General features: G+C 36.1%; 51 protein-coding genes (2 of these 51 only partly in view). 43 read left to right on the top strand and 8 right to left on the bottom strand.

Annotated features, from left to right (window positions below):
- The 3 genes from QYB95_RS01335 to QYB95_RS01345 all read left to right on the top strand — a co-directional run.
- Nucleotides 1-447 carry the 3' portion of an S-layer homology domain-containing protein gene (locus QYB95_RS01335; protein ID WP_301136274.1) on the top strand. It extends 2,046 nt beyond the left edge of the window, so the window shows 447 of its 2,493 coding nt (coding positions 2,047-2,493); its start codon lies beyond the left edge, outside the window; its stop codon occupies nucleotides 445-447.
- A 271-nt stretch (nucleotides 448-718) separates the two neighbouring features.
- A complete protein-coding gene (locus QYB95_RS01340) occupies nucleotides 719-2,152 on the top strand; it encodes an MBOAT family O-acyltransferase (protein ID WP_301136275.1) in 1,434 nt (477 codons plus the stop codon).
- 24 nt (nucleotides 2,153-2,176) lie between these two features.
- Nucleotides 2,177-3,409 (top strand): alginate O-acetyltransferase AlgX-related protein, encoded by a 1,233-nt coding sequence (locus QYB95_RS01345; protein ID WP_301136276.1) that lies wholly within the window; start codon nucleotides 2,177-2,179, stop codon nucleotides 3,407-3,409.
- A 132-nt stretch (nucleotides 3,410-3,541) separates the two neighbouring features.
- Here the strand turns inward: QYB95_RS01345 and QYB95_RS01350 are convergent, their stop codons facing one another.
- A complete protein-coding gene (locus QYB95_RS01350) occupies nucleotides 3,542-5,461 on the bottom strand; it encodes a copper amine oxidase N-terminal domain-containing protein (RefSeq protein ID WP_301136277.1) in 1,920 nt (639 codons plus the stop codon).
- A 414-nt stretch (nucleotides 5,462-5,875) separates the two neighbouring features.
- Between QYB95_RS01350 and QYB95_RS01355 the strand changes: the two genes are divergently transcribed.
- Nucleotides 5,876-7,750 carry an FAD-dependent oxidoreductase gene (locus tag QYB95_RS01355; RefSeq protein ID WP_301136278.1) on the top strand — a complete coding sequence of 625 codons (1,875 nt, stop codon included), beginning with the start codon at nucleotides 5,876-5,878 and terminating at the stop codon, nucleotides 7,748-7,750.
- A gap of 48 nt (nucleotides 7,751-7,798) precedes the next feature.
- On the opposite strand, the gene QYB95_RS01360 is transcribed toward QYB95_RS01355, so the two are convergent.
- A complete protein-coding gene (locus tag QYB95_RS01360) occupies nucleotides 7,799-9,676 on the bottom strand; it encodes an LTA synthase family protein (protein ID WP_301136279.1) in 1,878 nt (625 codons plus the stop codon).
- 486 nt (nucleotides 9,677-10,162) lie between these two features.
- On the opposite strand from QYB95_RS01360, the gene QYB95_RS01365 reads away from it, so the two are divergent.
- The 3 genes from QYB95_RS01365 to QYB95_RS01375 all read left to right on the top strand — a co-directional run bounded on the left by QYB95_RS01365 (nucleotide 10,163) and on the right by QYB95_RS01375 (nucleotide 13,548).
- Nucleotides 10,163-11,083, top strand: coding sequence for a C40 family peptidase (locus tag QYB95_RS01365; protein ID WP_301136280.1), 921 nt, complete (start codon nucleotides 10,163-10,165; stop codon nucleotides 11,081-11,083).
- A 255-nt stretch (nucleotides 11,084-11,338) separates the two neighbouring features.
- On the top strand, nucleotides 11,339-12,406 hold the full coding sequence (locus tag QYB95_RS01370; RefSeq protein ID WP_301136281.1) for a CAP and S-layer homology domain-containing protein: 1,068 nt from the start codon (nucleotides 11,339-11,341) through the stop codon (nucleotides 12,404-12,406).
- 560 nt (nucleotides 12,407-12,966) lie between these two features.
- Nucleotides 12,967-13,548: a TetR/AcrR family transcriptional regulator gene (locus tag QYB95_RS01375; RefSeq protein WP_301136282.1), complete on the top strand. Its 582-nt coding sequence runs from the start codon at nucleotides 12,967-12,969 to the stop codon at nucleotides 13,546-13,548.
- A gap of 118 nt (nucleotides 13,549-13,666) precedes the next feature.
- Here the strand turns inward: QYB95_RS01375 and QYB95_RS01380 are convergent, their stop codons facing one another.
- Nucleotides 13,667-15,031, bottom strand: coding sequence for a S41 family peptidase (locus QYB95_RS01380; RefSeq protein ID WP_301136283.1), 1,365 nt, complete (start codon nucleotides 15,029-15,031; stop codon nucleotides 13,667-13,669).
- 140 nt (nucleotides 15,032-15,171) lie between these two features.
- A complete protein-coding gene (brnQ, locus tag QYB95_RS01385; protein ID WP_301136284.1) occupies nucleotides 15,172-16,473 on the bottom strand; it encodes a branched-chain amino acid transport system II carrier protein in 1,302 nt (433 codons plus the stop codon).
- Between the two features lie 348 nt (nucleotides 16,474-16,821).
- Here brnQ and QYB95_RS01390 point away from each other — a divergent pair, with 348 nt between their 5' ends.
- On the top strand, nucleotides 16,822-18,024 hold the full coding sequence (locus QYB95_RS01390; protein ID WP_301136285.1) for a C40 family peptidase: 1,203 nt from the start codon (nucleotides 16,822-16,824) through the stop codon (nucleotides 18,022-18,024).
- 229 nt (nucleotides 18,025-18,253) lie between these two features.
- Here QYB95_RS01390 and QYB95_RS01395 read toward each other — a convergent pair whose 3' ends face one another.
- Together QYB95_RS01395 and secA2 are read right to left on the bottom strand one after the other, a co-directional pair.
- Nucleotides 18,254-19,159, bottom strand: a complete 906-nt coding sequence (locus QYB95_RS01395) for an accessory Sec system S-layer assembly protein (RefSeq protein WP_301136286.1) — start codon at nucleotides 19,157-19,159, stop codon at nucleotides 18,254-18,256.
- Nucleotides 19,160-19,161: 2 nt separating this feature from the next.
- Nucleotides 19,162-21,522 (bottom strand): accessory Sec system translocase SecA2, encoded by a 2,361-nt coding sequence (gene secA2, locus QYB95_RS01400; protein WP_301136287.1) that lies wholly within the window; start codon nucleotides 21,520-21,522, stop codon nucleotides 19,162-19,164.
- Between the two features lie 290 nt (nucleotides 21,523-21,812).
- Here secA2 and QYB95_RS01405 point away from each other — a divergent pair, with 290 nt between their 5' ends.
- Nucleotides 21,813-22,883, top strand: a complete 1,071-nt coding sequence (locus tag QYB95_RS01405) for a glycosyltransferase family 4 protein (RefSeq protein ID WP_301136288.1) — start codon at nucleotides 21,813-21,815, stop codon at nucleotides 22,881-22,883.
- Nucleotides 22,884-23,183: 300 nt separating this feature from the next.
- On the opposite strand, the gene QYB95_RS01410 is transcribed toward QYB95_RS01405, so the two are convergent.
- Nucleotides 23,184-24,242: an LCP family protein gene (locus QYB95_RS01410; protein WP_301136289.1), complete on the bottom strand. Its 1,059-nt coding sequence runs from the start codon at nucleotides 24,240-24,242 to the stop codon at nucleotides 23,184-23,186.
- Between the two features lie 343 nt (nucleotides 24,243-24,585).
- Nucleotides 24,586-25,218: a YigZ family protein gene (locus tag QYB95_RS01415; RefSeq protein ID WP_301136290.1), complete on the bottom strand. Its 633-nt coding sequence runs from the start codon at nucleotides 25,216-25,218 to the stop codon at nucleotides 24,586-24,588.
- A gap of 176 nt (nucleotides 25,219-25,394) precedes the next feature.
- On the opposite strand from QYB95_RS01415, the gene QYB95_RS01420 reads away from it, so the two are divergent.
- From QYB95_RS01420 to pseG, 34 genes are all read left to right on the top strand, one after another.
- Nucleotides 25,395-26,561: a sensor histidine kinase gene (locus tag QYB95_RS01420; protein ID WP_301136291.1), complete on the top strand. Its 1,167-nt coding sequence runs from the start codon at nucleotides 25,395-25,397 to the stop codon at nucleotides 26,559-26,561.
- 30 nt (nucleotides 26,562-26,591) lie between these two features.
- Nucleotides 26,592-27,266, top strand: a complete 675-nt coding sequence (locus QYB95_RS01425; RefSeq protein ID WP_301136292.1) for a response regulator transcription factor — start codon at nucleotides 26,592-26,594, stop codon at nucleotides 27,264-27,266.
- Between the two features lie 361 nt (nucleotides 27,267-27,627).
- On the top strand, nucleotides 27,628-28,188 hold the full coding sequence (locus QYB95_RS01430) for a nuclear transport factor 2 family protein (RefSeq protein WP_301136293.1): 561 nt from the start codon (nucleotides 27,628-27,630) through the stop codon (nucleotides 28,186-28,188).
- A 435-nt stretch (nucleotides 28,189-28,623) separates the two neighbouring features.
- Nucleotides 28,624-29,469 (top strand): DegV family protein, encoded by an 846-nt coding sequence (locus QYB95_RS01435; RefSeq protein ID WP_301136294.1) that lies wholly within the window; start codon nucleotides 28,624-28,626, stop codon nucleotides 29,467-29,469.
- Between the two features lie 669 nt (nucleotides 29,470-30,138).
- Nucleotides 30,139-31,206: an ATP-dependent helicase ComFA gene (locus QYB95_RS01440; RefSeq protein WP_345783699.1), complete on the top strand. Its 1,068-nt coding sequence runs from the start codon at nucleotides 30,139-30,141 to the stop codon at nucleotides 31,204-31,206.
- A complete protein-coding gene (locus QYB95_RS01445) occupies nucleotides 31,193-31,801 on the top strand; it encodes a ComF family protein (protein WP_301136296.1) in 609 nt (202 codons plus the stop codon). Before QYB95_RS01440 ends, QYB95_RS01445 begins: the two co-directional genes overlap by 14 nt.
- Nucleotides 31,802-31,911: 110 nt before the next feature.
- Nucleotides 31,912-32,322 (top strand): TIGR03826 family flagellar region protein, encoded by a 411-nt coding sequence (locus tag QYB95_RS01450; protein WP_301136297.1) that lies wholly within the window; start codon nucleotides 31,912-31,914, stop codon nucleotides 32,320-32,322.
- 168 nt (nucleotides 32,323-32,490) lie between these two features.
- Complete coding sequence (gene flgM, locus QYB95_RS01455) at nucleotides 32,491-32,754, top strand: flagellar biosynthesis anti-sigma factor FlgM (protein ID WP_301136298.1); 264 nt, start codon at nucleotides 32,491-32,493, stop codon at nucleotides 32,752-32,754.
- Between the two features lie 36 nt (nucleotides 32,755-32,790).
- A complete protein-coding gene (locus QYB95_RS01460) occupies nucleotides 32,791-33,294 on the top strand; it encodes a flagellar protein FlgN (protein ID WP_301136299.1) in 504 nt (167 codons plus the stop codon).
- Nucleotides 33,295-33,341: 47 nt separating this feature from the next.
- Entirely contained in the window at nucleotides 33,342-34,961 is a 1,620-nt protein-coding gene (gene flgK / locus QYB95_RS01465; RefSeq protein ID WP_301136300.1) for a flagellar hook-associated protein FlgK, read from the top strand.
- A gap of 50 nt (nucleotides 34,962-35,011) precedes the next feature.
- On the top strand, nucleotides 35,012-35,920 hold the full coding sequence (flgL, locus tag QYB95_RS01470) for a flagellar hook-associated protein FlgL (protein WP_301136301.1): 909 nt from the start codon (nucleotides 35,012-35,014) through the stop codon (nucleotides 35,918-35,920).
- A gap of 61 nt (nucleotides 35,921-35,981) precedes the next feature.
- Nucleotides 35,982-36,545, top strand: a complete 564-nt coding sequence (locus tag QYB95_RS01475; protein WP_301136302.1) for a DUF6470 family protein — start codon at nucleotides 35,982-35,984, stop codon at nucleotides 36,543-36,545.
- A gap of 15 nt (nucleotides 36,546-36,560) precedes the next feature.
- Entirely contained in the window at nucleotides 36,561-37,004 is a 444-nt protein-coding gene (fliW, locus tag QYB95_RS01480; RefSeq protein ID WP_301136303.1) for a flagellar assembly protein FliW, read from the top strand.
- A complete protein-coding gene (gene csrA, locus QYB95_RS01485) occupies nucleotides 37,004-37,222 on the top strand; it encodes a carbon storage regulator CsrA (RefSeq protein WP_301136304.1) in 219 nt (72 codons plus the stop codon). The genes fliW and csrA overlap by 1 nt, the downstream gene beginning before the upstream one ends.
- Before the next feature lie 222 nt (nucleotides 37,223-37,444).
- On the top strand, nucleotides 37,445-38,347 hold the full coding sequence (gene hag, locus QYB95_RS01490; RefSeq protein ID WP_301136305.1) for a flagellin Hag: 903 nt from the start codon (nucleotides 37,445-37,447) through the stop codon (nucleotides 38,345-38,347).
- 94 nt (nucleotides 38,348-38,441) lie between these two features.
- Nucleotides 38,442-40,169, top strand: a complete 1,728-nt coding sequence (locus QYB95_RS01495; RefSeq protein ID WP_301136306.1) for a motility associated factor glycosyltransferase family protein — start codon at nucleotides 38,442-38,444, stop codon at nucleotides 40,167-40,169.
- Nucleotides 40,162-40,506, top strand: coding sequence for a hypothetical protein (locus QYB95_RS01500; RefSeq protein ID WP_301136307.1), 345 nt, complete (start codon nucleotides 40,162-40,164; stop codon nucleotides 40,504-40,506). Before QYB95_RS01495 ends, QYB95_RS01500 begins: the two co-directional genes overlap by 8 nt.
- The gene (locus tag QYB95_RS01505; RefSeq protein WP_301136308.1) at nucleotides 40,503-41,723 is read left to right on the top strand and encodes a motility associated factor glycosyltransferase family protein; all 1,221 of its coding nucleotides are present in this window, start codon (nucleotides 40,503-40,505) and stop codon (nucleotides 41,721-41,723) included. Before QYB95_RS01500 ends, QYB95_RS01505 begins: the two co-directional genes overlap by 4 nt.
- 147 nt (nucleotides 41,724-41,870) lie before the next feature.
- Nucleotides 41,871-42,842: a UDP-N-acetylglucosamine 4,6-dehydratase (inverting) gene (gene pseB, locus QYB95_RS01510; RefSeq protein ID WP_301136309.1), complete on the top strand. Its 972-nt coding sequence runs from the start codon at nucleotides 41,871-41,873 to the stop codon at nucleotides 42,840-42,842.
- The gene (gene galE, locus QYB95_RS01515) at nucleotides 42,842-43,825 is read left to right on the top strand and encodes a UDP-glucose 4-epimerase GalE (protein WP_301136310.1); all 984 of its coding nucleotides are present in this window, start codon (nucleotides 42,842-42,844) and stop codon (nucleotides 43,823-43,825) included. Before pseB ends, galE begins: the two co-directional genes overlap by 1 nt.
- Nucleotides 43,822-44,754 (top strand): UDP-glucuronic acid decarboxylase family protein, encoded by a 933-nt coding sequence (locus QYB95_RS01520; RefSeq protein ID WP_301136311.1) that lies wholly within the window; start codon nucleotides 43,822-43,824, stop codon nucleotides 44,752-44,754. The genes galE and QYB95_RS01520 overlap by 4 nt, the downstream gene beginning before the upstream one ends.
- Nucleotides 44,755-44,759: 5 nt before the next feature.
- Nucleotides 44,760-45,647 (top strand): UTP--glucose-1-phosphate uridylyltransferase GalU, encoded by an 888-nt coding sequence (galU, locus tag QYB95_RS01525; protein ID WP_301136312.1) that lies wholly within the window; start codon nucleotides 44,760-44,762, stop codon nucleotides 45,645-45,647.
- A 4-nt stretch (nucleotides 45,648-45,651) separates the two neighbouring features.
- Complete coding sequence (locus tag QYB95_RS01530) at nucleotides 45,652-46,974, top strand: UDP-glucose dehydrogenase family protein (protein WP_425609166.1); 1,323 nt, start codon at nucleotides 45,652-45,654, stop codon at nucleotides 46,972-46,974.
- A gap of 206 nt (nucleotides 46,975-47,180) precedes the next feature.
- The gene (locus QYB95_RS01535) at nucleotides 47,181-48,650 is read left to right on the top strand and encodes a glycosyltransferase family 61 protein (RefSeq protein WP_301136314.1); all 1,470 of its coding nucleotides are present in this window, start codon (nucleotides 47,181-47,183) and stop codon (nucleotides 48,648-48,650) included.
- Between the two features lie 15 nt (nucleotides 48,651-48,665).
- Nucleotides 48,666-49,808, top strand: coding sequence for a UDP-galactopyranose mutase (gene glf / locus QYB95_RS01540; RefSeq protein WP_301136315.1), 1,143 nt, complete (start codon nucleotides 48,666-48,668; stop codon nucleotides 49,806-49,808).
- 10 nt (nucleotides 49,809-49,818) lie between these two features.
- Nucleotides 49,819-50,973: a glycosyltransferase gene (locus tag QYB95_RS01545; RefSeq protein ID WP_301136316.1), complete on the top strand. Its 1,155-nt coding sequence runs from the start codon at nucleotides 49,819-49,821 to the stop codon at nucleotides 50,971-50,973.
- Between the two features lie 57 nt (nucleotides 50,974-51,030).
- Nucleotides 51,031-51,774: an SDR family NAD(P)-dependent oxidoreductase gene (locus QYB95_RS01550; protein ID WP_301136317.1), complete on the top strand. Its 744-nt coding sequence runs from the start codon at nucleotides 51,031-51,033 to the stop codon at nucleotides 51,772-51,774.
- 35 nt (nucleotides 51,775-51,809) lie between these two features.
- Nucleotides 51,810-52,349 (top strand): UDP-4-amino-4,6-dideoxy-N-acetyl-beta-L-altrosamine N-acetyltransferase, encoded by a 540-nt coding sequence (pseH, locus tag QYB95_RS01555; RefSeq protein ID WP_301136318.1) that lies wholly within the window; start codon nucleotides 51,810-51,812, stop codon nucleotides 52,347-52,349.
- A 65-nt stretch (nucleotides 52,350-52,414) separates the two neighbouring features.
- Entirely contained in the window at nucleotides 52,415-52,651 is a 237-nt protein-coding gene (locus tag QYB95_RS01560) for an acyl carrier protein (protein ID WP_301136319.1), read from the top strand.
- A 53-nt stretch (nucleotides 52,652-52,704) separates the two neighbouring features.
- Complete coding sequence (locus tag QYB95_RS01565) at nucleotides 52,705-54,054, top strand: AMP-binding protein (protein WP_301136320.1); 1,350 nt, start codon at nucleotides 52,705-52,707, stop codon at nucleotides 54,052-54,054.
- Nucleotides 54,051-55,112: a LuxE/PaaK family acyltransferase gene (locus QYB95_RS01570; protein WP_301136321.1), complete on the top strand. Its 1,062-nt coding sequence runs from the start codon at nucleotides 54,051-54,053 to the stop codon at nucleotides 55,110-55,112. Before QYB95_RS01565 ends, QYB95_RS01570 begins: the two co-directional genes overlap by 4 nt.
- Entirely contained in the window at nucleotides 55,109-56,299 is a 1,191-nt protein-coding gene (locus QYB95_RS01575; protein ID WP_301136322.1) for an acyl-CoA reductase, read from the top strand. Before QYB95_RS01570 ends, QYB95_RS01575 begins: the two co-directional genes overlap by 4 nt.
- Nucleotides 56,300-56,315: 16 nt before the next feature.
- Entirely contained in the window at nucleotides 56,316-57,038 is a 723-nt protein-coding gene (locus tag QYB95_RS01580) for a cytidylyltransferase domain-containing protein (protein WP_301136323.1), read from the top strand.
- 9 nt (nucleotides 57,039-57,047) lie between these two features.
- Nucleotides 57,048-57,671 carry the 5' portion of a UDP-2,4-diacetamido-2,4,6-trideoxy-beta-L-altropyranose hydrolase gene (gene pseG, locus QYB95_RS01585; protein WP_301136324.1) on the top strand. 351 nt of this gene lie beyond the right edge of the window, so only the first 624 of its 975 coding nucleotides appear in the window; the start codon lies at nucleotides 57,048-57,050; its stop codon lies beyond the right edge, outside the window.

The raw sequence follows: 57,671 nt of genomic DNA on the forward strand, positions 1-57,671 counted from the left end.
GAATTGATCAAAGGGTATATAGATGGAACATTTAGACCTACAAACTCAATTACACGTGCAGAAGCAGCAACAATCATTGCAAGAGCATTGAATTTGAAGGCTACTAAAACGATTAGCTTTGAAGATGTCCGTCCTACCAATTATGCTGCAGAGGCAATCAGTGCACTTGCAGAAAAGGGTATTATGACAGGACGAACAGCAGGGAAGTTTACTCCGGATGGTAAGTTGACGCGTGCCGAGGTGGCTACCGTTGTAAAGAGAGCATACGATTTAAAAGGAACAACAACAGTATCGTATCGTGACTTAGAACCAACTCATTGGGCATATGGAAGCATTCAAACGCTCGTAGCAAATGATTTGGTAAAAGGATTTACAGATAACACATTCAGACCGGATGTAAGCATCTCACGTGCTGAATTTGCCACATTCCTAGATCGAGTTAACTAGAGATTAAGAGTAGCTACTAAAAAAGCTTACTAGTAAAAATTTGAAATAATCTTTACTAGTAAGCGATTTTTTTATGTTAATTATATTTCTTCCTTATTAATATTTTCAATTAGAGGAGAGAGAAAGTCATTTTTGGGGATAATCATAAAATTATATAAATGCTCAAGCAGTGCGGAGCATCTTTACTTTTTAAAAAAAGTTCTGTATTATCATTAATGGTTTTCATTACAATAATTATGCTTATATAGCATAGTGTAACTAGAGGTGGAACATGGTTTTTAGTAATCTTGTGTTTTTATTTGTATTTTTACCTATAGTTTTGATTGTATATTTTTTACTACCGTCAAAATTTAAAAATTTCTTTCTATTAATTGTCAGCCTGTTTTTCTATGCATGGGGCGAACCAATCTATGTATTATTAATGATTGCTTCTATTATTCTGAACTATGTGTTTGGATTACTAGTCAGTCGAACAAATTCAAGTAATAGTGAAAAAAAAGCATACATAGTTTTATCCATTCTAACGAATTTGGCTATACTCGGATATTACAAATATAGTACATTTTTAATAGAAAATATTAATGCATTATTTGGTTTAGATATTGCGAATGAACCATTACCGTTGCCTATCGGGATTTCTTTCTTTACTTTCCAAGCAATGAGTTATGTTATCGATGTGTATAGAAATGATGCAAAAGTACAAAAGAATATTTTGGATTTAGCGCTTTATATTGCTTTATTCCCTCAGCTAGTCGCAGGTCCGATTGTAAGGTATACGACTATTGCGGAAGAGCTGAAAAAACGTGTACATAGTGTCGAGCTTTTCTCTGATGGGGTACGTCAATTCATTATCGGGTTAGGAAAAAAGGTAATTATAGCCAATCCTTTGGGTGGAATTGCAGATACAATTTTTTCAACAGGTACAAGTGATTTAAGCGTCACAACAGCATGGATTGGTATTTTGGCCTATACATTACAAATCTACTTTGACTTCTCAGGGTATAGTGACATGGCGATTGGTCTAGGAAAAATGTTTGGTTTCAAATTCTTGGAGAACTTTAACTACCCATATATCTCAAGAAGCGTCTCCGAATTCTGGAGAAGATGGCATATCTCCTTATCCTCTTGGTTCCGTGATTATATTTATATTCCACTTGGCGGGAATCGAAAAGGTGTATGGAAAACATACCGAAATATTTTAATTGTATGGACAGCAACTGGCTTCTGGCATGGTGCTAGTTGGACGTTCATGGCATGGGGCTTTTATTACGGATTTATCATCTGTATCGAGAGAGTCGGGTTAGGCAAAGTCATCGACAAGATGTGGAGACCACTACAACATCTCTATGTACTAATATTAGTAATGATTGGATGGGTTTTCTTTAGAGCAGATAACTTTAGCTACTCGATCGAATTCATCCAAACAATGTTTGGGTTAAATGGTACTTCACTGTTTGATAATACAGCAATCAGTTATATAAATGATAATGCATATTTATTGGTACTGGGAATCATCGTAAGTATACCGATTTATCCGTGGATTGTAAAAAAGATGGATCAGCTTACCAAGGGAGAGAAACGTAGTACTTTCTTCTCTGTTTTACGTTATGTCGGCGGACCGTTACTCTATTTTGTACTGTTTTTATTAGTAACGATGTTCCTGGTGAATTCAACGTATAATCCTTTTATTTATTTCCGATTCTAGCTTAAAAAATTGTGAGGTCTATATATGAAAAAACTCAGCAATTACTTAACTATACTATTATTTATAGGTTTTATTATTGGTGTAGGTGCTTATATACAACTTAGTGAAAAAGAAGACATTTCCTTTTACGAAAATAGGACACTCGCAAAAAATCCAGAAGTTTCTGTTGAAAAATTTGTAGATGGTTCTTATACAAAAGAATATGAAACCTATATTACGGATCATTTTGCAGCAAAAGATACTTGGATAAAAGGCTATATTCAATGGCAAAGGTTAACAAATCAAACCTTTATTCAAGATTATTACATTAGTAAAGAGGACAATTGGATCTACCCGAAGCCAGCTAGCTATGTAGATTACGCGGGTCTAGACAAAACGGTAGCCAATATGGAGGGACTTGCGGAATATACAGATCAACATAATATGGAGCTGTTCCTATTTTCGTTGCCAAATAGATATTTAATATTGGACCCTGATTATCCTTCATTTATTACACATGGATATGAATATGAACAAAAAGAATATTATTTAGATGGATTATCTAAAGTAGATAATCTTCATTTGAAAGATGTAGCCCAAGATTTTAGAAATAATTTTACTGAAGAAGAAGTAAAAGAGTTATACTACCAAACAGATCACCACTGGAATGTAGATGGTGCTTTTGAAGGCTATAAAGTTATTTATAATACACTTAATGAACAGTCTGAATACTTCAATGAACCTTCATTAGATAAAGAGGCTTTTTCGAAGAAATGCTATGACAATAATAATTTCATTGGAAGTTATAATCGCCAGCTTTACCAATTAGTTAAAACAGAGGATGCGATTTGTTCAATGATCCCAAGCAATGTAGATTTTAATACTTGGGAGGTCTATAAAGGCGGCATTTCTGAAGAAACCAAAACAATTTGGAGTAATATCTACGGAAGTGATCTGGAAAAAGAAAACGAGCATAATGTTACAGATTATGCGGGCATCTTTACAGCGGACTATAAAGAATTAACTGTTATTAATCCAGCAAAAGAAAAAGAGGGTATAAAAGCTTTATTTATTAAAGATTCGTACGCCAATCCAATGACTTTCTGGTTGCCTGAGCACTTTTATCAAACGACATTTTACGATATGCGATACAATAATAATCGTTCCTTATATGAGTATTTAGAAAACAATGAGTTTGATATGATAGTTTTCTTATATAATGATACAACAGTAAATTCGGTAATGTATGATTTTAGTTTGGAAGAAAAAACAGAATAGTGGAAGATGCCCATCTAATATTAGGTTGGGCATTTTCTTTTATGTTAAATAACTAACAGGATGATATAAACAAAAAAGAAACACCTTTCGAAACGGGCATTGCGTGTGCCCTGCGAAAGGTGTTTTATTAAATTACTTTGTTTCTACATAAACCGCAACTGGAAGATTTCCGCCGCCTGCATGCATTAGTTCCAGTTGGATTGTGTCATCTGAACCGCCACTTATCACATATTCAGGCAACTCAACGTAACTTACACCAGGTTTGATAGTAGGGATTAGGTAAACTTCTCCATTATAGCGAATTGCTCCACTATACTGTCCACCTCGACCGGCAAGTTTAATTTTAATAACTTTTTCCTCGGTACTAGGATTGCTTACAGGGACATTTACCTTGTATGTCATACCAAAATGACCTGGATTGCCACCCGCACCATTAATGTTTGTTAATGAATTTTCAGCAGTCAATAGATAGTCTGTTTTACCATTTGAAAGGTTATAGCCAACTTGAGCTGAGTCAACAGTGTATGTCGGAAGACTTGTTGCGATTGTCGAGCTTGGCCATGCACCTCTAGGATGTTGGTTTAACAATGATATTGGTTCAGAATGAATTTCCTCTAAATTATCTTCATCCTTTTTGCTTAAAACAACTCGAATGATATATTCACCATTTGCTCCGTTCAATGAATGAACATCCAAATCAGTTAAGAATCCAAGCGCTTTTCCTTCGTCTAGTAAATAAGATTCGATTACTTTCGTTTCCCCTGGTGCAATCTGAATTCCATCACCTTGTGATGTTCTTAAGTTACCATTCAAATAGGCATCAGCTAAAGGTAAACCAATTTCATACTTGATGGAATTATTCAAACTAATTTTGGAAGCACCTTCCGCCTTAGCAATTTCTAATGTATTGGATTCTGATACATTTTGTATCGTAATTCCAATTTTAGCCTTTGTATTAAGGTAATTTAAATGCCATCCAAAAATGCTATGTTCTTTTTTAGAAGATGTTGTTTGTACATTGTACTGGGCTAGTGTTGTTGTATCGGTTGTAATGTGAGAAGAAGTCAGGGTTTCTGGATTATCACTTACCAAAAGGTCCCGTGTTCCTTCTAAAGTAGCTGTAGGTACCAATTCTGGAACCTTTAAACTACCGTACGACAAGTCTAATTTTTTCCCAGAGAAGATATATTCATTAATATAGATATATAATTCTTCGTTAGCACGATTATATTGAATGCGACCACCGTTAGTTAATGAATTGATGATGAAGTGAACTGGTACATAAGTTTCTCCATATTGACTAAAAGGAATTTCTGACACTTCCATAGATTGACCGTCCACATAAATCCTATTGCTATCGTTTGTAAAGACAAAGTTTGTTTCGGCTACTGTTAATTCATATTCCGTATTGGAAAGCTTGTTGCCATATGCATTTTCAAGGTAAGTAACAAAGTATTTTGCAGGGACATAGGTTCTCCCGTTTCTTGTAATTATTGGCTCGTCCATAATAATTCTTGAATCATTCATATGTAATATACTTTTATTTGTTGGTTTGGAATCGGGAACAGTAGGTGTATTTGGTAAATCTGGATCATCTGTTAAAGCAATGGTTACCTTCTGTTGTTTTTGATTCCAAGTCACTGTGCCGTCAAAATTTTCGCTGACAAAGCGTAATGGTACATATGTACTGTTTTTATATAACATTGGGGCAACTTGTACAAAAGTGCTTTTGCCGTCTACTTTTGCCTTCTTGGAATTAATAGTTAAGTCAACAATATGTCCGTTTTTTATGCTACTGGCAGTTTGTGATTTTTTGTTCCAAGTTACTGTAGCGCCAATCGCTTCATAGAAGTCTCTCATTGGCAGTAAGAGGTAATTCGACTTGCTTAGGATAGGATCGTCAAAAGTTATTTTTTCTCCATTTAATTCGATAGTAACCCCTTTCATTAAGTATAGGTTTTTCCCAATGGCTGTGGAGGCTGCTGCTTCATTTTGAAAAGTAGAAAATAAAGCGATCAAACTGACTAGGGATACAACTAAAATTCTTAACATTTACTATTCTCCTAACTTCAAATTTATGATTCATCATATCATAGTTTAATCCATAAAATAGAAAAGTGCATTATATTACCCATTTTTGGTATATAAATGATTAATATGAACTATATATGTTGATGGAAATAGATACTACTAAATTTTTGAACATAAATGTAATTCCCTACCGCATTAGATAATATCGAATCAAGTAAGGTTATAGAAAATTTTTAATCCATATCCAATAATTAATAAAATTGTTTAAAACATGTTCTCCTAGTTAAAGTAAACAGGCTTGAAGGTAATGAGTATACTGATAATTATTTTAAATTTGGCAATAATGATGAATACCCAATCTATATCTGTTTTAGGACAGATATAGATTTTTTTACCTTATACAAAACTAATTCATTTACTATTTAGGGGGTCATCATGGCTAGGCGAAACATACTAATAACAGGCATATTTTGTTTATTACTAATTGCTTCATTTTTTGGAACCAATATTTATAACAATACTACAAGTGCAACCACTCCACCCAAATCAATCCCTTATGAAAAGCCTAGTGCCCTGAATAAGTTTGACGATCAATATGATGTCATTGTTATTGGGGGAGAGCCTGAGGGAGTTGCTGCAGCTGTTTCTGCTGCCAGAAATGGTGCAAAAACCTTGTTGGTTGAAAGCCGGGAAGAGTTAGGTGGATTATTTACTTTTGGAATGATGAATTTCCTGGATATTCCCCAGGGTGCAGATGGCAGATCGGTGAGTCATGGCCTTTTTGAGGAATGGCATAAATTAGTTGGTAAGGGCAACACCTTTTATATCGAGACGGCAAAAGCCGCATTTCAAAAGTTAGTAAATGATGAACAGCTTCTTTCCTTAACAACCAATACCAATGTAGTCGAGTCCATCATGATTGGCAATCAGGTAGTTGGAGTAAAGCTGCAAAATGAAAATGGGAATTTTGAGGTGAAGGGGAAGGCATTTATCGACGCGACACAAGATGCTGATTTTGCAGTCATGTCCAAGGTCCCCTATTTTATAGGAGGTACCGACATTGGCATGGAAGACAAAAAAATGGCGGTAACGTTGATGCTGCATCTAAAAAATGTCAACTGGGATAAAGTAAAAGAAACCGCTTTAACGAAAAAGTTTGGAGAGGCTGAAGTAACAGACCAGGTTGCTTGGGGGTTCTCCCAATTACATTATGATTATAAACCAGTGGAACAGAATACACGGCTAAGAGGGCTAAACCTAGCAAAAATTGGGAATGAGTATACCATTAATGCCCTGCAAATATTCGGAATCGACGGTCTGGATGAAAGCTCGAAGCAAGCGGCCATTGAAAAAGGCAAAAAAGAAACAATGAATATCCTTCAATTTTTACAAAAAGAATTCCCGGGCTTTGAGCAGGTGGAAGTGGCAAGCTACCCACCGGAATTATATGTGCGGGAAACAAGACATATCTGGTCGGAGTACCAACTGCCAATGGCCGACGTTTGGACGAACCGAGATCATTGGGACAATATCGGGTATGGTGCCTATCCGGTAGATGTACAAGCACAAACGCCACAAGATTATGGGTTTGTTTTAGCGGATCCCAAACAATATGCTATCCCTTTTCGATCACTGGTGCCCATGGAGATTGACGGCATCTTAGTGGTGGGGCGTGCTGCTGGATTCTCTTCTCTGGCAGCGGGGAGTGCCCGAATTGTCCCGACAGGAATGGTCACTGGACAGGCAGCAGGAGCAGCAGCGGCACTAGCTGTTCTGGAAAACAAATCGTTCAGGGAAATGAGCAAAGATACGAAGATGATTGAAACACTTCGTACAAATTTAAATGAACAAGGGGCATTTGTTGAGCATATCAGCACAGATTATCCATATATGGGTGAATGGTTTGATGGATCCATACAACAATTGCTGAATTACGGACTTGTTTCTGCCGGCTATTCAAATGATTTAAAAGTTGAAAACGAAGCAACCGTTCATAGCTTCATTAAACTCCTGAAAGAGACAATTGAACGAACGGCTCCAAAAGAAAATGTCGAGCTACGCAACAAAATAACTACTATTTTTAATAGTGAAATGGCGAAAGAAAACCGGCCGCTGCAACTGGTAGATGTGACACAGACACTATCAGCGTTAATAAATGAAACGGGAAAGACACCAAGCTGGCAGGGGTTGATTGATCAAGGGATAATAGGTGGAAATGTCGCAGAAAACATCCCTGGCGAAAATCACAGTCTAAAATTTAAAGAAATGTATGCGATTTGCGCAGAAATGATTAGGTACGTAAAAGAATAAATAAATATTTAAAGAGGATGTCCCTTGTAGTTTGGGACATCCTCTTTTTTATTTTTCCTTTTCAGGCAAGCTATTCAAATACTGGTCAGAAAGCTGAAGGATTTCCTTTATTCGCTGATAATCTGCTTCATATTTCATATAGTCCTGTACGGTTTCCAAGGTGCGGATGTCAAACGCTTCTCCATCTTCGAATCCTTCATTCGGTTTATAGGCGATGTCATTGTTAAAAAAAGAACCAGTAGGCATGTAATAGCGCATTCCGAATAGATTGTTTGGGTAATTGATCAAATCTTGACCGAAATGTACAAAGTAATCCAGTGGCAAACCTAACAAATTCGAAACGGTGGGCAGTATATCCACTTGGCCTCCGATTGTTTCATTAATTTCACTCAGATGCTCATCGCCTACTGTAATCATTAAGGGAACATTTAGCTGGTCGAGAAGATGATAGTCATGTCCAAGCAACTCCTCCAGCAAAGCGAGCTCCGGTTCTTTGAGTGAGCTCTGCTGCAAGCCAAAGTGATCCCCATATAAAACAAGCATCGTATCTTCCCACATTCCAGCTTCCTTTAGCTCGGCAACAAATTTCCCCAACATTTCATCGGTATAATGAACTGCTTTCAAATAATCGCCAACAATGTTGCCATTAAAACTTTCCGGAAGGTTTAAAGTGTTTTTATCGTCCGGAATCTGGAATGGATGATGGCCGGAAAGTGTAATGAAATGGGCAAAAAAGTTCCGATGATGGTCATATAGTTTTTTCAGCTCCGGTAACGCTTTTGTATAAAGTACTTCATCCGATGGACCGATGCCGATCACATCCTCCTGACCAAAGAATTCCTTATCATAATATTGATTAAATCCTAGGGCAGGGTATAGCTCGTCCCGATTCCAAAAGCTTACGTCATTTGCATGGAAGGTAAGAGCCGTATAACCCTTTTCCTTTAAAAGCTTAGGGAAACTAGGAATTATTTTATTGCCATATGTTTCACTGGTTGCTTCCATATCTCTGGGATACAGCGAAGTGTTGAATATAAATTCAGCATCGGAGGTGTTGCCTGGTCCAATTTGTTGATAGAGATTTGGGAAGTATACACTTTCTTTTTTTAATGAATCTAAAAAAGGAGTCACCGGCTGACCATTAATTTTCGCATTTAATGCAAAATCCTGAAATGCCTCCATTTGAATCGCGATTATATTTTTCCCTGCAGCAGCTCCAAAATATCGTAATTCGCCCTTTTCTAAAGGAGTTATTTCTTTTACTTCTTCTATTATTTCAGGCAGTTCCTTAATTTCTACAGCTGTAAATTGATTTGCAGCTTCACTCGTTAGATATTTTTTCACGCCAAAAATTTCATAAGTAAGGATTCCTTGTTTTTTCGCACCTGTTACAGAGTTCGCGATTTCTACATCCTTTTGAGTGTAAAGAAGCAGGGCAGACACTGCTGTTCCCAGCAATAAAACCCCAAGCGCGAATCGATAACTGGGGTTAATGGAAGAGTTGCGTGCTTTTTTTCGGCTTAATAGGCTACTGAAAAGAAAAATGATGAAATCAATATATAAAACGACATAAATTGGCTCGATCAGCTGGAAAATACTATCTCGAATGGTACCTATTTGATTTATGAGCGAAAATGCATGAATCGTCACGATATAGCCAAAGTAATTATGGTAAACGAGAATAACCGTTAACAGTATAGTAAGAAAAATATCTAACAGAAGATAGATGATTTTCTTTACTTTGTATGTGGGAATCAGCTCGATTAAGCCAAATAAGATGAATAAATAACAAAGCTCGACGAAAAGCGTCTGAAAAAAATCAATTCCTTCAAATAACAGACTTCTTGTAAAGATGAATTTAAGAAAGAGTATTGCAGTAAAGATAAAAAAAAGAGGATGTTTCCTCAAAACAAAGTTCCTAATCAATAGCTTTCACACCCTAATTTGTAAATGTTATGTTGAGGAGTTGTTAATGTTCTGTAAATTGCAATAGCTTATTTTGAACAAAAAGATGCAATCTCATGAGGAGAATGGGTGGAATTCTTCATAAAAATTAAAAATCCTTTGTGAAGGGCGGAAAATTCCTCACAAAGGATTTTTATTCTGATGGATAAAATCTTTGTCACATTGAGTGAAGAATTTGAAGGAATAAATGAAAGATATAGAAAATTCTAAGTAACAATACGTCGAAATGAGACAATTATATTACAGGATTATTACAAAATGAAATGATGGAACCCTAGTTTGTTGATTTAATAGGGTTTTGAGCTAGTCTGTAATGAAATATTGTTCGACGTTTTTTGCAATAAAACGTTACACAAATGAAAAATTATTATTCTACTTTTTATGGTAGTCTTTTACTAGAGCCAAAAGACGGTAAAAATGGTTATTTTGAAGGGAGTACTTAGTTACATGAAGAAGAGATGGTTACTACCTGTATTCGCATCGCTTATGTTATTAGCAAGTCCTTTTACAAATGATGCAGAAGCAGCTACAAATAAAGAATTAACTACTACAGCTTATAAATATATTGGTGTACCTTATACTTGGGGAGGTACAACTTCAAATGGATTTGACTGTTCAGGTTTTACTCAAAAGGTATTTTCTGACCTAGGAATTAATTTGGGTCGTACAACTTCAACGCAATATGCAAGTGGAAATGCTGTGTCTAAAAGCAATTTGGAAGTAGGGGATCTAGTATTCTTTAATACTTCTGGAAGAGGCGTATCTCATGTTGGTATTTTTGTAGGCAACGGTCAATTTGTTCACGCTTCTTCAAGTAGAGGTGTAACAGTTTCAAAGCTAAGTGAATCATATTGGGCGAACCGCTATCTTGGTGCAAGAGAAATTGCAGATTTCCCGGCTGAACAAGTAGCTAAGAAAGTAGAAGAGGTTAAATCTGTAGCCGTTGACTTTTCAGTTTACGCTTCTCGCGCAGAAGTAGCAAACCAACTTGCTAAAGCATTAAACCTGGATACTTCTAATACAACTTCAAAGTTTTCTGATGTGAAATCATCTAATAAATACGCAGGTGCGATTACTGCACTTCAGAAACAAGGGATTTTCCAAGGTGATGAAAATGGCAAATTTAACCCAAATTCACCAATCACACGTGCTGAAATGGCAAAAGTTTTAGTACTAGCTTTTGATTTAAAATTACAGGACAACACATTACAATTCACTGATGTGAAAAAAGGTAACTGGGCTTATGATTACGTTAATAACTTAGCATCTAACAAAGTAACACTTGGCTTGGGCAACGGAGCATTTGGTGCAAAAGACAATGTTACATTAACTCAATTGGGTGCATTCATTGAACGAGCAATGAACTAATTTACTAAATACATAATTTAATAATTGATGACTTTGGGAGAGGCTGTTCTTTTGGCACCTCTCTTTTCTTATGTTATGAGGTTCTCTCATTAGATATACCACCGTTAAATAGATATAATTAAGAGATTCATAGAATGTTTTCCTAATATTGTATATAATTTATTACAAAGTGGTTTTTGTGTTAAATTATGTTATATGATAGTAGAAAACCGTTACCTTTTTTATTATCTAAAACCAGTAAGGGGTCTTACAATAATGAATCATCTATTTAAAAAGGTTATTTTATCCTTTACCTTAATCTTTATGATTGGTCATACGGTAGAAGCAAGCTCAGTCCGCGAATATCTTTATAGTGACGTTTCTCCCAATCATTGGGCTTACGAATCAATCTCAACAATGAAAGACTTGAATATCATGCCTGTAAAAAGCTATGGAAAGTTTAATCCTAATGAACTAGTTACAAGAGCTGATGCCGTCCAGTTTATCTTTAATGCCCTAAAGCTTGAGAAAACAACGGAAACTGGATTCTTATTTAAAGATATACCCAATAACGCAACCTATAAACATGCTTTATTTACTTTAACGAGTTTAGGAATAATAGAGAATGCAGAATTCTTTCATCCCAATGACTATTTAACTCGTGCACAACTATGTAAAATTATTAGTCTAGCATTTGATATTGCAATCGATCAAAAAAATCATACATCCTTCCGGGATGTGACTTCCTCGCATTGGGCGAAGAATTATATTGAGTCGCTAGCGGATATTGAGATTATAAAGGGAACTTCAAAAGACACCTTTTCCCCAAATCAAAAAGTTACACGCGCCCAAATGGCAGCATTTCTTGACCGTTCCATGACGTTTAACAATGAACTAGCTTCCAATGAAAAGATCTATGATTTTTTGCAGAAGGATTATATTAATACAATTGATTATCATCCAGACTGGTCATCGAAAGTGGTGAAGTTAGTAAACCTGGAGCGTGAAAAACAAGGATTATCTCCCTTGCAGAATGATAGCAAATTAGCGCAGCTTGCGATTGTTAAAGGAAATGATATGCTAAAACGGAAGTATTTCGAACATTATTCACCGTTCTACGGATATGCTTGGGATATGGCGGGTCTCTTCGATTATTCCTTTACAAGCATCGGGGAGAATCTTGCAAGGAACGCTACTTCACCAGAAGCAGCAATTCGAGCTTGGCTAAAATCCACCTCTCATAAAAACACTATGTTGAATAAAAATTATACAAATACAGGGGTTGCCTGTGTGGAAAGCGATGACGGGCAAATCTACTGGGTACAGCTTTTCTCGAAGAAATAAGGATTCCCGAAGCTATCGTGAAGAAAAAAGCACCTTTTTAAGGTGCTTTTTATTTTGGGGAAACTTAGTTTAGGTGTGGGCGTGCAATTCGAATACGACGATTTTAACGAAAAAATGGATGGAACTGTAGCGAAATGAGAGTAGTTACAGCGATCCAGAAGGTTAGCATCATGGAGAGGTAGTAAAAGCGAGAGTTATTACGACAAGCCAAAAGGGAAACTCTCTCAGACGGTAGCAAAGCGGGATCGATTACGACGATTCAAAAGAAATCAGCATCAAACAGAAGCAATATTTTCCTTCCCTCAACCAAATTGTCCAATAAGAATGCTAAACAGAATTTACCAATCACCGTCTTCATACTACCTCTTTTCATTTCAAAGGTAAATTGGCCTATATGAAGTATGATATTATACTTAAAAGAGTTACTACAGGAATAATTGACAGGAATATTTGTGTGACTAAAGTCTTTATTATATTTGAAATTTATATTATAATATTTACAATATAGGAATAGTAAAAAATAAAAGTTAGTAATAACAAGGATAAGGTGGAACAGTATTATGGCACGTGGAAGGAAAGTTAATTCAAACGGTGAAAAAAGCAAACAGTTACTACGTGAAAAAGCAATCGAATTATTCTCGACTAACGGCTATTATCAAACTAAGATTAGTGATATTGTGAAAGCGGCAAAGGTTACACAGCCTACTTTTTACTTATACTTTGAAAGTAAAGATTCATTGTTTCATGATTTAAATGAACAATTTCAACAAGATCTATTTCATATCCTCGAAGAACAGCTTCAGCAACAGGGCATGCAGTTTCAAAAAGTAATCGAAAATTTACTGCAATATTTTGCTTCAAATCCGTTGCTTACAAAAATCGGGCTATATCAATCCGAAGCTTCGTATACCGTGAAAGAAAAGCTGGTAGAGAAGTTCGAACAAATTCTAGACGGGCAAGTTGAGAATTATCACAACTTACAGCGAAATGATATACATATTGTTTCCCAAAGTTTGATGGGCTCCATTGAGCGTATAACTGATACACTATTACTAACAAATAGAAAATCGGCAAAAGAACTTGCTGAGGACCTATTCTCTATTTATTTTGTAGAAGAGGCAGAATCAGTAGTAGTTAGCTAATTAGCCATATAGATCCCCACTGAAGAGTCAGCCTGCTTTGGAGGGGATTTTTTAAGCCCTTGCAGGCCCTACATAGTAAAACACAACCCGACATGTAACCGAGTTGTGTTTTTTTAGTTTATTGGACTGTGACTTTCAAGTAAATCCCTTTGTTCATTTGTCTTCCATTCAGATCTTTTATGGTTGGTTCAACAATAAGAATATATTCTTTCCCTTTTCCAAGAGGCGCTGTTGGTGTGACCGTTAGTTGTTTTCCGGAAACTTTTAAGGAAACATCCACTTCTGAACCTCCCAGTTGAACTAGCTTGACGGAAGAATGGGCGAATATATCACTGATTTCCTTATTGAAATTGACTTGAAAGGTTTTGGTAGTTGGGACACCTAACAAACTTTTAAGCTCTTTGTAGTTTTGTAGATTTTCGACAATACTATCATAGTGTGCCTGATATAACGGATTGGTTGCCGTAATGATGTTAGGCGCAACACCTACATCTTTTACAACTGTTCCACTTGGTCCGAAAAATTCGCCGACCGTGAGTTTTAAAATACTTTCGTCAGCTAGTTCATAAAAAGTCTGCATCGTTCCTTTGCCATAAGTCGACTCACCGTAAAGAATGGCAGAGTGTTGATCGAGCAGTGCTGCAGCTGTCATTTCTGATGCACTCGCACTATATCGATTTACTAAAAGTCGCGTTTTCGTTGGGAATTCAACCCCTTGTTGGTTCGCTCGCACTAAGCCGGATTTAGTTGCAAGCTGTATCTTATAGGCATAAGTCGCGCCAGGGAACATTCCTATCAATTTCTCTGCAGTGACCACATAGCCGCCCCCGTTGTTTTGTAAGTCAACTATGAAAGAGGTAGCTCCTTGCTCCAGCAGGCTCGAATAGGTTCTAGCAACTTCTTCAGCAGCGTTTTCAGAAAACGAATTAATCGAGATATAGCCTACATTTCCGTATAGTAGTTTTGCATTTACATTTAGCAGCGAGAAGGAGCGGCGTTTTATTATTTCATTAACCTTTTGGCCATTGGTTTTTAATAATTCGAATTCGACAATTGAATTTTCTTCTCCTACTATTAGGGTTTGGGCCTCTTCAACACTCATTTCTACGGTAGGTTGTCCATTCACTTTCGTAATGATATCACCTGGTTCAAAACCAGAAGAATGGGCACTGCCATTATTGATTACATCAACGATTAAGATCCCTTTTTCGTGTTTTTCAATGACGATGCCAATTCCGACTGTTTCCATATCGATTGCGTTGGTAAAAGCCTCATATTCTTCTTTGGAAAAATAGTCCGAATAAGGATCCAGCATATCTATGACTTCCTCGATTGATTTCGCACTATCTAAATCCCCGTTAATATCACCGACATAATCACTTTTAACAATTGCTTTCACATCATCCAAAATCGCTGCATATGTATGAAATGGCAATGACAGCGTTAAAATAATTGCAAATAACATGGGTGCAAATCGCTTCATAAATAAAACTCCTCGTATCATAAGAATACTATCATTATACACACAAATTGATAGAATAGTTGCTTTTATTTGAAGAGATAGATTACTCATAATGAAAAAGTCCTAGAAGTTATTAAGATAATCTTCTAGGACTTTTGGTTTTATTTTTTTGTTAACAGATGGATAATCCATCCGATGACCATTCCAACAATTGCCGGTACAACCCAGCCGATGCTTTGGTCATACAATGGCAGTGATTTCAGGAGTTCCTCATACCAGCCAATGCTGAAGCCCGCTGTTTTAATGCCATCGTATAAACTCACAAGTGCTGTGGCGATTAAGGCAAGGATGTATACGATTGGTCGGCGGTTGAAAAGCTGATCAAATAGTACCAAGAACATTAAAACAATCGCGATTGGGTAAATGAACATCAACACTGGCAGTGTAATTGAAAGCAGTTTTGATAACCCAAAGTTTGAAATTACGAAACTGAATAATGTAAAGACGATAGCTAACGTTTTATAAGAAAGGTTAGGGAACAGCTTATTGAAGAATGAAGCGTTCGCTGAAACCAATCCAACCGCAGTTGTGATACAAGCCAGGATAATAACGGCAGATAAAATGATATTTCCGAAGCTGCCATATAGTGCATTTGCAGATTGGGCAATAATTGTACCGCCATCTCCGATATATCCAATGGCGTCAATGCTTGTTGCCCCAATATATTCAAGCGAAATATAAACAAAAGCTAAACCAAGTGCTGCCACAATCCCTGCAAAAATCGTCGTTTTTACCTGTTTTGCACGGTCCTTAATGCCTTTTGCTTGCAAGGATTGTACAATGACAATCCCGAATACTAGAGAAGCAAGTACATCCATTGTTAGATAACCCTGGATAAAGCTTTCAGAGAAGGCATGCGTAGTGTACACGTCATGCGGCTCGCCAAACTCGCCCATAGGTGTGACAAAAGCTTTAATTGCAAGTAAGGCAATTACAATCAATAAAGCCGGTGTCAACACTTTACCGATTCGGTCCACTAATTTCGATGGGTTCAGTGATAGATATAGAACAATCGCAAAGAAAATAAAAGACGTTATGAGTAAGCCGCTAGTACCGGCTGACTCTGATAAAAAAGGAGCAATCCCGATTTCATATGTCACGGCACCTGTACGAGGAATCGCAAACAGTGGTCCGATTGATAAATAAACGACAGATGTAAAGATTAGGCTGAATACAGGGTTAATTCGATTCGCAACCACTTGCAGATCTCCACCGTTTTTCGCTACAGCGATTATTCCGATTAATGGTAGGCCTACCCCCGTTATAAGGAAGCCAATAATAGATGGAATAAAGTTTGTTCCGGCATTTTGTCCCAATTCCGGCGGGAAAATAATATTACCTGCACCTAGAAATAACGCAAAAAGCATAAATCCAACTGCAAGATTTTCTTTCATGAACTTCATAAAAACAAAATCCTTTCTGATTGAAAAGCAAAAACTTTCAAAAAATTTATCGCATAATTCGACATCACAAGGTTGTATTATAGCATATCCAAATCGCGAATAAAATAGAAAATTTATTATTAAGTTTTCTATTTTAGAAATATTGACGTTTTTCTAGTAAAAGAATCAAAAATTATGAAATTCAGGGTGCAAAAAATAACTCATTAAAGTATGTGATTTACCAAATACAGTGAGCATTGTAAACAATAGAAAAGTATTATATTTTTTTGTAAAACCCGATAGAAAATTGTCATCAAACTCGTTATGATGGAAATAGAGAGAGAATTTTCTAGAAAGGGTGAAAAGGGAATGCTGCAGAAAAATAAATTACTATTGCTAAGTACCGCGATTATTGCGACAGCTGCCATGGTTGCACCAGTTGCTGAGGCTTCCGGCTACACGGTTAGTAAAGGGGATACCCTAACAAAAATTGCCTCTGCCAATAAAACGACAGTAGCCCAGTTGAAGAAATGGAACAATCTAAAAAATGATTTCCTGTATGTTGGACAATTACTGACAGTCAATGCAGATAAACAACCGACTGCTTCAAGTAAACCGGCTGCATCGGACAATAAACCAGTTGCCTCAAGTAAACCAGCTACATCAGGCAAAACACCAGCACCTTCTAAAGCAACTGCTGCAACCTCATTTACTTATACAGTTGTAAAAGGAGATAACTTATCCAAAATTGCCAAAGCAGCAAACACGACCGTTGCCAATATCAAGAAATGGAACGGATTAAACAGTAATGCAATTTTTGTTGGGCAGAAACTTAAAATTGGGGAAGGGAAGATTGCTGTTTCTACTCCACAAGTGTCAACAAATCAAAACCCACAGGCCGACAATTCTAAAGCTGAATCTACAACAGATATGGGGACATATCAGGTAATGAAGGGTGATTCTTTATCGAAGATCGCCACTAAGTTCAATGTGAGTGTTGCCGATATTAAGAAATGGAATCAATTCAACTCCGATCTGATTTATGTGGGACAAGCTATTAAAATAAACAGTTCATCTATCGTGGTGGAACAAGAAGCCGGATTTGATTCGAAGGAAATCCTGGTACCCGATCAAAAGATTGATGCAAAACTGTCGCAAGAGAAGGCCATTAAAAATAATGTCACAGCTGCTGGACAAGCCATCTATACGAAAGTGCTTGACCTTGCCCACTCATTAACGGGTACGCCTTATGTATTCGCTGGAAACAGCCCTGCTGGTTTTGATTGCAGCGGATTTGTAAAGTATGTCTATTCGAATGCCGGATTAGACGTGACTAGAAAAAGCAGTAATGATTATTTTATGAAGGATACAACAATTGTCGAAAATCCACTTCCGGGTGACGTCGTTTTCTTCAAAAATACATACATCGAAGGAATTTCTCATATGGGTATCTACATTGGGGACGATCAATTTATTCACGCAGGAAGCAATGGCGTACAAGTTTCCAAACTCTCCTACGACTATTGGGAATCAAAGTTTGTAGCCTTCAAGCGATTTAATCAGGTGAAGTAACAGAAGTTAATTCTATAACAGGACGCAAGAATGTGGAGGAGTGCATTCTTGCGTTTTTTTATTTGTAGTAGGGCTGTTGGCGGAAATATAGGATAAAGAGGCGGATATTCGACAAAAGTTGGCGGATAAACATTCAAACTTGGCGGTTAACCCGATTCATAGCCTAAGCTAAACAAAAAAGATGACCCAAAAACTCGTCTTTGCAGCAAGTTTTTGGGTCACCATATTCTTATTTCTGTTGTTGCGTTACTCTCGCGCTCCAGCGAGATAAATCGAATTCTTCTTTCGACACAAGGTCTTCAGGGAAGATGAATGTCCAAGGTTTAGTCGAGTTAGGCTGCACTGAAAGAGCAGGGTCTAATCTGAATGAACCTTTTGCAACGAGTAGTCCATTCGCATCAACGATTTCTAATGGAAGCTGCTCGATGTTGATTGCTTTATTGTTGCCGTTGCGAATAAAAATAGAAGTCACCAGGCTCTTATCGTCATGAACTTTTGCTTGTAAGCCTGTAAAGTTTACTTCATTTTTGCCTAATTTCGGTAGGTCTTTCACAATGTTTTTCAAGGCTTCTTGCTGATCTTCCGGAAGTTGTTTTTTCCATGTGTCGTCCAGATCCAGTTGATGGCCTCTTAGGGAAATCAGGTTAAAAGCGATTTTCCAACCCTCTTCAGGCACTTCCTCTGTTGTGAGCGTGCTTTTCTCAAAAGTAAACACCCAGGGTCTTGCACTTTTAGCCGGGATTTTGCCAAGTTCCGCAAAGTTGAAGCTCTTTGAAGCGATTTGGCGATCCTCTTTATCTAGCAGGAGTAACTCAATCTCGCCAAGTTGAATTTCTTGACTTAAGGAAGAACGCACAAAAGCTTTGACATTCCAAGCTTTTGTTCGCGGATCTACCTCAATATTAATGGCTGCTAAAGACAATTGATTAATTTTCAATGGCTGTAACTCATTCGCCAAGAAATTGAAAATGTATTTTTGCTCCGGAGGAACATTCCAGTCTGGGTGGAATGAAAGCTTTGTTTCTACAGTATTTGAGTTTTCTGCCTGGTCTGGATTTTGGACCAATTCCTTAGAATCGATTGCACTATCTGTTCCGATTTTGTCCGTCTTCTTGAAAAATGAAAATAAACCCACTGTTATTCCTCCTCTGAATTACTGAACTTCTTCATGAATGTGACTAATTCTACTACGATTGAACGGCGAAGCTCTTGATAGTTTTTACCAAACAGTTCCAGTCCTTCATTCTGATAAATTCGCATTGGGTCTTCTTGTTGATAGCGACGTAGCCCAATTCCTTCTTTTAAATGCGTCATTTGCTCTAAATGGCGAACCCACATTGAGTCGATGAAGCCAAGCATCACACGAGGGATGATCTGCATTACCGCTTTATTTTCTTCAAAGCTTTCGATGGTTTGCAGTAATTCATCTACTGACGGCTGAATCGACTGTAGTATACGTTTCACTTTTGTTTCTTCTCGGTTAATGGTAACAGGTGTTAAGAATAGGGAATTGACTGTCTCTTCCATTTTGTCGAAATCCCATTCGATTGGATTCATTTCTTCTGGTGCGTTATCACGAATCGCAAAATCAATTGTTTCATTTAACATCGTTTTTAATTGGCCAATAAGATCGTCTTGTTTTAAAACATTATCGCGCAGGTTGTAAATTACCCGGCGTTGGTCATTGATCACATCATCCAGCTTTAAGTTGTATTCACGCATAGAGAAGTGAGAACCCTCTACGATACGCTGAGTACGATCAACTAACTCTAAGACTTCTTTATTTGTCACTCGGCCAGTATCATCAGCAATGAGTTTCTTTTGGAACTTTTCTACATCTTCACTTGCATAGCGTCGGAACATATCGTCTTCTAATGAGATGATGAATTGGCTTTCACCCGGGTCGCCCTGACGTCCTGAGCGACCGCGTAATTGGTTATCGACACGGCGGCTTTCATGTTTTTCTGTCCCGATTACATAAAGACCACCCAGTTCTGCTACACCTTCACCAAGAACAATATCCGTTCCACGGCCAGCCATATTTGTTGCTACCGTAATACGGCCTTTTTGACCTGCTTGCGAGATAAGCTCAACTTCTTGTTCAACCGTTTTCGCATTCAATAGCTGATAGGATAAGCCCATTTTATCCAGGTAGCTTGCCACTTTTTCCGATTGAAGAATCGATGTTGTCCCAATAAGGATGGGCTGTCCTTTTTCATGTCTTGAAATCGCTTCTTGTGCAACACGTTCATATTTTTGTTCGGATTTTTCGAAAACGATATCCGGCTGATCTATGCGAATTCGAGGACGGTTGGTTGGAATTTGGATAACGCTCATTCCATAGACTTCTCTAAATTCCTGCTCCTGAGTTTTACCTGTACCCGTCATACCAGCTAATTTTGGGTACATACGGAAGTAGTTCTGAACAGTAATTTGTGCTTGTGCTTTATTCTCTTCCGTGATCGTTACGCCTTCTTTGGCTTCTATTGCTTGGTGCAGGCCATCTGACAGTGAACGGCCTTCCAATATACGCCCTGTAAACATATCGACTAACTCAATCTTATCGTCTTTGATTATGTAATCAACATCACGCTCAAACATTACATGCGCTCTAACCGCTTGGATTACATAGTGGTAGAGTGTTTGGTGCTCTAAATCATATAAATTATCTACACCAAAAGCGGCTTCTACTTTTTCAATCCCCTTGTCCGTAAGGGAAGTGGCTTTTGTTTCATCGTCAAAGTCATAATCTTCATCTTTCTTGAAACGTTTTGCCAGCCTTGCTGCGATATGGTGTAAATCCTCGCTTGAAGACATTTTGCCGGCAATAATAAGTGGTGTTTTCGCTTCATCAATTAACACGGAGTCTACTTCGTCGATGATGGCAAAGTGATATGGACGCTGAACTTTGTCAGCAATTGTATGTGCCATATTGTCACGCAGGTAATCAAAACCGAATTCGGTCCCAACCCCATATGTAATATCTGCATTGTACGCTTCCTTTTTCTGCTTTGGTTCCATCATAGGGATGTTTAATCCGACAGTAAGACCAAGGAAGCGATGGATTTGTCCAATTAACTCAAAGTCACGTTTAGCTAAATAGTCGTTCACCGTGATGACATGTACACCTTTTCCTTCTAATGCACGGACGTAAGAGGGGAGAGAAGCAACCAATGTTTTCCCTTCACCTGTCGGCATTTCGGAGATGTTGCCTTCAGTCAGTACAAGTCCACCAATAAGCTGCACATCAAAATGGCGCATATTCAGGACGCGTTTTGCTGCTTCACGGACAACTGCAAATGCATCAGGAACAATCTTGCTGATTTCTTCGCCATTTTGTAACCTTTCTTTAAATGAAAACGTCATGTTTTTTAACTCATCATCTGTCATTTGAGAGTATGTTGTTTCAAGTTGATTAATTTGATCTACAATTTTATAGTATCTTTTTAATTCTCGAGAACTCGTTTTTTCTTTGTTTCGATTAAAAATTGAGAACATTATTTTACGCTCCTTTAAGAATCGTCTAGCTAAAAGACTAGACACATAGTTATTCTATCAAATTTTAAAATGTATGACTACTTAAGGTGGGGGGAAAACTGAGCGAAATAAGAAGATCGTGAAAAATTTAGTTCTTAAAGTTCGTTTTCTTCTTCATTGTTACCGAGCCTTAATAATTTTGTTTCATTTGTTCCCTTTTTGTAAACGAGAAAAGCTATATTTTCGGTAGACAACATGCTATAATGATTTAGATTTATGGTGCCTATATATTATTTTTGAGGAGGAGAGACATGCTTTATGTGTCTTTAATCGTGGCTCTAGTTGCAGCCATTTTAATTACTCCATTAGTAAAACGATTAGCATTCCGTATTGGTGCTGTGGATGCGCCAAATTACCGTAAAGTACACTCGCGGATTATGCCTCGACTTGGTGGTTTAGCAATCTTTATCGCATTTATCATTGGACTAGCTTTACTAAGACCAGTTCCGGATGTCCAACCAGGAGAAAATCCTTTCATGATTCCGTTGGCAATCGTGTTGGGAGCAACGGTAATTGTCATTACTGGAATAGTGGATGACATGCGTGAAATTTCGGCAAAGGCTAAGATGCTTGGCCAGTTAATCGCTGGATGTATCATTGTCTTTGTTGGTGGTATTCAAATTGAGATGATCAACTTACCATTTGGTGGTTCTCTAGATTTTGGATTCCTGAGTATTCCATTCACAATTGTTTGGATTATTGGAATTACCAATGCGATTAATTTAATCGATGGTTTGGATGGACTTGCAGCTGGTGTTTCAACAATTGCTCTAATTACATTGGCTTGTATGGCTCTTGTAATGGGGAATATCTTCGTTTTGGCAACAGCAGCCATTTTAGCTTGCAGTACATTAGGCTTTTTATTCTATAATTTTCACCCGGCGAAAATCTTCATGGGTGATACAGGGGCATTATTTTTAGGGTTTATGATTGCGGTGTTGTCACTACTTGGATTTAAAGGTTTCACCATCGTTTCATTCATTATTCCTGTCATTATGCTAGGGGTGCCTATCTCGGATACTTTCTTTGCCATTGTTCGTCGTATACGAAATGGACAAAAATGGTCAGATCCAGACAAATCACACTTACATCACCGTTTAATTGATATGGGCTTCTCACACAGAAACACAGTATTAATTATATACGGGATTGCCGCATTATTCGGGATTGCAGCGATTATCTTCTCAATGGCAAAGATTTGGGGAGCGATCCTATTAATAACTGTTCTCTTAGTTGCCATCGAACTATTCGTCGAAGTCATCGGACTGGCCGGCAAGAACTATCGCCCGCTCATTAACCTCGTAAGAATATTTAATAAGTAAATTAATTCATAATACAAAAAGCTACTCCAACGTATCGTTAACATACGGTACTGAGGGAGTGGCTTTTTTGGTTTTTAATAGTGATGAGTGGATTGTGTGATTGCTTGCACGTTGTATACGCGTTCTTGGATTGTGTATGCTGTGTGTGTCACACATAATAACAAAAATCAAAGTTAAACGGGTACCGGGGACACAAACAAATCCAAAACAATTCAGAACAATATGAGTGCCGGGCACAAAAACAATTCTCACATAATACAAGAAAAAACCCGTGAAGATGATTTCTTCACGGGTTCATGGTTATCTTGATGTTGTTTCGTCGATTGGATCGGATGCGTTTTCTGTTGTGTCTGCTCCTGAGATGCTTGAGGAGTCAGGGATTAGTTCTAAGTGACTTTGTAGGATATGTTGTGTTTCTTCCAAGGATTCTTCGTCTAATTGGTAATAATAAGTACCAGTCGACGTGTCATCGTATCCGTTTAAAGTTAATGCATCGATTTGAGGAATACCTTCTGTAAAGTAGCTGAAGAAGGATTTCATTTCATCGAATGTCATATCGGTTTTCATGTTATCGCCAATCGCTTCAAGGATATCATCATATTTTGAAATCGATGTAACGGATGAAGCTTTTTGGGCAATGGCTTTAATAATATCCTGCTGGCGCTGGCCACGCATAATATCGCTATCGTGTTTACGTGTTCTTGCTAATGATAGTGCTTCACTACCATTTAATTGTTGTAAACCTGGTTCTAAATAGATGGATTTGTTATCATTTTCATCCAACTCATAGAAAGCGTATGGAATATTGACATCAACTTCGATTCCACCCAGTGCATCGACAACATCGATGAATGCATTGAAGTTCATTCGTACATAATAATCTACAGGGATATCAAATAATTCCTCTACTGTTTCTATGGAGGCAAGTGTACCACCAAATGCATGGGCATGCGTAATTTTGTCTTCACCGTCAATATAAGGAATGTATACGTAAGAATCACGTGGAATGCTTACGAGCTTCACCGTTTTGGCTTTATTGTTTAATGTTGCGAGTACTAATGCGTCGGAGCGGGAATGGTCTGAACCTTGGCCTCTTTCTTCGCTATCATCGACACCGACGAAAAGGATTGAAACGTTATCTTGCAGAGGTTCTACCTTGGCTTCACGTTTATCCGACATTTCGCGATCGACTTCTTCGTAGGATTTGTCTGCGGCATTTTCGGCTTTTTTTGTTAAATAGATGCCATATGTCGTCACACATAATAATAAAGAAGCCGATAATAATAAAAGTATTTTAAGAACTAGAGAAAACTTCTTTTTCGGCTTTTTCTCTTTTATTTTCAACTCTGATCTTTTCATCTAAACTCTCCTCTAATGTAGGAATTGCATTCGTTTATAGTAGTAAATTGTCTTTTGAATTTCTTTTTAGTATGTCAAAGATTGTTTTGATTATCTGTGGTAAAACTTTCGTAAGGCAGACAATGTCGACAACTAAACCCAATACTATCTATTATACTATGATGTCGAATTACAGTAAAATAGATTTTTATGTTCACCTAGTAAAAGTTAACCAGTTAAAGAGATTCACAGTATAAAATATGTATGAAATCCACCGAAACATTCATATGGTGGCTATCAATCTTAAGGATTTCTGCTATAAAGTGTTCTAAGATCAAGTCCTTAAACTACCTAATTTCACCGATCAAATTACAAACTCTGCAAATTTCTTATCTATGCAAGTAACCGTTGATTGGCCGTTTGTCAGCTCGGTCACCCAGTTTGTGAACCTTTCCACATCATCTTTTAATACATCGACAATAACTTCGACATTTTCTGCGTATTGAATGCCATTCAAAGTGTAATCGGAATTGCGAATCTCGTTCTCCACTTTTCCTAGCCAAGTATAATCAATGGAAATCTTCATGACATGATGTAATTTTCGCTCTACTACTTGTGCTGCATCGATTCCTTCTGTTGTTGCTTTCCCGTAGGCACGGATTAAACCGCCGCCACCTAGCTTGATCCCTCCGAAATAACGAGTCACTACAACGACGGTATCTTTTAACCCTTGTTTTTTTAATACTTCTAGCATAGGGACGCCAGCTGTTCCACTAGGTTCCCCGTCATCATTGGCTTTTTGGATTTGGTCATGCTCACCTACCATATAGCAAGAACAATTATGAGTCGCACTGGAATGTAGCTTTTTGATGCTTTCGATAAATTCAATGGCCTCTTCTTCGGTTTCAGCCCGGTTGACATAAGCGATAAAACGTGATTTAGAAATTACAATTTCTTTCTCTCCCAAGCCTTTTACAGTTTTGTAGTCATTTCGCATTATAATGTCTCCTTTTAATTACAAAAAATGAATGATTCTATAGTAAGATATTTACTTAAATTTTATGACTAAAATGTTATAATATTAAATAACAATTACAGTTACTGGTTTTTCATTTCAAGACCCATTATTACTGTTATACTATATATTAACACCAATTAGATTGGGGTAAAGGTATGTTTTCAAACGAGAAAGTTGATATTGGCTCGCTTGATGTGATTTTTAATCGAATGATTGAGACCATAACAAGCTCAAAAAGTGATATATTCATAATTAGTGAGCAAAGCCGTAGCAGCTTTGAAGAGTTAAAAGAAGAATTGGAATTCATTAAGCAAAAAATCAAACTGATTATAGATGAAAGTGATGATTTAGAGCAAAGAACTAAACTCGCTAAATTACGTCTAGTAGAAGTGAGTAAGTACTTCAACCAATACACTGAGGAACAGGTGCGCGAAGCTTACGAAAATGCAAATGATCTTCAAATTCGGCTATCTCTTACACGTTCAGAAGAAAAACGTTTGCGTGAAAAGCGCGATGATCTGGAGCGTCGTTTAAAGTCATTATACGATACAATTGAACGGGCAGAACATATTGTCGATCAAGTAAATGTTGTATTAAATTATTTAACGACGGACTTAAAGAATGTCAGTCTTGCCTTGGAAAATGCTAAGATAAAACAAGACTTTGGCATTAAAATTATCGCTGCACAAGAAAAAGAAAGAAAACGTTTATCGCGTGAAATCCACGATGGACCAGCCCAAATGATGGCCAATGTTCTGATGCGTTCCAATTTAATTGAAAGAACGTATAAAGAAAAAGGTATGGAGCAAGCCATCAAGGAAATTGCCGAGTTGAAAAAGACAGTACGGAATGCCCTTTCGGAAGTACGCCGTATTATTTACGACTTGCGTCCTATGGCACTCGATGATTTAGGGATCGTTCCGACATTGAAAAAATATTTGTCTACTATTATGGAATATAATCCAGGTGTTCAAATTCACTTCCAAACGTTTAGCGATGAAAAAAGACTTCCTTCTGACTACGAGGTTTCGATCTTCCGGTTAGTTCAGGAAAGTGTAAATAATGCCATCAAGCATGGTAAATCTCCGGATATTTGGGTAAAGATAGAATGGCTAAGAGAGCAAGTCAGCATTTTAGTCAAGGACAATGGAACTGGGTTCGATAAAAAAACTGCCAGAGAGCATTCCTTTGGCATTATCGGCATGAAGGAAAGAGTCGATTTGCTAAAAGGGACAATGCAAATCCAAAGCAGTCCAGGTAATGGGACAAGTATATTATTCAAGGTGCCTTTACCGGAAAAAATACAAACAATCGAAAATTAAATAGAAGCCACTGTAGGGGGAAAAGGATTTATGACGAAAATTATTATTATTGATGATCACCAATTATTCCGTGAAGGGGTAAAACGAATTTTAGATTTTGAAGATACATTTGAAGTTGTTGCTGAAGGCGATGATGGTGCAGATATAGTAAACTTATACCAAAACAACTTACCCGATGTGGTTCTGATGGACATAAATATGCCAGGAAAAAATGGTGTAGAAGCAACTTCTGAGCTGGTTGCAGAATTCCCTGACGCAAAAGTGATTATGCTTTCCATTCATGACGATGAATCGTACGTGACACATGCATTAAGATCTGGTGCCTTAGGCTACATGTTAAAGGAAATGGATGCAGATGAAATCGTGGAAGCAATCAAAGTCGTTGCAAATGGCGGTTCTTATCTACACCCAAAAGTAACGAAAAACTTGGTAGCGGAGTTCCGTCGCTTAAGCGAGCATGAAAACAAAGGCAACTTCCACCAAACAGAAATTCGCCGTCCATTCCACTTACTGACAAAACGTGAGTGTGAGGTTCTTCAATTACTGACAGATGGCCAATCGAACCGTACAATCGGTGAAACGTTGTTCATCTCGGAAAAAACCGTGAAAAACCACGTATCAAGCATTTTACAAAAAATGAACGTAAACGACCGTACACAAGCAGTAGTCACTGCCATTAAAAACGGCTGGGTTGAAGTTCGATAATAATTAAGTTCTAAACTGTCCATAAACGCTAGTGGTTGAATTGCAACAGGCACTATCATTCAAGGTGTTTGTCGACAGTCTCCAATCTCAATTGACGATTTTTTCGTTGATTGGGATTTTTTTATTTTGTTAGGGGAATGGTTATAATAGGATTTTGGATCTTCAGGCTTAGGGAGTGAAGGTGCCGTATTAGAATTTCGGAAACAAATTGTCCATCTATAACGTCATACAATCGGTAATCGGTAAGGTAATAAAGTAACATCACAAATGCTAAATTTTTATAACATTTTCGAGTATATATTACTGAAATAGCCATAGTTTGACAATCATGCTACAATAGTTACGCGGGAGGTATCAGTTGATGAAAAAATGGTTAATGCTCGCATTAGCGCTCTTTGTGCTAACTGCTTGTAACAATACAGAAGATAATAAGACAGAAGATAGCAATTCAGAAGACCCTACAGCAAGTACGCAAGAAACTGAAACTGAAACTGAAACTGAAGTAGGTTTTGAAGCAGTAGGTAGTGAAATCGAACAGGCTGCAAATGTTCCAAAAGAAGAACAAGTAGCAATTTTGGCAGCCTTTGATGAATATATTGCAGCTTTTAATGCAAAAGACATCGATCGCTATGTACAAACCCTTTCAAAAAATCCTAAGGGCTTTGAATATGAAGAAGATGTCAATGCTGCCAAACAAGCATTTGCTCAGTACGATATTGAGCGAACAGCAACAGACACAACGATTGTAAAATATAGTGAAGAAGAAGCTCAGGTCTTTGCCAATCTGGATATCCAAATGACCGAAATCGAAACAAATGCAGCGTTGGCAAGCAGTGGACGCCAAGTTACCGTCTTTGCAAAAGAAGATGATGCATGGAAAGTAACCAGCGTTTATTATATCGGGAATGATGCTGCACAATAAATGAATTTTGTAATTTAGTTTTGGAAAATGTAGGATTTTGTCTTACGAAAGTTTCCAAAAAGATAAAGTGTTTCGTGTACAATTGTTTTAACGTATACGAAGCACTTTTTATTTTAAGGAAATTGCAAAATTTTGCTATGTGGATAACTTTCTGAAAAAGTTATCTCACATCTAGCTTCAGCGCCCAGCCCCTCGAGGTCGCTTCGGTTCCTTCCAACGTGTGCAATTTATCTGCATCGAAAGCGAAGCGGCAGATGCAAGCACACTTGTCAGGTTCCTCCAGCGCTTGTCGGGGCTAAGCAGGGCGCTTGCGCTTTTGTTGTTTGAGTGAAGGAAAGTATTTGAAATATTTAATTTTAGGCTTTTGTCTGATAGATGATTCACAAAGCAGCACGAAGTACGGTAAAATATGGAGAATAGGAGAGTGGAGTATTCATGAGTATTGCAGTCGTTACAGACAGTACAGCATATTTAAGCGAAGAGGAAAGAGAACGCTACAACATTCGAATGATTCCTCTTAGTGTAAATTTAGAAGATGGAAGCTACGCAGAGGAAGTCGAAATCACTTCTTCCGAGTTTTATGATAAAGTGCGTAATTCGAAGTCATTCCCAAAAACAACACAACCAGCAGTCGGGAAATTTGTCGAGCTATTTGAAGAGCTCTCAAAAGAATACGATGAAGTCATTTCCATCCATTTATCAAGCGGCATCAGCGGTACCTATCAAGGTGCAGTGCAAGCCGGCCAAATGGTGGAAGGCATCAAAGTACATACCTTTGACAGCGAAATCTCTTGCGCACCACAAGGCTACTTTGCCTTGAGGGCTGCAGAAATGGCCGAGCAAGGTGCAAACAGCGATCAAATCCTGGCTACATTAGAAGAAATGAATCGTTTCATGCATGCCTATTTCGTAGTGGATGACCTAGCCCATCTGCAACGCGGAGGTAGACTTTCAGCAGCAGCTGCCCTAGTCGGGGGTCTTTTGCAAGTAAAGCCGATTCTTTGCTTCGAAGAAAAGGTCATCGTGCCTTTCGAAAAAATTCGCACGAAGAAAAAAGCATTGCGCCGTGTGGAAGACCTACTAGCACAAGATGCCATGAAAGGCGACAAATACATCGCCACAGTTATCCACGCAAACTGCGAAGAAGACGGCCGCGAATGGATGAACCAACTAGCAGAGACTTATCCGAATGTGGAATTCAATCTGAGCTATTTCGGTCCGGTGATCGGAACGCACCTTGGTGAAGGTTCATTGGGTTTGAGTTGGGTGAAGAAGATTTAGTTATGTAAGTGATAGAAGTAAGGGCAGTCTCTACGGGAATCGTGGGGGCTGTTTTTTAATTTTGTGATTAGTTGTCTAAAAATTTTTGGGTTCTATGAGGAATGTTTTGTAGATTAATAGTTCAAGTAATCAAAGAAGCAGCATGCACCCGAATTATTGGACAGAATTTAAAGTTTATTGGAAACATTTTCGGTCTTATTGGACAGATTTCGGATTTTATTGGACACTTTTCATGTTTTTATTGGACATTTCAGATCTATCGAACCTATCAATCAAACTAAAAAGGAGCTTAAAATGATATTGAAACTCTCAAAGGGAAACAAACCACTATCTTATAAAGGAATTATCATCGAACCACAAATCCGCGATTTTTTCGCAGGTCGGATTTGGACGCACAACAATACCCCCTTCCCGCAATCTAAAATAAATTATTATACTCTCCGAAACTACTTCACCAAAAAACCAGGTATTTCAATCTTAACGAAAAACCACATCTTCTATCGACAACACCTCATCTGCAATCGATGTCAAAATGAAAACCAGCAGGAATTCATAATATACAATTGTGCAAAATGTGAGAAAGAGTGCGTCTACTGCAGGCATTGTATCAACATGGGAAGGGTAACGAGTTGCACGGAGTTGATCACATGGAATGGGCCACAGCCACACATGCACAAAAAGCATGTTTTAGACTGGAACGGTACTTTTACTAATGCTCAAAACGAGGCAGCCAAACAGCTCACAAATAGTATAAAACATAGACGGAACCACCTTGTTCATGCGGTGTGCGGAGCAGGGAAAACCGAGATCTTATTTCCGGCTGTTCTCTATGCATTAAATAGAGAGTTACGAGTTTGTATTGCAACGCCTCGCACAGATGTTGTACTAGAACTATTTCCTCGTTTTCAAAAAGTATTTCCAAACACCAATTTACACGCCTTATACGGCAACTCACCCCAGCAAACAGGTTTCCCACAGCTAGTACTTTCAACAACTCATCAGCTCTTTCGATTCGAGGATGCTTTCGATGTCGTCATTGTCGATGAAGCCGATGCATTTCCGTATACCTTTGATCAAGCATTGGAAAAAGCGGTATACAAAGTAAAGAAAGACGGTGCACCAATCGCCTTAGTCACGGCTACACCCTCTCCACAAATCCTTGCCAGAATGAAAAAGGAAAGCTGGGGCTACTCTTTCATTCCAAAGAGATATCACGGACATCCGTTGCCAGTTCCGCGGTACCAGGCACTGTGGTCGTATGATAAAACAATCCAAAAAGGAAGAATCCCACGAAAATTGCTCAAATGGACCATCACAAAACTATCAAATAAAGAACCTTTCCTCATTTTCTTCCCAACCATCCAACTGATGCAACTAGCCATTCCGCTATTTCAACAACTAAATGCAAATATTGTAAGTGTCCATGCCGAGGATGCAGACCGGAAAGAGAAAGTCATGAAACTTCGTAATGAACAAATACCCGGCCTCCTCACAACAACGATTCTAGAAAGGGGCATCACCATCAAAAACGTTCAGGTAGCCGTTGTTGGAGCAGAATCTAAAATCTTTACATCAAGTGCACTTATTCAAATCAGTGGTCGAGTTGGACGAAATGTTGCATTACCAAAGGGGGACATTGTGTTTTTCCACCATGGAATCACAGCTGAAATGGACGAAGCGTGCAATGAAATTCTCAGACTCAATAAAGAAGGATTTGGCAAAAATGAAACGTTATGAAGTACTGAATTGCCTGTTATGCAATAGCCCCCTTGATGAAGGGGTAACTTGGAAAACTCTATTATCTAATAGGTTCCCTAGAACAATCTGCTTACATTGTGAAGAAAAGTTTGAGCCCTGTGAAACCGAATCCAGAGAATCCCTTATCTCACTTTATAAATATAATGACGACATGAAAGGCTACCTACATCGCTACAAATTCATGCACGATGTACTACTAGCAAAGGTTTTCCGGCATCAAATCCAGCAACAACTATCAAAGAAAAAAGAAATTATTGTTCCAATCCCAATGCACCACGCTAAACTTAAAGAGCGAACCTTCGCCCATATTGATGAACTCCTAAATGAAGCTAACATCCCCTATGTACATTATCTCAAAAAAATTACAACTGAGACTCAAGCAGGAAAAACACGGGAAGAAAGATTAAACGCTCCGCAAATTTTCGCATTAAAGGAGAACCAAGATCCCGGAAACAAGGAATTCATTCTAGTCGATGACATCTACACAACAGGCACGACCATTAACCAGGCTAAGAGAATTTTACTAGATGCAGGGGCGAAATCTGTGAAAGCATTTACATTGATAAGAGGGTAAATATTAACTTTCTGTGAAATGGGTTAAGAAAATCTAAAAACAGCCGATGATTCGAGTAAGAGCAAATCAAAAAGTAATTAGAATTAGTTATAGTAACGGAGGGAATCAGCATGGCTGAATTACGAAATTGTCCTACTTGTGGAGAATTTTTTAACTACACAGGAATCAGAGACGTTTGTCATAGATGTGTACAAAAAGAAGATGAGAAGTATCAAATTGTGTATAGCTTTCTACGTAGACGTGAAAACCGTGCAGCGACAGTAGAAAGAATTGTAGAAGCAACTGGAGTAGAGGAAGAACTGCTATATAAGTGGGTCCGCAAGAATCGTCTTCATCCAGCCATGTTCCCTAATTTAGGATATCCTTGTGATAACTGTGGCCGAATTACGAACAAAGGTAAACTTTGTGAAAAGTGTCAAGATGAATTGAAATCTGAATTACGTACGTTTGAAGCAGCAAAAGAATTTAGAGAAAATATTGCCAACAGTGAAAAGGGTACCTATTTATCAGATAAAAAATAAGTAAATGATTAAGCTCACATATATGCTTAAAGTTACTATGGATTGTTATAATAAGAAACAAACCATAGTGAGAAAGCATTAAATGTGAGTTTTTTCATTATAAAGGTTAAAAAAATAAAATATTGACCGAAATTAACAATATACACAAAACTGCAAGGAGGGATTACGATGAAAATTACATCTTTTGGTGTGAATTCGGTTAACCCATATAACAGGCAACAAAAGGCTTTAAAGGCAGCTGAAAATAAAAGCGCTGTTTCTACTGATAAAATTGAAATTTCGTCTGCTGCTAAAGAAATGTCAGCATCCTCAACATATAACTCGGAGCGAGCACAAAAACTTCAAAAGCTCAAAGAAGACATACAATCAGGTACTTACCAAGTAGATGCTCAAAAAGTGGCTGAGGATATGGTTAATTACTATCGTAAGTAAAAACAACACAATGAATAATAAAAGGAGCTCAAAACTATGTCTGTCCAACCAATCATCTCAATTTTGGAGAAGCTTGAAAAAATGCATCACAGTTTGCTACAACTTGCTAATCAAAAAACCGAGCTTGTCAAAAAGGGCGATATGGACGGGCTCGACTCCATCATTAAAAACGAGCAATCCCACGTAGCAGCAATCGAAGTACTTGAGAAACAGCGTCAGCAAATGGTAACGGATTACCTTCGGGCAAAAGGAATTGCTCTTTCTGACACACCAACTGTCGCTCAAGTAATCGAAGCTGCTGAAGTACAAGAAGAACGAAATCAATTAAATGAAGTAAGCCAGCAACTTAAGTCTGTTATCGTTGACTTACGAAAACAGAATGATTTAAACCAAAAACTCGTTTTTCAATCATTGCAATTTGTAAATATGTCGTTGGATATGCTACGACCTCGTCCGCAGGAAATCAACTATTCGGGCAAATCAACTCATGGTGAAACTACAGTAGCTCCAAAGAAATCAATGTTTGATTCGCAGGCATAATCAGAACAAATGCAAAAATTCATTTTATAACTAAAGGAGGAGACACCATGCGCTCCACATTTATGGGACTTGAAACAAGTAAACGCGGTCTTTATACTCAGCAAAGTGCTCTATATACAACGGGTCATAATATTTCAAACGCCAACACAGAAGGTTACTCTCGCCAACGTGTGAATATGTCACCGACTCTAGGCTACCCTGGTATTGGATTAAATGCTCCGATGACTGCGGGATTCATCGGTACGGGTGTAGAAGCAGAGTCTGTACAGCGTATCCGTGACCAATTTATTGATCGCCAATATAGACAAGAAACTAATAAATTAGGCTATTATGAATCTCGTTCAAATGCCATCTCGCAAATGGAAGATGTTATGTCAGAGCCATCTGAATATGGGCTAAACGAAGCCTTCAATCTTTTCTGGAGTTCCTTACAGGATGTTAGTACAAACCCAGAGGACGCTGCATCTCGCAAAGTTGCTATTCAACGAGCAGAGCACTTAGCAGATACGTTTAACTATCTTGATACGCAATTAAAGCAAATTCAAGGGAATCTTGGGAACGAAGTTGATGTTTCAACTACACAAATCAATTCAATCTTGAAACAAATTGCAGAGCTTAACAAACAAATTCAAAGTGTTGAACCAAATGGCTATATGCCGAATGATTTATATGATGCACGTGATAATTTAGTAGACCAATTAAATGAATACATACCCGTATCAGTTACTAGTGTTAAATCCGGAGGTAATGCATTATCTATCGCTGAGGGTAGCTATACGATTACTTTTAATGGCGTGGAATTAGTTAAGGGGAAAGATTATGCGGAAATAAAAGCTTTAGATACGGATGGTAGTAAAGTAGATGGCAATATTGATGATTCTTCTACAAGTGGCTTCAATGCATTTTCTAAAATTTCCATTTCTAATCTAGGTGAACCACCAGTAAGCGGATCAGAACAAGCAAGTTTTGAACAAGGTGATTTCGAAGTTTCAAAAGGTAAACTATTATCATTAATCAATTCTTATGGATATCAGAATACAGGCGGATCTGTTGAAGGGTATTACCCAGAAATGTTGTCTAATCTTGATACATTAGCAAATGTTTTTGCTACTGCATTTAATCAAGTACATGAAGCAGGGTATACAATAGATGAAACCACTAAAACAGGTGTGACTTTCTTTGATGGCGGAACACCGATTACTGCAGGGAATATCAAAGTAACCGATGCAGTAAAAAATAACTCTTCACTCATAGCAGCATCAAGTAAGGTAGATGAAGAAGGTAATGGTAAATGGGCAGCAGAACTTGCCAATTTACAATCAGTTGCTTTATCAGATGGTGGTTTTGAAATAAAGGTTGATGGAAATACAATTGACTTCTCAAATGCTCCTTCGTTGGATGGAGCAACGTACCAATCTTTCTATGAAGGTTTAGTTGGGAAGCTTGGGGTAGACGGACAAGAGGCTCAGCGTTTACAGTACAATGCTGAAACAATCCGCCTGACAGTCCAAAATAATAAAGCTTCAATTAGTTCGGTATCGCTGGATGAAGAAATGACCAATATGATAACTTTCCAACAAGCATACAATGCTAATGCTCGTATGATTACGGTAATTGATGAAACATTAGATAAAATTATTAATGGCCTCGGCCGAGTAGGATTATAGGATTAATATTTTTATAGAATTAATCCATTCCATGAGGAGGGAGTAAAGATATGCGCGTAACACAATCCATGTTATCGAACAACATGCTGCGTAATTTAAGCTCTAGCTATTCAAAAATGGCGGACTTACAAAATCAAATCAATACAGGTAAAAAAGTTACTCGTCCCTCGGATGACCCTGTTACTGCCATAAAGGGAATGAGTTATCGAACTGATTTAAATAAGGTTGAGCAATTTGAGAGAAATATGACGCAAGTCAACTCGTGGTTAGATTCTTCAGATGATGCACTTGGTCAAGTTGGAGAAGCCTTGACACGAGTGAAAGAATTGGTCGTTCAGGCAGCAAATGACACAAATACAGCAGATGATCGTCAAAAAATCAAGCTGGAGATCGAACAAATACGCTCACAGATACAAGATGTAGCCAATACAAAAGTTGCAGATAAATTTATTTTTAGTGGAACTAAAACACAATCACCGTTATTTATAGATGGGGAACTAAATAATGATTTATCCAACAGTTCAGCTGTTTCAGGAGAAGTGAAAATGGAAGTGTTTGATGGTATCCAGTTACAGGTGAATACTTCTAATGCTGCCGACTTGTTTAAAAATGTGGATGAGTTAATGGGTAATATATCCGATGCATTGGATGCGTCTAATGGAGAAGAAATCGGTAATCTACTAGGTGGACTAGCTGATGGAACAGATGATACGTTATCAGAAATTCAAAATCATGTGCTAGAAGCTCGAGCAGATGTCGGGGCTCGTCAAAACCGAGTGGAAATGATGTCGAATCGCCTGTCATCACAAGAAATCAACGTAACGAAGCAGATGTCAGAAAACGAAGATGTTGATTATGCTGAAGCCATTACTGAGATGGTTACTCACGAGTCAATTCACCAAGCCTCACTTTCGGTTGGTGCGAAAATTATTCAAAGAACTTTAGTGGATTTCTTATAATATTTTAACATGGCGTTTGGACATATTTGTTCAAACGCTTTTATTAAAAGAAGGTGAAAAAATGAACTTTCCAAAGCTCCAAATTACAAAAACAGATACTAAATTGAATATGAGCATTCATGAGCCAATTCAAAAAATTAGTCAACCGAAAGCCAAACAAACAATTGAACAACCAGCAGGAAAACTGGATATTCATGTCTCTGAAGGGAAACTTCAAATTGATCAATCTCAAGCATGGAGAGATGTAGGGTTATTAACACCAAAAGAATCTGTTCAGAAATATGTTGCTGATGGGCGTCAAGCAGTATTAAAGGGAATTTCAAAAACAGTACAAGAAGGTCGCCAAATGATGGTGAATAGTGGCAATGGACAGCGAGGCTCAATTGTTGCTAGTATTGCCAAGCAAAATCATGGTCCGCATCGTGTACCGATGAATATCAAGTTTATCCCGTCTGTAGGCTCAGTGAAAATAGACTATACACCTGCTAAAGTAGACGTAAACTTTACACCACAGCAGCCAAAAATAGATGTACAAGTAAATCAGCCAACTCATGATTACCAACAGGGGAAAGTAACACATGAAATTGTACAACGACCTTCAATCGAAATTGATTTTATTGAATAAAAGGAGTTCTTAAATATGAATATAGAAACGAAATTTTTAGGTGAAGTCGAAATTACTCAAGAAGAAATTATTACTTTTGAATTTGGACTACCTGGATTTCCTGAGTTACAAAAGTTTGTTATACTATCGCTGGATGCGGACCTTCCCCTAGCTGTACTACAGTCTACTGAGGAAGCTCAAATCGGTTTTGTCGTAGCCTATCCATTTATATTTAAAAAAGATTATGTTTTTGATATTAGTGATGAAGATAAAGAAGATTTACAAATAGAAAATGAAGAAGATGTTCTAGCATACTCGATCGTGACATTGAAAGAGTCTTTCGCTGAGTCAACGTTGAATTTACTAGCACCTATTCTTGTCAATACGAACAAAAAACTAGGAAAACAAATTGTTCTTCAGGATAACGCAGCCTATCCGCTAAGATTTCCGATTGGTTCCTTGGAAGGAAGTGCGAAATAATGCTTGTCCTTTCAAGAAAAAAGAACGAATCCATCATGATTGGTGACCACATCGAAGTGAAAATTCTATCAGTTGAAGGCGATCAGGTAAAATTGGGGATTGTTGCACCAAAAAATGTGAAAGTTCATCGATCGGAAATATTCCAAGCTATACAAGAGCAGAACAAAGAAGCATTAAATCTGAATACCAATTTACTTGAACAATTGAAGAAGAAATGAGTTAATCCGCTTGGCATTTGGCTGAGCGGAGTTTTTTTTAGTACTAATTATTCTCTAATACAAAATAAATAAAATAAAATAAAATAAAAAAAGTTTTAAAAAACTATTAAACAAATTTTTAATAGAGTCGATATTATTATTGTAAGGCGGAGGAAATATCCAAAGCCATGCTTTCCCACAAGGACGTGGGTTATATGATAATAATTCAAGGAGGAATTCCAAATGAGAATTCAACACAATATTTCAGCTTTAAACACTCACCGTAACTTAACAGCTAACAACGCTCAAGCTTCTAAAAACCTTGAGAAGTTATCTTCAGGTTACAAAATCAACCGTGCTGGAGATGACGCTGCTGGTTTAGCAATCTCTGAAAAAATGCGCGGACAAATCCGTGGTCTTGACATGGCATCTAAAAACGCTCAAGACTCAATTTCGTTAATCCAAACTGCTGAGGGTGCACTTAACGAAACTCACGCTATCCTACAACGTATGCGTGAATTAGCAGTTCAATCTTCAAACGATACTAACGTAACAGCAGATCGTGAAGCATTACAATTAGAAATTCAATCTTTATCTGATGAAATCACTCGTATCGCTGAAAACACTGAGTTCAATACACAAAAGTTATTAGATGGTACATTTAAAGGTTCTCGTACAGATACTGTTACTGGTGGAAATGCAACTGATGATGGAGGTAAACAATTCCATATTGGTGCAAACTCTGGCCAAAGCATTAACTTATCAGTTGGAACTATGACAGCAGATGCATTAGGTGTATCAGTAACTGGTTCTGCTAATGTAGTTTCTGGTGATTATGAAACTGGAATTAATATTACAACACAAACAGCAGCTGATGATTCTATTTCAATTATTGATAATGCAATTAACACAGTTTCAAAAACTCGTGCTTCACTTGGTGCGGTTCAAAACCGTTTAGAGCATACAATTAATAACTTGGGTACAACTTCTGAAAACTTAACAGCTGCTGAATCTCGTATCCGGGATACAGATATGGCGAAAGAAATGATGGGCTTCACTAAGAACAACATTTTAATGCAAGCAGCTCAATCTATGCTAGCACAAGCTAACCAACAACCACAAGGTGTATTACAATTACTAGGCTAATATCATTTAAAAAAGCAGAAGAGGAAAACCTCTTCTGCTTTTTTTATCTAAATTTATCCGAGAAGTTGACGATAAATAGAGCGAGGTGAAAGTCTTGAATGAATATATTATTAAAACTGAAATTGCCAAATCAGGAGATGAAACTTTAAAAATTAACAATTTTTACGTTCATAGTAAGTATAATCCAATTGTTGAATCTGAAAGGATTGCAGCAAAAGATTATAGTATTAATTGTACTCACATTCTTTTTGGTTATGGAAAAGGTTATATAGTTGATAGCCTATTAAAAAAAATAAAAAACGAGTCCATTATAATTGTCGATCCTTTAATCGAAATAGGTAAGATCCACATTGAACAACGGCATAAGAGAATTTTAAATATTTATTATTGGAGTGAAAATTCAGTAAACACTTTGGGGTACTTGATTTCAAGTATATCAGAAGGGAAATCATTAAAAATAAAGATATCTATTACTCCAAATTATAATAAATTATTTGAAAATGAATATAGGGATTTGTTGATCTATTTACGAGATTTCCAAAACAAAACACAAATAAACTACAATACAGAAGTTCTTTTTGCAGAACAGTGGCAAAGTAATTTTTCGAAAAATGTTCCTTTGATTGCGAAGGATGAATCATTATCAGTTTTACATAATAAGTTTGATTTACCAGTAATATTGGCTGCAGGTGGACCTTCCCTTACAAAGCAAATACCATTACTTAAAAAAATTCAAGAACATGTTATTATTATTGCGTCTGGTTCAACAATAAACTCTCTTTTAGCGGAGGACTTAGAACCTGACTTTATTATTTCTATTGATGGTGGAGAACCTAATTATAATCATTTTAAAGATCTGCATTTTGAAAAGGCAAAATTAATTTATGCACCCTATAATCATCCAGGTGTGCGGAAATCATTTAGTAAAAAGTGCTATGTTTTCACACAAGTACATCAAGAGGAAATGGGGAAGTATTTGTTAAGTAACATAGGAATTAACTTACCAATTTTAGCAGGTGGAGGTACTGTTGCACATTATGGCGTTACAGTTGCAAGGTTATTAAATTCAGGTCCAATCGCAATGATAGGACAAGATTTGGCTTATACTAATAATCAAACCCATGCAGAAGGTAATAAGCACGGACAGAAAGTTGAAAATCTTTCGGAATTAAATAAGGAATTGATTCAAGTTGATGGATATGATGGAGGGAAAGTAGGTACATCCCGTGATTTTTTATCTATGAAAATGGTATTTGAGGAAATAATTCGTTTTTATAAACCACTTGTTCCCATTTTTAACTGTACTGAAGGAGGAGTTAGGTTAAAAGGATATGAACAAGTTACGTTCCAAGAATTTATTAATACTTATGTTGACACTAGTAAATTCAAAAATTTAGAAAAAATAGAGGACAACCAAACATTTTATAAAAAGGACTCAGAAATTGTAGAATTTTACGAAAGTGAATTAGAATTAATTAGAGTCTTGGAGAACCAAATAATCAAAGGCATTAATGCTTTAAATAAGAATAAGAATAATGTTTTGTTTGATAATAATACATTAAAATTACTCGATAAAATTGAAAATGAGTTAAATGAAAAATCGAAAAAAATACAAATACATTTTCTTATTGCTCCAATAACAATTGAAGTATCGAATTGTTATCTGGAAAAGCCTAATGAAACTCGAAAGGAAAGTTTTCAAAGGGTGTGGAACCAGTCCTATACACTCTATAAACGTCTGTTAGAAGCTTTTGACAAGGCTAAGTATAATTTAAAAGTTGTAATTGAAGATATTAAATCTAGGAGTGAGAAGATTGAATAATGTATTATTTGAAACAGTTGATAGTTATAATGAATATTTAAAGAAATTACCAGAGGGCTGTGTAGCAATTGCGAATAAATTCCGTAATGACCAAATTCAAGAAGCTTTATTAAATGTAAAAGACTTTTCAGAAGGTGTAATATGGCTATCTGAAGCAGCAGAAATACTAAAGAAAAATAAAGTTGATGTTAAATCGAACATAGTTAAAATTCATGAGTTTTTAATAGAAATAAATGAAGCTTTACAAATACAAGATTATTATTTAGTTGCTGATTTATTTGAATATGAAATTGCTGATTTTTTTAGACATTATCAGGTTATAGTGATTGAACAATGAGGTTTGAGATTTCTATTGCAAGAGATGGTAATCAAACACTAAATGTAAATGGTATACACATTTATAGTAAATATAAACCTAAAGACCATGCAGCATCTTTTATTGAAAAAGAGTTAGATTTAGATGCAGAAGGTTATTTGTTATTAGGTTTAGGACTTGGTTATCATCTTAAAGCTATTACAAAAAGAATTAGAAACAAAAAAATATATATCCTTTGTGTGGATAAACAAGAAGAAAAAATCTTTGAAAAGTCTTACATTTATGAAGAAATTATAAAAATGTCTAATATTATTATTATCTATGATCCTAAAGATATTAAAATGAATAATAATTTTCAAGTTATAATACCAAATGCTTGGTTACAGGTTTTAAATAATGAACATCCATTATTTAATTTTTTGGCGGATATAAAAATAAAACAAGAAAGTTACAGTGGCCAAAAAAATCTATTGGCAGAAAATTTTAGGAATAATTTGTTATTAAATGATCAAAATATAATAAATTATTTATCCAATACTAAGGTAGGAAATAAATTAGCATGTTTAGTTGCGAGTGGGCCATCACTCAACGAAACAAAAAACTGGCTTAAAAAAGTTAGAAGTCAACTTTACATATTTTGTGTTGGTTCGGCTTTAAAAGTTTTATTAGAGGAAGATATTGAGCCAGATGGAGTAGTTATTTCAGATCCTAAGATGAATATTGTTCAACAGTTAGAAGGTACTGATTATAGTGGAATATTATTTTATTTAAGCACAGCTAATCATATAGCCATTTCAAGGTATAAGCATACAAAATATATTTTGTTTCAAAATGGTTATAAAAGAGCGGAAGAATTAGCAGCAAGGCACAATATACCTTTAGTTGAAACTGGAGGTTCTGTTGCAACTACTGGTTTTAGCACGTTGGAGTTATTAGGGTTTGATAAAGTAATTCTTTTCGGCCAAGATTTGGGATTTAAAGAAAGTTACACACATGCAAGTTTTTCGACATCAGGTAGACGAATTAGTACAAAAGAGAACTTACTAAAAATAATATCTAACAATGAGGAAGAAATTTATACAACACCTAACTTACATTCTTACTTAAAATGGTTTAATTTAAAAATAAGAAATTCAAACATAAAGGTTTATAACACTGCTTTAAATGGTGCTAGCATTAGTAATGCTGATTTTATTAATGAAAATGAATTTTATAATCTTGTGAATTTAACTAAATGAAGAGAATAAGAGAAAAATTGTATAAATATGAAATATTTTAAACCTATATATTCATAGGTTTTTCTATATTTTAATTAGTACTTACCGATAATAATAATATAAATTTCGATGAATTTTGACATAGCATATTTGAATGGAGTAGTTTTAATGAACATTTTAGAAAATAAAACAGTTTTAGTAACCGGTGGGACAGGCTCTTTTGGTAAAAAGTTTGTTCAAAAGGCACTTGATTCAAGTGTAAAAAAAATCATTATTTTCAGTCGTGATGAATTAAAACAATATGAAATGAAACAGGAATTTGACGATAGTCGTCTTCGCTTTTTTATAGGAGATGTACGAGATAAAGACCGTTTAATTCGAGCATTTGATGGAGTTGATTATGTAATTCACGCTGCTGCAATGAAACATGTCGATGCGTGTGAATATAATCCGTTTGAAGCAGTTAAAACAAATATCCATGGTGCACAGAATATAGTTGAGGCAGCTATTGAACGTGGTGTAGAGAAAGTGATTGCCCTATCTACAGACAAAGCTTGTAGTCCAGTCAACCTGTATGGTGCAACAAAATTAGCATCAGATAAACTATTTGTTGCCGCAAATGCTTATGTAGGTGACAAGAAAACAAGTTTTTCAGTTGTGCGTTACGGCAATGTAGTTGGGAGTCGTGGAAGTGTGGTTCCTTTCTTTAATAAAATTAAACATACAGGTATCCTGACAGTAACCGATGAGCGTATGACACGGTTTTGGATTACTCTTGATCACGGTGTGCAATTCGTTATTGATAATTTGAAGAGAATGCATGGAGGCGAAATTTTTGTACCAAAGATTCCGAGTATGAAGGTTATGGATTTAGCAAAAGCTATTAGCCCAGAATGTAAAATTGAAATAATCGGTATTCGTCCAGGAGAAAAGTTACATGAAGCAATGATTATGGAAGATGATGCTCGACATACTGTTGAATTCGAGGATTATTATGTTATTCAGCCTGAATTCCCATGGTGGTCTAAATCATTTGCCGAAGGCGGTAAAGAGTTACCTGATGGATTTGCTTATACAAGTGATAAAAATAGTAGATGGTTAATGGTTGATGAACTTAGAGAATTGGTAGGGAAAATATAATGATTGCAGTAATCGGAGGAGCAGGATATATTGGTTCTCATACAGTTAAGTATTTAATTCAACAAGGAAGAAAAGTGGTCGTATTTGATAATTTAAGTACAGGACATCGTGAATTTGTACCTTCTCATATACCGTTTGTTAATGGAGATTTAGCAAATAAGAATGATTTAAATCAACTTTTTAAATCATATCCAGATATTGATACAGTCATTCATTTTGCTGCCTTTGCATATGTGGGTGAATCAGTGCAACAACCTTCAAAGTATTATCAAAATAATGTCATTAATACAATTTATCTGTTAGATTCCATGCTCGACCATAAGGTGAAAAATATCGTATTTTCTTCAACTTGTGCAACGTACGGTAATTCTGTTGTATCGCCAATTAAAGAAGATCATCCACAGATACCTATTAATCCTTATGGTAGAACAAAATTAATGATGGAACAAATTATGGAAGACTATTCTCATGCATACGGATTAAACTATGTTGCATTACGTTACTTCAATGCTGCAGGAGCGGATATTGAATGCGAAATTGGAGAATGGCATGAACCTGAAACACATTTAATTCCTTTAATTTTAGATGTAGCTATAGGGAAAAGTGAAGCTATTTCTGTATTTGGTTCTGATTTTGATACACCAGATGGAACTTGTATTCGAGATTATATACATGTTGCGGATTTAGCAGATGCCCATAGTCGAGCTGTCGATTATTTGTTAGTCAATAGTGATAATTTAAAGCTGAACCTCGGCAATGGAGAAGGATATTCAGTATTAGATATTATAAAAACCGTAGAAGAAGTTACTGGAAAGTCTATTAATAAAATAATGTCTGAAAAACGCGCAGGAGACCCTGCAAGATTAATTGGTTCGGCGGAAAAAGCGAAACAGATTTTAGGTTGGTATCCACAATTGAAATTGGAGGATATAATTACCACATCTTGGCTATGGCATATGAAGAAATTCGGAGGTACAAAATGAAACGTATTTTAGTAACTGGAGGAGCAGGTTTTCTTGGCTCCCATTTAATTGATAGATTGGTTGAGCAAGGACATGAAGTGGTTAGTTTGGATAATCTTCAAACGGGGTCTTTAGAAAATATTAAGCATTTACAAGGGAAAATTACTTTCATTCAGCATGATATTACTGAAGTAATTCCTGATCTAGGGGGATTTGATGAAATCTACAATCTAGCATGTCCTGCTAGTCCTGTTCATTATCAAGCTAATCCAGTACATACTTTTAAAACAAACGTTCTTGGTGCATTAAATTTACTTGAATTAGCACGCAGAACAAACTCTAAAATTTTTCAAGCCTCAACTTCCGAGGTATACGGTGATCCTTTAGTACATCCACAACCGGAACATTATTGGGGGCATGTCAATCCAATTGGTATCCGTAGTTGTTATGATGAAGGGAAACGTGGGGCTGAAACATTATTTTTTGATTATGCTCGTATGTATAATGTTGAAATAAAAGTTGTACGTATTTTCAATACATATGGTCCACGTATGCATCCGAGAGATGGGCGAGTTATAAGTAATTTTATTGTTCAATCTTTACAAAATAAACCATTAACTGTTTATGGTAATGGTGAGCAAACGCGTTCATTTTGCTATGTTGACGATTTAATTGAAGGAATCATTAGGGTGATGGCAACTCCTAAAGAAATTCAAGGTCCAGTTAACCTAGGAAACCCAAACGAATTTACCATGCTCGAACTTGCAGAAAAAGTATTAAAATTAACGGGAAACGAAACGCCTTTAAAATTTGAACCTTTGCCTCAGGATGATCCAAAACAACGCCAGCCGGTTATTGAAGAAGCTAAAAAAATTCTACAATGGGAGCCCAAGATAATGTTAGAAGAGGGTCTGAAAAATACAATCGCGTATTTTGAGGGGAAGGTGTGATTAAAATGACGAAAAAAGTTCGGAAAGCTGTAATTCCCGCAGCAGGGTTAGGTACTCGTTTTTTACCTGCAACAAAGGCACAGCCTAAAGAAATGTTACCGATTGTTGATAAACCAACAATCCAATTTATCGTTGAAGAAGCGGTTGCTTCAGGAATTGAAGATATCATCATAATTAGTGGGCGAAATAAGCGGTCAATTGAGGACCATTTTGATAAAACATATGAACTTGAAGAATTACTTGCTCAAAAAGGAAAATGGGATGAGTTAGAAGAAATTCAATCCATTTCAAATTTGGCAAATATTCATTACATACGACAAAAAGAAACAAAAGGATTAGGTGAAGCAATTTACTGTGCTCACCGTTTTATTGGTAATGAACCATTTGCGGTGCTATTAGGAGATATTGTTTTACAAACTGAAAAACCTGCACTTGCACAGTTAATTGAAACTTATGAAAAAGAAGAAGCTTCTGTAATTGGAGTTCAAGCAGTTTCAATGGATGTAGTCGACCAATATGGGGTAATAGACCCTACTGGAAAAATAACTAGTGGACAACCAATTGAGGTAAATGGTTTTGTAGAGAAACCTAATCGTGAAAATGCACCTTCAAATTTAGCTATAATGGGACGCTATGTATTAACACCAAATATATTTAATGCTCTAAAAGCAACTACTCCTGGAGCAGGGGGAGAAATTCAATTAACAGATGCAATTGAACTATTGAATAAAAGCGAAAGAATAATTGCTCACGATGTTTTAGGACAACTTTATGATATTGGCAGTAAATTTGGTTTTGTTCAAGCAACGATTGATTTCGCATTAGAACGTCCAGAATTACGAGAAGAAGTTCTTTCATATTTAAAAAAAGTTATAAAAAAGGTGGGAAATTAGAATGATGAATGTTGCTGTTATTGGAACTGGATACGTTGGTTTAGTAACGGGAGTTGTTTTATCTGAAATCGGACATACAGTTACATGTATAGATATAGATGAAAAAAAAGTAGAAATAATGCAGAAAGGGAAATCTCCAATTTATGAACCAGGTTTAGAGGATTTACTTGTAAAAAATATTTCAAAAAATCGATTAGCTTTTACTACAAATCATAAGAAAGCTTTTGAAAAATCAGAAATCATATTCATCGCAGTTGGTACTCCTCAAAGTGAGAGCGGGGCTGCAGATTTAAAATATATTAAACAAGCAGCGAAAGATATCGCGCAATATATAACGAATGATACAGTTGTTGTTGTAAAAAGTACGGTGCCAGTTGGAACAAACGATTTAGTTGAAAACATTATTAAACAAGAACTTAAATTAGATGTGAAAGTAGAAGTTGTTTCAAATCCAGAGTTTTTGCGTGAAGGACATGCTATCCATGATACTTTCCATGGTGACAGAATTGTTATTGGTTCGGATAAAGAAAAACCGGGAGATAAAATTGAGGCTTTGTTTACACCTTTAAAACTACCAATCGTTCGTACAAATCGAAGAAGTGCTGAAATGATTAAATATGCAGCCAATGCATTCCTAGCAGTAAAAATTAGTTATATTAACCAAATTGCAAATCTTTGTGAAAAACTTGACGCGGACGTGAATGCAGTTGCTGAAGGGATAGGTATGGATAGTCGAATTGGACGAGCATTTTTAAATGCTGGTTTAGGTTACGGCGGTTCATGTTTTCCAAAAGATACTGAAGCACTAGCTTTCTTAGCAAAAGAATATAATACAAGTTTAAACATTGTCGATGCAGCAATTCAGGCAAATAGTAATCAAAGTGAAATCTTCACACAAAAAATTATTGATAGATTCAAAGGTAATGTGCAAGGTAAATCATTTGCTATTTTAGGTCTAGCTTTTAAGCCAAATACAGATGATTTAAGAGAAGCCCCAGCACTGAAAATTATTGAGAAATTACTTTCATTAGGAGCAAAAGTTAAAGTCTATGATCCAATAGTGCAACATCTGAATGAATACCAGGCAGGTGTATTAGAACATTGTCAATCAATTCAAGAATGTATGGATAATGTTGATGCTACTTTATTAGTAACAGAATGGGATGAATTTATTGAAAATGATTGGAAAGAACTAAGAAAATATCCAAATCAACCATTATTATTTGATGGAAGAAATATACTTCCAACTGATAAATTGGTTAAATTAGGTTGGCAAGTTGAAGGGATAGGGCAAGCTCAAAAAAGAAAAAGTGTGGAAGTTATTTAATAGAAGTTTTATGGAATGAGGCAAATTGAATTCAATGTTGCTGAGAGTCTATTAGGACTCCCAACAATAATTATGGTTTATATATTAAATTTTATTTTGACTAGAAATTGGGGAGCTACTTAAAGGTCTTGGTTAAATCAAAAATCATAATTATTTTAAAAGTTTTTTATTTAAAATTTTAGTAAAATATTAGTAGTAGGGGTTGAATGAGTTTGCTTTTGAAAGAAATTGTAGAAGGAAAAAAGTTAATTTTATTTGGTACAGGTACTTCTTCTAAACGTTATACAGAGTTTTTGAAAAATCAATTTATAGAAGTTGCACAATATACAGATAACAATAGTTATAAATGGGGAACTATTTTCATGGGAAAAAAAATTGTACCTCCTTCTGAGCTATTGAAAGATAAAGTATTAATTTTAATTGCAAGTATGTTTAGAGATGAAATTGCACAACAATTGCTTGATATGGGTTTGAAACCACATAAGGACTTTATTTATTATGATAATTTCTTCAAAGACGGCATTGAATATAAATATATTAGTGAGGGTAATGAATTACCAAACATTAGTAGTGTGGTAAATATTGGAGATTACGCCTCCGAAAATTCAGACACTTTCAAGTTGGAAGTATTAATTGAAAATCAATTTATGAAAGACCTATCAAAGCCTAATCTTTTACAAACAAGACAATATCCTAGTTTTTTGTTACCTCAACAACCAAAACCTACTGGTCCTGTATATGTTGCAACGATGAAAGAAGGGTACACATATGATCACACAGGTGCAATTTTTGATAAACATGGTAATTTGATTTTTGAACTTTCAACGTTCAATACTTTAAATATAAATTTGTGGGACGCCCAGCGTGTACAATTATACGAATTTAACAAAATGATAAATCCCCCTGTTAGTGTCTATGTTGAGGGAGTTGTAGGAGTTGCTACATCGATTTGGGGTGGAGATAATTTTTATCATTGGATGTTTGAAGAACTACCGAGGTTTTACCTGTTAAATAAAAGTGGGAAGCATATTGATAAATATGTTAGTCACTTCGAGGGAACTAAGTTTCAAATTGAGACTTTAAAATTATTAGGTATTGACCTTGATAAAGTAATCTTCTCAAGTAAAAACTTTGCTATACATGCTAATGAGTTAATAATTCCCTATGCACCTGCTTTTGATTCAGGTTACATTCCAACATGGATTTGTGACTTTTTGAAAAGTTTACAAATTGATAATATAGATAAACAAAGAAACGATTCTCCTGAAAGAATATATATCGCAAGAGGTAAGGCAAATCATAAACGTGTTGTTAATGAGGATGTTGTTATTGACCTACTTCAGAAACATAATTTTAAAATTTGTTATTTAGAAGATTATACTTTATCTGAACAAGCATCTTTATTTTACCATGCTAAAGTAATCATTGCAGCTCACGGTGCGGGGTTGTCCCATTTAGTTTATTGTCAACCAGGAACTAAATTGTTAGAAATTTTTAACCCTGTATATGTTCCTACTATGTTTTGGGCGATATGTAGCCAACTTGATATTGACTACTATTGTTCAATTGGTGAAAAAACAGAGTATATCTATACGGAAGAAATAAATGAAACAATTAATATTAAAGATATTATTGCATCTATGGATGATATTAAAACATTTATATCTAATATTTAAAGGTGGAAGAAGCATTTGTACAATTCAGTAATCATCGGCGCTGGCTATGCAGGACTTATCCTTGCTGAACGCCTCGCAACACAACGAAACCAAAAAGTTCTTATTATTGAGCAGCGCCAACATATTGGTGGAAATGCCTATGATCATTTTACAGATGAAGGAATTTTAATTCATGAATATGGTCCTCATATTTTCCATACTCGTTCAAAAGAAGTATGGGACTATTTATCCCAATTTACAGAATGGTATCATTATGAACATCATGTTAAAGCCATGATTGACGGAAAAGAGGTTCCGTTACCTTTCAACTTAAATTCGATGGACGAACTGTTCCCAAAATCTTTAGCAGAAAGACTTCAACAAAAACTTGTTGATTTTTTAGGATTCAATGTCAAAATTCCAATTTTAAAACTTCGTGAGCAAGATGATGAAGATTTAAAATTCCTGGCTGATTATGTCTATGAGAAAGTCTTTTTGCATTATACATTAAAGCAATGGGGAATTGGTCCAGAGGAATTGGATCCAACTGTTACAGGTAGGGTTCCAGTTTATATTTCTCGAGATGACCGCTATTTCCAAGACCGTTATCAAGGATTGCCATTACGTGGTTACACAGAAATGTTTAAGAACATGATAAACCATGCGAATATTAGTCTGATGTTAAATACCCATTATAAAGATGTTATGACCATTGAATCGGGGAAAATTGAGCTATTTGGACACCCTTTTACAGGAGATGTAATTTATACGGGTAAGATTGATGAACTGTTCCATTATCAATATGGTGAACTTCCATACCGTTCACTACGTTTTGAGTATGATACATTTGACCAGGAATATGTTCAATCTGTTGGACAATTAAATACACCAAATAGTTATGATTTTACTCGTAAAACAGAGTTTAAGCATTTAACTGGACAAAAGCATCCAAAGACTATAATTGCGCGGGAATATCCACAAGAATATGTTAACGGAGGAAATATACCATATTATCCAATAATTTCCTACGGGAATCAAGAAAAATATAAGCAATATAAAAAGCTTGCAGAACAATTGAAAAATGTACATTTAGTTGGTCGGTTAGCAGAATACCGTTATTATGATATGGATGCAGTAGTAGCTGCAGCATTAAAATTGTATAAAAAGTTATCGAAATGAGGTAATTATCGTGAATATCTCAGCTGTCATCCCATTATACAATGCTGAAAAATATATTAAAGAAACATTGGATAGCTTAATGGCGCAAACGTTCCCGCTTGATGAAATCCTAGTTGTCGATGATTGTGGGAAAGATAATTCAGCAAAAGTAGTTGAGCAATATAGTGCACAACACCCAATCGTTCGTCTCATTCGACAACCGAAAAATCAAGGTGGATCAGCTGCTCGCAACAAAGGATTGAAAGAAGCACGAAATAACTGGGTATTAATGATGGATTCGGATGATACGATTCATCCTGATTTATTAAAATTACAAATTAAAAAATTGAAAGAATATACAAGAGTTAATCCAGGAGTAGTCGCAATTCACCCAGCTTATATACAAATGGACGCAGACGGAAATATTATTGAAAAAAGTGAATATCGTGGTCAGCAACTTCCATATGAGGAGACTTTTGGTTCGTTGCTTGTTCGTAACTATATTATTACACCATCTGGACTATTGCTAAATCGTAATGCTGCATTAAAAATTGGTGGATATAAAACAAACTTTTTTGTTTCTGAAGATGCTGAATTTATTTTACGCTTATCAAGAGAAGGAACATTTGTATACCTCGATGAACCCTATGTGTACTTTCGAAGACATCCAATGAGTATTACATCTGACTTAAAAAAAGCATCTCAGGCAGGGAAGGCAATTTTAGATGTATATTTAATTGATGAAGTACGAGACGCAGTTTTTCGCCGCAATTACCCAAAAGAAAAAAATGTGCTAGATTTTATTACTCTTCTCTTTCAATTTAATGAGTTTGATAAAGGATTTGAATTGTTGTCCGAAATGGAAAGTGATGAGGAATATGAAGTATCAAAATTATTTTTAATGTCATTGTATTATCTAGAAACAAATCTATATAATGAGGCAAAATCACATATAGTGAGATTGTTAGAATTAAATGATACTCATGGTGCTGCGTTAAATAATATTGGAGTACTTTTTGCATTGAATGGTGATAAGGAAAAGGCGAAAGAATATTTTAATCGTGCATTGATTCTTTACCCAGGTTATATGGATGCCACAAACAATTTAAAAGAGCTTAGAAATTCACATCCTACGTATCGCTATACAAAAAGAGAATTGAGAAAGAATTTATTACGGTACTCCTAAATTTGTATTTTTTCTTTATATTTAAGCTTTGTTGTTATGTTAAGAAGGGGTTGTAAAATGTTATTAAAGGATAAAATAGTATTCATCACTGGCTCAACCAGAGGTATTGGTCGAGCTACTGCTAAAGCATGTGCGGCACATGGGGGGACATTAATTCTAAATGGTCGTGATGAAGCAGTTCTTGAACAATTAAAAGAAGAAATTACGAGTCAATACGATGTAAAGGTTTATACTGTTGCTTATGATATACTTAATATAGAAGAAATTAAAAAAGCGTTTATTTTGGTAAAGAAAAATATGGGTAATTTGGATATTTTAGTAAATAATGCTGGGATACTAGATGATGCACTTCTCGGAATGGTCAATGAAAAGCAAGTTTCGAAGACTTTTGGAGTTAATGTTGAAGCAGTCATCTACCACATGCAGTACGCTTCACGTTTGATGATGAAGCAAAGGTCGGGCTCTATTATAAACGTTAGTTCTATTATCGGAAGAACTGGCAATGCTGGACAAACTGTTTATGGGGCAAGTAAGTCAGCTGTAATTGGTGCAACGTACTCGGCTGCTAAGGAATTAGCTCCTTATAATATTCGTGTTAATGCAGTGGCACCTGGATTTATTGAAACAGATATGACAAAGCAGCTCTCAGAGGAAAAGTTTGAGCAACGACTATCTGAGATAAAAATGGGACGTATTGGTAAACCAGAAGAAGTAGCTAATACGATTTTATTTTTAGCTTCCGATTTATCTTCGTATGTTACTGGACAAGTTATAGGTGTAGATGGAGGCATGGTTATCTAAAACCATGTCTTTCTTTTTGGAGGTTAGATACTATTATGATTGCGTTTAAAAAACTAGAAGAATCCGACTTAGAACAAGTATTAGAATGGCGCACCAGCGAACATGTTACACAATTTATGTATACAGATATTGAAAAAAATCTGGATAATCAGCAAAAGTGGTTCGAGAAAATATCAAAAGATGATACACAATATTATTGGATCATTCAGTATAAGGGTGTAGCGATTGGGTTAATCTCTTTAAACCAAATTGATCGACACCATCGTAAAGCAACATTTGGCTATTATATTGGTGATTTGAAATATTCAATCATAGCTGGTCGTATTCAACCCTATTTATATAACTATGTTTTTAAAGACCTTCGATTAAATAAGCTTTATGCAGAAGTAATGGAAGGCAATGATGGTATGATGAAGATGCATTTACATTATGGTTTTACTCATGCTGCAACGTTTAAAGAACATGTTTTTAAAAATGGGGAATTTTATAATGTTGAATATTTTGAATTGCTCTCTTCAACATGGGAAAATGAATGCAAGAAATTTCATAAACATAGGGAAGAGTTTCTTTTATAAACATTGAATATTTTGTATTTCCATCCGATAATAATAGTAACAGATTAGTTAGGTAGGGATAATTTATGAATGAACAAAAATTACGTACAATCTTTGCGGAAAGCTTAGGCATTGAAGAATCAAGGGTAACAGAGGATTTAACATATAATTCAATCCCTGAATGGGATTCAATCGCCCATATGGCATTGATCTCTGAGATTGATGATCAGTTTGACACAATGCTTGATACTGAGGATGTTTTAGAAATGAGTACATTTGCTAAAGCAAAAGAAATTTTAGCAAAATATGATGTTCAATTTTAATGAAAAGGGTGTGGTATTTTACCATACCTTTTTCCATTGAGAGGTGTTATTAGATGAGCTTTCATAATATTGTAGTATCAGAAAAAATTGCAGTTATTACTGAAGAGAAACAATATACATATAAAGAGCTAAATGAAATGGTACAACAATTCAAATTTTCAAGTGATGATAAAAAGTTAGTTTTATTACTTTGCAAAAATAAGATTGAAATGTTAAGTGCTTATCTTTCAGCTTTAAATAATCATCATGCGGTTATGCTAATAAGTGCAGATACAAATGCAGAGCTCCTTATATCAATTGTTAATGAATACAAACCCTATTGGATTGTTGGTACATATTCATTTGATGGATATCGACAAGTTGGTTTAATTCAAGAGAGAGTGAGTTCTTCAAATACTCCCATTCATAAAGATTTAGCAATATTACTTAGTACTTCCGGAACGACAGGAAGCCAAAAATTTGTACGATTATCTTATGAAAATATACAATCGAATGCTGAAGCAATTGTAGAATATTTAAACATTGACGAAAATGAAAGAGCCATTATGAATTTACCAATGTCTTATTCATACGGTCTTTCAATTATAAATAGTCACTTGCAGGCAAAGGCTAGTATCCTTTTAACTGATGAAAGTGTCATGTCAAAAATATTTTGGCAATTTGTACAGGAGCAGCAAGCAACTTCTATAGCAGGTGTACCGTTTACTTATCAAATGTTACAACGTATTGGTTTTTTGAAAATGGATTTACCACATTTAAAAACGTTAACACAAGCTGGCGGTCGCTTAAACGAAAAGCTAGTAAAAATTTTCGCACAATATGCTAAAGAGCAAAACAAGCGGTTCTTTGTTATGTATGGTCAAACTGAAGCATCTCCACGAATGTCATACATCCCATCAGAAAGAGTAGTTGAAAAGGCCGGGTCTATAGGTATAGCAATTCCCGGTGGAGACTTGTCAATTGATGCTGAAACAGGTGAGTTAATTTATAAGGGATCAAACGTCATGATGGGGTATGCAAGCTGTTTAGCGGACCTGGAAAAAGGCGATGAAATGAACGGAATTCTTCATACCGGTGATACTGCAACATCAGACCAGGATGATTATTTTATCATTACTGGCCGGATGAAAAGATTTATAAAATTATTTGGATTACGGATTAATTTAGATGAAGTTGAGAAAAAATTAGAGTCAGAAGTCCATACTCTTATCGCTTGTACTGGTAATGATGATAAACTAATGATCGCCATTGATAAAGAGCAATATATTACTAAAGTGCAGGATGTTGTCGAACAATACTATAAACTGCATAGAACTGCCTATAAAGTAATAGTTCTTGATGCTATTCCGCGTTTTGCAAGCGGGAAGATTGATTACGTTACATTAAAGGAGCGATGCATATGACAATTCCCTATCATTTAACAAAAGCCGAAAAAGCTCCTTTATTGCTTGAAAAATTAAATGGATTAACAAATTTGCATTTTGAAAAAAGTCCTCAGTACCGGTCGATGATTGAAAAAGGTGGGTTTCAAATCACCGCTAGTCAGTTAGAAAAAGTGCCGTTTATACCAGTCCAATTATTTAAATTAATGGATTTGGTTTCTGTTCCAAAAGAAGAGGTTATAAAAGTCTTAACTTCAAGTGGGACAACGGGACAACAGGTTTCTAAAATTTACTTAGATAAAGAAACATCAATTGCTCAAACTAAAACTTTAGTAGAAGTAATGAAGCCACTACTTGGTGGTAAACGTTTACCGATGATTATATTAGATACAAAATCTGTTTTGAAAGATAGAAAATCCTTTAGTGCTAGGGGTGCTGGAATTTTAGGGTTTTCAAATTTTGGACGGAAGCATTTTTATGCATTAAATGATGATATGAGTTTAGATATTGAAGGTTTGGAGAACTATTTGGAAGAGTATAAAGGACAACGAATTTTATTGTTTGGATTCACATTTATGATCTGGCAATATGTTTATAAAGAATCATTAAAAAAAGGATATAAGCTTGATTTTGGAGATAGTATTCTAATTCACGGTGGTGGTTGGAAAAAGTTAGAAGATGAAGCTGTTGATGCTTCTACATTCAATCAACTACTTCATGATCAACTTGGTATTCGAGAGGTACATAACTACTATGGAATGGTGGAACAGGTTGGCTCCATTTTTGTCGAGTGTTCCGAAGGGCACTTACATACGCCTAGTTATGCTGACGTAATTATTCGAGATAGCTTGACTTTTGAGCCACTTCAAAATGGGAAGCAAGGATTAATTCAAGTGCTAAGTGAATTACCAAAAAGTTATCCTGGACACTCACTATTAACTGAAGACTTAGGAATGATTTTAGGTGAAGATGACTGTCCATGTGGCTGGAAAGGTAAATATTTTAATGTGGCCGGACGAATTCCAAAAGCAGAACTTCGTGGATGCAGTGATACATTTCAAGGTGGTGTAGAATCGTGAAACTTTTTTGGCCAATAGATATTAGTTTTGACCAAGCAATTGAAAATTTGAAAAGTAAAAACACTTTTACACCTTTCGATGAAGAAGTTCTTCTTTTTACGCAAGCATTATCAAAAAGGCTTGTTAAAATGCGTCAAATGCCAGAAGTGGTTGCGTTAGGCTACTGGTTGAGAAAAGCAAATATCATGGGAATGCAAAAAGAATGGAATAATCAAAATAAAGGCAGATTAATTAAATCTCGTGGAGTAGTTTTCCATATAGCGCCTTCTAATGTGGATACTATCTTTGTATATTCATGGATGTTATCATTACTGGCTGGTAATCGAAATATAATACGTGTTTCTAGCAAGGAACAATCGAATGAACTGATGGACTTGATTTTAGCAGAAATCGCAAGACCCGAATTTGAAAAAATCGCAAAACAGACGATAATATGTACATATAATTATGAAGAAAATTACGGGGAACGAATAAGTGAAATTTGTCATACAAGAGTTATTTGGGGTGGTAATCATACTGTTCAAAGAATTCGCCAGATCTCACTCAATCCTATGGCAAATGAACTTGCATTTCCTGATCGTTTTTCGCTAGCAGTATTATCGGCGGAAGCTGTTATGAATACTAATCATAATGAATTAAATGAGCTCCTTGAGAAATTTTATAATGATGTTTTTTGGTTTGATCAAATGGCATGTTCTTCACCGAGACTTGTTGTGTGGTCTGGCAACCAAAAAGAAAAGGCGAAGGTCCGTTTCTGGTCTGCATTTGAAAACAAAATTAAAAACAAACAATACGAATTAATGGCTGCTACACAAGTTTTGAAATATACAACCAGTTTATGGATGGCAACGGAAACAGATGTTAAACATATTGAAAACGGAAAATACTTTTCTCGATTACAAGTCACAGATGTACCATTAGAAGCACGCGAGCGACATTGTGGTGGGGGCTTATTCTTTGAATATGATGTTGAGTATTTAAGTGATCTACCAAAGGTAATTATAGATAAAGATCAAACATTAGCATATTTTGGATTTGAATACTCCGACTTAGAATCGCTTGTAAATTCAATTACTACTAGAGGTCTAGACCGCATTGTTCCTATTGGTCAAGCGTTGAATTTCGATGGCGTGTGGGACGGTCAAAGTTTTTTAAAATCATTTACTAGAGAAGTAGTAATTCTTTAAATAAAGGAAGAGAGATATGAAAATAATCTGTATCATTCAAGCACGAATGGGTTCCTCTCGGTTGCCAGGTAAAATCTTAAAACCGCTTGGGAATGTCGATGTACTAACATATGATGTGGAGCGTTGTAAACAAATTAAAGGGGTTAGTGAAGTCATTGTTGCTACTTCCACTCTGTCTCAGGACGATGCTATTGAAGAATGGTGTGAAGTACATCAAATCAAGTATTTCAGAGGTTCTGAAAATGATGTATTAGATCGCTACGTTCAGTGCGCAAAGCTGTACAATCCAGATTACGTCATGCGTGTAACTTCGGATTGTCCATTTGTTGACTATGAAATGGCTAGTGAAATAGTTACTCTAATGGAAAGAGAACAAAAAGATATTGTGTTATTAGACGGTGAACTTCCACGAGGACTAGCTGTAGAGCTTATCTCTTATAAAGCATTGCTACGTATTCATGAGGTGGGTCAGGAAGCACGGCACCGTGAACATGTCACATATTATGCATATGAATTTTTGAGTGAATTTACTAATGCTACTTATACAGTGTCTGAAAATCGCCTTGTTCCAGAACTTCGTATTACATTAGATACAGATGAAGATTATGAACTTCTTAAAACAGTGGCGGATTATTTTGATAATCCACTAATCTCAAGTTTAGATGTAATCGAATATTTGAAAGAACACCCTGAAATTGCAAAAATTAATGCACATATTGAACAAAAGCCGGTGATTTAACTGAAGAAAGTGATAATTCGTACAGATGCTTCCACTAATATTGGTAGTGGCCATGTCATGCGCTGCCTAACAATTGCGAAAAACTTAGAAAAACAAAATGTTGATGTTATATTTTGGATGAAAGACTTGCCGGGACATTTAATCAATTACGTTCAACAAGAGGGTTTCGAAACAATTAATCGTGCCGAAAAGGCAGAGTTGTATTTAATCGATCATTATAATATTGATGAAGAGTGGGAGAAAGATCATCGACAATATACTGATAAAATTGTTGTAATTGATGACTTGGCAAACCGACCTCACGATTGTGATTTAATCTTGGATCAAAATTTCTTACCTAATTTTGAATCTCGTTATGATGAATTGGTCCCTAAACATTGTATCCGACTACTTGGCCCCAAATACTTAATAATGCGGGATGAATTTATTGAAGCTCGTTTGAAGGAAAAAGAAAGAAATAACCACATCGAAAGAATTCTTGTTTTTATGGGGGGAAGCGACCCAACAGATGAAACAATAAAAATTTTGAAGGCACTATCTCAATTTGGAAATAGTTTTGAACATATAGATGTTGTCGTAGGAAATGGAAATATAAATAAAGAAGAAATTAAACGAATTTGTGATAGGCAAGGG

The organism is Ureibacillus aquaedulcis, assembly GCF_030418165.1.
GTDB lineage: Bacteria > Bacillota > Bacilli > Bacillales_A > Planococcaceae > Ureibacillus > Ureibacillus aquaedulcis.

Bases quoted from the DNA above. Each gene is read 5' to 3' on its own strand.
- QYB95_RS01340 (WP_301136275.1), top strand. From the start codon at position 719: ATGGTTTTTAGTAATCTTGTGTTTTTATTTGTATTTTTACCTATAGTT.
- QYB95_RS01345 (WP_301136276.1), top strand. From the start codon at position 2,177: ATGAAAAAACTCAGCAATTACTTAACTATACTATTATTTATAGGTTTT.
- QYB95_RS01350 (WP_301136277.1), bottom strand. From the start codon at position 5,461: ATGTTAAGAATTTTAGTTGTATCCCTAGTCAGTTTGATCGCTTTATTT.
- QYB95_RS01355 (WP_301136278.1), top strand. From the start codon at position 5,876: ATGGCTAGGCGAAACATACTAATAACAGGCATATTTTGTTTATTACTA.
- QYB95_RS01365 (WP_301136280.1), top strand. From the start codon at position 10,163: ATGAAGAAGAGATGGTTACTACCTGTATTCGCATCGCTTATGTTATTA.
- QYB95_RS01370 (WP_301136281.1), top strand. From the start codon at position 11,339: ATGAATCATCTATTTAAAAAGGTTATTTTATCCTTTACCTTAATCTTT.
- QYB95_RS01375 (WP_301136282.1), top strand. From the start codon at position 12,967: ATGGCACGTGGAAGGAAAGTTAATTCAAACGGTGAAAAAAGCAAACAG.
- QYB95_RS01380 (WP_301136283.1), bottom strand. From the start codon at position 15,031: ATGAAGCGATTTGCACCCATGTTATTTGCAATTATTTTAACGCTGTCA.
- brnQ (WP_301136284.1), bottom strand. From the start codon at position 16,473: ATGAAGTTCATGAAAGAAAATCTTGCAGTTGGATTTATGCTTTTTGCG.
- QYB95_RS01390 (WP_301136285.1), top strand. From the start codon at position 16,822: ATGCTGCAGAAAAATAAATTACTATTGCTAAGTACCGCGATTATTGCG.
- secA2 (WP_301136287.1), bottom strand. From the start codon at position 21,522: ATGTTCTCAATTTTTAATCGAAACAAAGAAAAAACGAGTTCTCGAGAA.
- QYB95_RS01405 (WP_301136288.1), top strand. From the start codon at position 21,813: ATGCTTTATGTGTCTTTAATCGTGGCTCTAGTTGCAGCCATTTTAATT.
- QYB95_RS01410 (WP_301136289.1), bottom strand. From the start codon at position 24,242: ATGAAAAGATCAGAGTTGAAAATAAAAGAGAAAAAGCCGAAAAAGAAG.
- QYB95_RS01415 (WP_301136290.1), bottom strand. From the start codon at position 25,218: ATGCGAAATGACTACAAAACTGTAAAAGGCTTGGGAGAGAAAGAAATT.
- QYB95_RS01420 (WP_301136291.1), top strand. From the start codon at position 25,395: ATGTTTTCAAACGAGAAAGTTGATATTGGCTCGCTTGATGTGATTTTT.
- QYB95_RS01425 (WP_301136292.1), top strand. From the start codon at position 26,592: ATGACGAAAATTATTATTATTGATGATCACCAATTATTCCGTGAAGGG.
- QYB95_RS01430 (WP_301136293.1), top strand. From the start codon at position 27,628: ATGAAAAAATGGTTAATGCTCGCATTAGCGCTCTTTGTGCTAACTGCT.
- QYB95_RS01435 (WP_301136294.1), top strand. From the start codon at position 28,624: ATGAGTATTGCAGTCGTTACAGACAGTACAGCATATTTAAGCGAAGAG.
- QYB95_RS01440 (WP_345783699.1), top strand. From the start codon at position 30,139: ATGCACAAAAAGCATGTTTTAGACTGGAACGGTACTTTTACTAATGCT.
- QYB95_RS01445 (WP_301136296.1), top strand. From the start codon at position 31,193: ATGAAACGTTATGAAGTACTGAATTGCCTGTTATGCAATAGCCCCCTT.
- QYB95_RS01450 (WP_301136297.1), top strand. From the start codon at position 31,912: ATGGCTGAATTACGAAATTGTCCTACTTGTGGAGAATTTTTTAACTAC.
- flgM (WP_301136298.1), top strand. From the start codon at position 32,491: ATGAAAATTACATCTTTTGGTGTGAATTCGGTTAACCCATATAACAGG.
- QYB95_RS01460 (WP_301136299.1), top strand. From the start codon at position 32,791: ATGTCTGTCCAACCAATCATCTCAATTTTGGAGAAGCTTGAAAAAATG.
- flgK (WP_301136300.1), top strand. From the start codon at position 33,342: ATGCGCTCCACATTTATGGGACTTGAAACAAGTAAACGCGGTCTTTAT.
- flgL (WP_301136301.1), top strand. From the start codon at position 35,012: ATGCGCGTAACACAATCCATGTTATCGAACAACATGCTGCGTAATTTA.
- QYB95_RS01475 (WP_301136302.1), top strand. From the start codon at position 35,982: ATGAACTTTCCAAAGCTCCAAATTACAAAAACAGATACTAAATTGAAT.
- fliW (WP_301136303.1), top strand. From the start codon at position 36,561: ATGAATATAGAAACGAAATTTTTAGGTGAAGTCGAAATTACTCAAGAA.
- csrA (WP_301136304.1), top strand. From the start codon at position 37,004: ATGCTTGTCCTTTCAAGAAAAAAGAACGAATCCATCATGATTGGTGAC.
- hag (WP_301136305.1), top strand. From the start codon at position 37,445: ATGAGAATTCAACACAATATTTCAGCTTTAAACACTCACCGTAACTTA.
- QYB95_RS01505 (WP_301136308.1), top strand. From the start codon at position 40,503: ATGAGGTTTGAGATTTCTATTGCAAGAGATGGTAATCAAACACTAAAT.
- pseB (WP_301136309.1), top strand. From the start codon at position 41,871: ATGAACATTTTAGAAAATAAAACAGTTTTAGTAACCGGTGGGACAGGC.
- galE (WP_301136310.1), top strand. From the start codon at position 42,842: ATGATTGCAGTAATCGGAGGAGCAGGATATATTGGTTCTCATACAGTT.
- QYB95_RS01520 (WP_301136311.1), top strand. From the start codon at position 43,822: ATGAAACGTATTTTAGTAACTGGAGGAGCAGGTTTTCTTGGCTCCCAT.
- galU (WP_301136312.1), top strand. From the start codon at position 44,760: ATGACGAAAAAAGTTCGGAAAGCTGTAATTCCCGCAGCAGGGTTAGGT.
- QYB95_RS01530 (WP_425609166.1), top strand. From the start codon at position 45,652: ATGAATGTTGCTGTTATTGGAACTGGATACGTTGGTTTAGTAACGGGA.
- QYB95_RS01535 (WP_301136314.1), top strand. From the start codon at position 47,181: ATGAGTTTGCTTTTGAAAGAAATTGTAGAAGGAAAAAAGTTAATTTTA.
- QYB95_RS01550 (WP_301136317.1), top strand. From the start codon at position 51,031: ATGTTATTAAAGGATAAAATAGTATTCATCACTGGCTCAACCAGAGGT.
- pseH (WP_301136318.1), top strand. From the start codon at position 51,810: ATGATTGCGTTTAAAAAACTAGAAGAATCCGACTTAGAACAAGTATTA.
- QYB95_RS01560 (WP_301136319.1), top strand. From the start codon at position 52,415: ATGAATGAACAAAAATTACGTACAATCTTTGCGGAAAGCTTAGGCATT.
- QYB95_RS01565 (WP_301136320.1), top strand. From the start codon at position 52,705: ATGAGCTTTCATAATATTGTAGTATCAGAAAAAATTGCAGTTATTACT.
- QYB95_RS01570 (WP_301136321.1), top strand. From the start codon at position 54,051: ATGACAATTCCCTATCATTTAACAAAAGCCGAAAAAGCTCCTTTATTG.
- QYB95_RS01580 (WP_301136323.1), top strand. From the start codon at position 56,316: ATGAAAATAATCTGTATCATTCAAGCACGAATGGGTTCCTCTCGGTTG.